Origin of the sequence: Pseudoalteromonas sp. S16_S37 (genome assembly GCF_014694405.1) — a bacterium.
Classification (GTDB): domain Bacteria; phylum Pseudomonadota; class Gammaproteobacteria; order Enterobacterales; family Alteromonadaceae; genus Pseudoalteromonas.
This window is the reverse complement of the sequence record NZ_JAAUWV010000030.1, coordinates 1-52,663: the sequence shown is the minus strand read 5'-3', so window position 1 is coordinate 52,663 and position 52,663 is coordinate 1. Positions and strand designations below refer to the sequence as shown.

General features: G+C 41.4%; 49 protein-coding genes and 1 pseudogene. 33 read left to right on the top strand and 17 right to left on the bottom strand.

The window, feature by feature from the left end:
* A pseudogene (locus tag HC733_RS13660) lies at positions 1–114 on the bottom strand (IS3-like element ISVpa4 family transposase); the annotation flags it as partial.
* Between the two features lie 53 nt (positions 115–167).
* Between HC733_RS13660 and HC733_RS13655 the strand changes: the two are divergent.
* The 3 genes from HC733_RS13655 to HC733_RS13645 all read left to right on the top strand — a co-directional run bounded on the left by HC733_RS13655 (position 168) and on the right by HC733_RS13645 (position 2,109).
* Positions 168–641: a hypothetical protein gene (locus tag HC733_RS13655; protein ID WP_190365602.1), complete on the top strand. Its 474-nt coding sequence runs from the start codon at positions 168–170 to the stop codon at positions 639–641.
* A 221-nt stretch (positions 642–862) separates the two neighbouring features.
* On the top strand, positions 863–1,663 hold the full coding sequence (locus HC733_RS13650) for a hypothetical protein (protein WP_190365601.1): 801 nt from the start codon (positions 863–865) through the stop codon (positions 1,661–1,663).
* Positions 1,664–1,860: 197 nt separating this feature from the next.
* Positions 1,861–2,109, top strand: coding sequence for a hypothetical protein (locus HC733_RS13645; RefSeq protein ID WP_190365600.1), 249 nt, complete (start codon positions 1,861–1,863; stop codon positions 2,107–2,109).
* A 14-nt stretch (positions 2,110–2,123) separates the two neighbouring features.
* Here the strand turns inward: HC733_RS13645 and HC733_RS13640 are convergent, their stop codons facing one another.
* The 3 genes from HC733_RS13640 to truD all read right to left on the bottom strand — a co-directional run bounded on the left by HC733_RS13640 (position 2,124) and on the right by truD (position 4,545).
* Positions 2,124–2,741 (bottom strand): PGAP1-like alpha/beta domain-containing protein, encoded by a 618-nt coding sequence (locus tag HC733_RS13640; RefSeq protein WP_190365599.1) that lies wholly within the window; start codon positions 2,739–2,741, stop codon positions 2,124–2,126.
* An 8-nt stretch (positions 2,742–2,749) separates the two neighbouring features.
* Positions 2,750–3,286: a YaeQ family protein gene (locus HC733_RS13635; RefSeq protein ID WP_190365598.1), complete on the bottom strand. Its 537-nt coding sequence runs from the start codon at positions 3,284–3,286 to the stop codon at positions 2,750–2,752.
* Positions 3,287–3,513: 227 nt separating this feature from the next.
* Positions 3,514–4,545: a tRNA pseudouridine(13) synthase TruD gene (gene truD / locus HC733_RS13630; protein WP_190365597.1), complete on the bottom strand. Its 1,032-nt coding sequence runs from the start codon at positions 4,543–4,545 to the stop codon at positions 3,514–3,516.
* A gap of 349 nt (positions 4,546–4,894) precedes the next feature.
* Here truD and HC733_RS13625 point away from each other — a divergent pair, with 349 nt between their 5' ends.
* The 20 genes from HC733_RS13625 to ylqF all read left to right on the top strand — a co-directional run bounded on the left by HC733_RS13625 (position 4,895) and on the right by ylqF (position 27,539).
* On the top strand, positions 4,895–5,443 hold the full coding sequence (locus HC733_RS13625) for a GrpB family protein (protein WP_190365596.1): 549 nt from the start codon (positions 4,895–4,897) through the stop codon (positions 5,441–5,443).
* 94 nt (positions 5,444–5,537) lie between these two features.
* Complete coding sequence (locus tag HC733_RS13620; RefSeq protein ID WP_190365595.1) at positions 5,538–8,900, top strand: amino acid adenylation domain-containing protein; 3,363 nt, start codon at positions 5,538–5,540, stop codon at positions 8,898–8,900.
* Positions 8,901–9,028: 128 nt separating this feature from the next.
* The gene (locus tag HC733_RS13615) at positions 9,029–9,265 is read left to right on the top strand and encodes a hypothetical protein (RefSeq protein ID WP_190365594.1); all 237 of its coding nucleotides are present in this window, start codon (positions 9,029–9,031) and stop codon (positions 9,263–9,265) included.
* Between the two features lie 81 nt (positions 9,266–9,346).
* Positions 9,347–9,901, top strand: coding sequence for a c-type cytochrome (locus HC733_RS13610; RefSeq protein WP_190365593.1), 555 nt, complete (start codon positions 9,347–9,349; stop codon positions 9,899–9,901).
* The gene (locus tag HC733_RS13605) at positions 9,891–11,183 is read left to right on the top strand and encodes an FCSD flavin-binding domain-containing protein (RefSeq protein WP_190365592.1); all 1,293 of its coding nucleotides are present in this window, start codon (positions 9,891–9,893) and stop codon (positions 11,181–11,183) included. Before HC733_RS13610 ends, HC733_RS13605 begins: the two co-directional genes overlap by 11 nt.
* 29 nt (positions 11,184–11,212) lie before the next feature.
* Entirely contained in the window at positions 11,213–12,631 is a 1,419-nt protein-coding gene (locus tag HC733_RS13600; protein ID WP_190365591.1) for a hypothetical protein, read from the top strand.
* A complete protein-coding gene (locus HC733_RS13595) occupies positions 12,621–13,217 on the top strand; it encodes a 2OG-Fe(II) oxygenase family protein (RefSeq protein ID WP_238937549.1) in 597 nt (198 codons plus the stop codon). The genes HC733_RS13600 and HC733_RS13595 overlap by 11 nt, the downstream gene beginning before the upstream one ends.
* Before the next feature lie 15 nt (positions 13,218–13,232).
* Entirely contained in the window at positions 13,233–13,442 is a 210-nt protein-coding gene (locus HC733_RS13590) for a hypothetical protein (protein ID WP_190365589.1), read from the top strand.
* A gap of 7 nt (positions 13,443–13,449) precedes the next feature.
* On the top strand, positions 13,450–14,370 hold the full coding sequence (locus HC733_RS13585) for an aldo/keto reductase (RefSeq protein ID WP_190365588.1): 921 nt from the start codon (positions 13,450–13,452) through the stop codon (positions 14,368–14,370).
* Positions 14,371–14,406: 36 nt separating this feature from the next.
* A complete protein-coding gene (locus tag HC733_RS13580; RefSeq protein ID WP_190365587.1) occupies positions 14,407–15,063 on the top strand; it encodes a 2OG-Fe(II) oxygenase in 657 nt (218 codons plus the stop codon).
* A gap of 17 nt (positions 15,064–15,080) precedes the next feature.
* Positions 15,081–16,994, top strand: coding sequence for a hypothetical protein (locus HC733_RS13575; RefSeq protein ID WP_190365586.1), 1,914 nt, complete (start codon positions 15,081–15,083; stop codon positions 16,992–16,994).
* Positions 16,991–17,620 (top strand): 2OG-Fe(II) oxygenase, encoded by a 630-nt coding sequence (locus HC733_RS13570; RefSeq protein WP_190365585.1) that lies wholly within the window; start codon positions 16,991–16,993, stop codon positions 17,618–17,620. Before HC733_RS13575 ends, HC733_RS13570 begins: the two co-directional genes overlap by 4 nt.
* A 19-nt stretch (positions 17,621–17,639) precedes the next feature.
* Positions 17,640–18,254 (top strand): hypothetical protein, encoded by a 615-nt coding sequence (locus HC733_RS13565; RefSeq protein ID WP_190365584.1) that lies wholly within the window; start codon positions 17,640–17,642, stop codon positions 18,252–18,254.
* A gap of 6 nt (positions 18,255–18,260) precedes the next feature.
* Entirely contained in the window at positions 18,261–19,589 is a 1,329-nt protein-coding gene (locus tag HC733_RS13560; RefSeq protein WP_190365583.1) for a B12-binding domain-containing radical SAM protein, read from the top strand.
* A complete protein-coding gene (locus tag HC733_RS13555; protein ID WP_190365582.1) occupies positions 19,586–20,242 on the top strand; it encodes a tyrosine-protein phosphatase in 657 nt (218 codons plus the stop codon). Before HC733_RS13560 ends, HC733_RS13555 begins: the two co-directional genes overlap by 4 nt.
* Positions 20,239–21,300: an aminotransferase class I/II-fold pyridoxal phosphate-dependent enzyme gene (locus tag HC733_RS13550; RefSeq protein WP_190365581.1), complete on the top strand. Its 1,062-nt coding sequence runs from the start codon at positions 20,239–20,241 to the stop codon at positions 21,298–21,300. The genes HC733_RS13555 and HC733_RS13550 overlap by 4 nt, the downstream gene beginning before the upstream one ends.
* Positions 21,290–24,607, top strand: a complete 3,318-nt coding sequence (locus HC733_RS13545) for an ATP-grasp domain-containing protein (RefSeq protein ID WP_190365580.1) — start codon at positions 21,290–21,292, stop codon at positions 24,605–24,607. Before HC733_RS13550 ends, HC733_RS13545 begins: the two co-directional genes overlap by 11 nt.
* Positions 24,600–25,829 (top strand): acyl-CoA dehydrogenase family protein, encoded by a 1,230-nt coding sequence (locus HC733_RS13540; RefSeq protein WP_190365579.1) that lies wholly within the window; start codon positions 24,600–24,602, stop codon positions 25,827–25,829. Before HC733_RS13545 ends, HC733_RS13540 begins: the two co-directional genes overlap by 8 nt.
* Positions 25,830–25,866: 37 nt before the next feature.
* A complete protein-coding gene (locus tag HC733_RS13535; protein ID WP_190365578.1) occupies positions 25,867–26,289 on the top strand; it encodes a hypothetical protein in 423 nt (140 codons plus the stop codon).
* Between the two features lie 296 nt (positions 26,290–26,585).
* Entirely contained in the window at positions 26,586–27,539 is a 954-nt protein-coding gene (ylqF, locus tag HC733_RS13530) for a ribosome biogenesis GTPase YlqF (RefSeq protein WP_190365577.1), read from the top strand.
* Positions 27,540–27,558: 19 nt separating this feature from the next.
* Here the strand turns inward: ylqF and HC733_RS13525 are convergent, their stop codons facing one another.
* Positions 27,559–28,974 carry a sensor domain-containing diguanylate cyclase gene (locus HC733_RS13525; protein WP_190365576.1) on the bottom strand — a complete coding sequence of 472 codons (1,416 nt, stop codon included), beginning with the start codon at positions 28,972–28,974 and terminating at the stop codon, positions 27,559–27,561.
* An 806-nt stretch (positions 28,975–29,780) separates the two neighbouring features.
* On the opposite strand from HC733_RS13525, the gene HC733_RS13520 reads away from it, so the two are divergent.
* From HC733_RS13520 to HC733_RS13490, 7 genes are all read left to right on the top strand, one after another.
* Positions 29,781–30,422, top strand: a complete 642-nt coding sequence (locus HC733_RS13520) for a hypothetical protein (RefSeq protein WP_190365575.1) — start codon at positions 29,781–29,783, stop codon at positions 30,420–30,422.
* 17 nt (positions 30,423–30,439) lie between these two features.
* Positions 30,440–31,381: a serine hydrolase gene (locus HC733_RS13515; protein WP_190365574.1), complete on the top strand. Its 942-nt coding sequence runs from the start codon at positions 30,440–30,442 to the stop codon at positions 31,379–31,381.
* Positions 31,378–32,418 carry a sensor histidine kinase gene (locus HC733_RS13510; RefSeq protein ID WP_190365573.1) on the top strand — a complete coding sequence of 347 codons (1,041 nt, stop codon included), beginning with the start codon at positions 31,378–31,380 and terminating at the stop codon, positions 32,416–32,418. The genes HC733_RS13515 and HC733_RS13510 overlap by 4 nt, the downstream gene beginning before the upstream one ends.
* Entirely contained in the window at positions 32,415–33,110 is a 696-nt protein-coding gene (locus HC733_RS13505) for a LytR/AlgR family response regulator transcription factor (RefSeq protein ID WP_190365572.1), read from the top strand. The genes HC733_RS13510 and HC733_RS13505 overlap by 4 nt, the downstream gene beginning before the upstream one ends.
* 97 nt (positions 33,111–33,207) lie before the next feature.
* Positions 33,208–34,509: a GntP family permease gene (locus tag HC733_RS13500; RefSeq protein ID WP_190365571.1), complete on the top strand. Its 1,302-nt coding sequence runs from the start codon at positions 33,208–33,210 to the stop codon at positions 34,507–34,509.
* Positions 34,510–34,744: 235 nt separating this feature from the next.
* Positions 34,745–36,832: an elongation factor G gene (gene fusA, locus HC733_RS13495; protein WP_190365570.1), complete on the top strand. Its 2,088-nt coding sequence runs from the start codon at positions 34,745–34,747 to the stop codon at positions 36,830–36,832.
* Between the two features lie 182 nt (positions 36,833–37,014).
* Positions 37,015–37,410: a hypothetical protein gene (locus HC733_RS13490; protein ID WP_190365569.1), complete on the top strand. Its 396-nt coding sequence runs from the start codon at positions 37,015–37,017 to the stop codon at positions 37,408–37,410.
* A gap of 61 nt (positions 37,411–37,471) precedes the next feature.
* Here HC733_RS13490 and hemB read toward each other — a convergent pair whose 3' ends face one another.
* The 11 genes from hemB to HC733_RS13435 form a co-directional block, all read right to left on the bottom strand.
* The gene (hemB, locus tag HC733_RS13485) at positions 37,472–38,482 is read right to left on the bottom strand and encodes a porphobilinogen synthase (protein WP_190365568.1); all 1,011 of its coding nucleotides are present in this window, start codon (positions 38,480–38,482) and stop codon (positions 37,472–37,474) included.
* 15 nt (positions 38,483–38,497) lie between these two features.
* Positions 38,498–40,333, bottom strand: coding sequence for a diguanylate cyclase (locus tag HC733_RS13480; RefSeq protein ID WP_190365567.1), 1,836 nt, complete (start codon positions 40,331–40,333; stop codon positions 38,498–38,500).
* The gene (locus HC733_RS13475; protein WP_190365566.1) at positions 40,330–41,121 is read right to left on the bottom strand and encodes a TatD family hydrolase; all 792 of its coding nucleotides are present in this window, start codon (positions 41,119–41,121) and stop codon (positions 40,330–40,332) included. The genes HC733_RS13480 and HC733_RS13475 overlap by 4 nt, the downstream gene beginning before the upstream one ends.
* Positions 41,121–41,402, bottom strand: a complete 282-nt coding sequence (locus HC733_RS13470; RefSeq protein WP_190365565.1) for a hypothetical protein — start codon at positions 41,400–41,402, stop codon at positions 41,121–41,123. Before HC733_RS13470 ends, HC733_RS13475 begins: the two co-directional genes overlap by 1 nt.
* A complete protein-coding gene (tatC, locus tag HC733_RS13465; protein WP_190365564.1) occupies positions 41,399–42,142 on the bottom strand; it encodes a twin-arginine translocase subunit TatC in 744 nt (247 codons plus the stop codon). Before tatC ends, HC733_RS13470 begins: the two co-directional genes overlap by 4 nt.
* 33 nt (positions 42,143–42,175) lie before the next feature.
* Positions 42,176–42,484 carry a Sec-independent protein translocase protein TatB gene (gene tatB, locus HC733_RS13460; protein ID WP_190365563.1) on the bottom strand — a complete coding sequence of 103 codons (309 nt, stop codon included), beginning with the start codon at positions 42,482–42,484 and terminating at the stop codon, positions 42,176–42,178.
* 3 nt (positions 42,485–42,487) lie between these two features.
* Entirely contained in the window at positions 42,488–42,721 is a 234-nt protein-coding gene (gene tatA / locus HC733_RS13455) for a Sec-independent protein translocase subunit TatA (RefSeq protein WP_190365562.1), read from the bottom strand.
* 62 nt (positions 42,722–42,783) lie between these two features.
* The gene (gene ubiB, locus HC733_RS13450) at positions 42,784–44,388 is read right to left on the bottom strand and encodes a ubiquinone biosynthesis regulatory protein kinase UbiB (protein ID WP_190365561.1); all 1,605 of its coding nucleotides are present in this window, start codon (positions 44,386–44,388) and stop codon (positions 42,784–42,786) included.
* Positions 44,389–44,398: 10 nt separating this feature from the next.
* Complete coding sequence (locus tag HC733_RS13445) at positions 44,399–45,001, bottom strand: ubiquinone biosynthesis accessory factor UbiJ (RefSeq protein WP_190365560.1); 603 nt, start codon at positions 44,999–45,001, stop codon at positions 44,399–44,401.
* An 8-nt stretch (positions 45,002–45,009) separates the two neighbouring features.
* Positions 45,010–45,765, bottom strand: coding sequence for a bifunctional demethylmenaquinone methyltransferase/2-methoxy-6-polyprenyl-1,4-benzoquinol methylase UbiE (gene ubiE, locus HC733_RS13440; protein WP_190365559.1), 756 nt, complete (start codon positions 45,763–45,765; stop codon positions 45,010–45,012).
* Positions 45,766–45,876: 111 nt separating this feature from the next.
* Positions 45,877–46,878, bottom strand: coding sequence for a GGDEF domain-containing protein (locus HC733_RS13435; protein WP_238937546.1), 1,002 nt, complete (start codon positions 46,876–46,878; stop codon positions 45,877–45,879).
* A gap of 392 nt (positions 46,879–47,270) precedes the next feature.
* On the opposite strand from HC733_RS13435, the gene HC733_RS13430 reads away from it, so the two are divergent.
* Positions 47,271–48,941, top strand: a complete 1,671-nt coding sequence (locus HC733_RS13430) for a DUF885 domain-containing protein (protein ID WP_190365603.1) — start codon at positions 47,271–47,273, stop codon at positions 48,939–48,941.
* 106 nt (positions 48,942–49,047) lie between these two features.
* On the opposite strand, the gene mtnK is transcribed toward HC733_RS13430, so the two are convergent.
* Positions 49,048–50,250 (bottom strand): S-methyl-5-thioribose kinase, encoded by a 1,203-nt coding sequence (mtnK, locus tag HC733_RS13425; protein ID WP_190365558.1) that lies wholly within the window; start codon positions 50,248–50,250, stop codon positions 49,048–49,050.
* 120 nt (positions 50,251–50,370) lie between these two features.
* Between mtnK and mtnA the strand changes: the two genes are divergently transcribed.
* Positions 50,371–51,387: an S-methyl-5-thioribose-1-phosphate isomerase gene (gene mtnA, locus HC733_RS13420; RefSeq protein ID WP_190365557.1), complete on the top strand. Its 1,017-nt coding sequence runs from the start codon at positions 50,371–50,373 to the stop codon at positions 51,385–51,387.
* Between the two features lie 47 nt (positions 51,388–51,434).
* The gene (locus HC733_RS13415) at positions 51,435–52,565 is read left to right on the top strand and encodes a TolB family protein (RefSeq protein WP_190365556.1); all 1,131 of its coding nucleotides are present in this window, start codon (positions 51,435–51,437) and stop codon (positions 52,563–52,565) included.
* Positions 52,566–52,663: the final 98 nt, after the last annotated feature.

Sequence of the window (52,663 nt, the reverse complement as noted above, 5' to 3'; positions counted from 1 at the left end):
TGCGTGAAGATTGTATTTCTGTGCTAATTCAGCAACGGTTTTATCTCCTTTAGCGGCGGCCAAGGCCACTTTAGCTTTAAATTCAGGAGAGTGGTTTCTACGTTTTCTAGTCATCATCTATTCCAATATTTTTGGTTACTATAAAAACAGAACAATCACTTAAAGTCATGTCCGAAAATTGGGGGCCAGTTCTTAGTTTACAACAGCAAGCGATTGACTCTGAGAATTTGCGTCGCAAATTAGCATGGCAACATGCTCCGATAAAAACGACGGAAGCGCTAATTCGCCTTGCTAACAGAAACTCTGTTTTAGACTTACTTTCTCCTACTGGTAAAGAGAAGTTTATTAATAGTGTCACATTTACCAAAGCTGGTTTGGGTGGATTTAATTATGAGCCTTTAGAGTATGAACTTACTCCAACACAAATTTATAAAGTGCTGTCGCTATTTGGGGCTCAGCATGTTGTAGGTCAACTAAATGGAGCGAGAGTGGAAACTAAGGAAGATGCTATGCTGCTAAATGAAGCATCATTCGGGTTTGGCAATACAATAATGACCAATGGTTTTAAGGACTATGAGTGTGTCTCGGGTCATAATTGTTACCAAAGCTATGAATATATTTGTTTGGGTAGTTGCCAATAAATTCTCAGTTGTACCGTATTATTTTTAGGAAGAACAAAGCTCACTTTTAATTAAGTGAGCTTGTACAGAGAGGAGCCATGCGACAGCTAACTATTTTTCTTCTTTTTATACCCAGCATTGCTTTTTCAATTGAGTTTGAAAAGTGTAAAACGCTCACAACTTATGATCATTCCACGATAATGGAATATAGCCATAAGATTGATGAAGAATCTAGGCGGAAGATGCAATCACAGCGAATGTTAGAGCATAACTTGTTTGACCTGCGAGGCAAAAATTATTGGGCGTTGTACGAAAAGTGTTTGCATCATCTGTTAGATGGTCAGAAGCTCGAAGATATGAATGCGAATAAGTTACATGATCTGTATAAGACATTAAAAAAGATATTTTTTTACGCGCCACAAAGAGCACAATTAATCCCTAAGTTGGAAGAGTTAACTTTTAGAGCACTCGCTATACGTAAACTCGATAAAAAACCAATCAGCGATCTCTATAAGAGTTATCTATTTGTTAGAAACTTTGAGGGCGCACGTAAATTACGTTTGGAATATCCTGATCTGTACTTACCACAGGTGCCAAAGGTCAATACAAAGAAGAGACAAAAACGGGACCTGTTAAAGTTGATAGACAAGGGTAGTTTATTAACTCAAAAAAGCTTTAGTTTTAAAGACTCGGGCTTAGTCATTATGATAGGTTCGCCATTTTGCCAACCCTCGAAGAAGTTTGTTACTTGGTTGCTAAAACATGACGAACTTAAATCCGTATTTATAAATAATTCATACTGGCTTATGCCGCAAAACGGCAATCTCTATATCGAAAAAGTTGCTAAGGAAAACCAAGCACTCGACGGTGTGGAGTATTTATATATTTATGATCAAGCCGATTGGCCTGAAATAAAATATTGGGGCACGCCTAGTTTTTATTTTTATACAAAAGGTCAGTTAGTGGGGAGCATACAGGGGTTTGATGAGTTCAATTTTGAAGCTAAATTTAAATCTATGCTATCAAAAATAGACCTTATTTAAACGTTTGAAAGCAAGGGTTATGGAAGATATTAATAACGGAGTTGTACGATAGCTTTGACAGAAAAACGTGGAAATCTCACTTGTGATTAATGATGTTTTAAGGTGCTTAAACTCCGCACAATAGACGAGCAGGTAGGCTACAGTTATATGATTAACTATTTATAACTCATTACTATTTAAAGATAAAAATATTTGTTATGGAACTTGGAACAGAAATTACCCCTTACTATATCGTTGCCAGCGCGTTTATGATGTTTGTGCACTTGGTGTTGGCGTATGGGGTTTATCATGAAGCGGAGCAAGTGAAAAAGCGTAAGCAGAAGTTGTGGTTTCTTGGCTCGTTCTTTTGGTTTTTGTTGACCTTAAGTGTTGGGATTTTTGCAGCAGCAGCGTTTTGGCTAATGCATTGCTCTAACCTTAAAGATACGCCACTTAAATCACGGTGATGTTTTAATACTAATCAGGTTCTATGATCATCGTCTTGATTTAACAACTGCAGGATATACTGCATGACCTGTCGTGAATAAATCATGGTGGTATGGCTTAAATGAAACACCTTATGCTCGGCCATGCCTTTGAGTTTCGTCTCTTCAAGTAACACAGTGCCATCAGAGCGGCTGCCTTTTTTTAACAGTGGCATTAGGCCAAGTGGCAAGTCGCCAGCTATGCTGTAGAGCTTGGCTTTAAATGGCCAATCTTGATTGTCACTGAGTAAAAATTCGATGCTGTCTTTGAGCAGCATATCAAAGCCTTTGTTATGTATGTGTTGGGCAATGGCACTGCCTTTATGTGGCGTGCCTAGGGTGATCACTTTTTTTACCCAATGGCTTTGCTCGGAGTGATGTTCAAGATAGGCTCTGGCGACTAAGCCACCCATTGAGTGACAAACAAGGGCGGTAGGTTGGCGATTGATAAATTTATCAATCGCGGAAAAAATAGCGCGCTTATCTGGCGACAGCGTATTGTAGCTGAGGTTTAATATCTCAAACCCTTCTTTTTCAAGTTTGGTGCAAAGCGGATGCATCACAAACCCAGACATGTACAAACCGTGTAATACCACCACACGCTTTATCGCCATATAAACTCCTATTTTAATAACTCAGGGGTGCAATGTACGCTGTTTTGTTCATCGCTTACCCATATCTCACCATCTTGTACTGTCACAGTTAAAGACAGTGAGCGCGCGGCCATTTTGGCCAATAGCTCGGTGGCTGAATAAGGCAGGCTGACTACAGATAAGTTGTCATAGTTTGCCAACTTAGCCTGATTTTTTTGCCACCAAATAGCTTGGGCGTTTTCACCATAAGTATAGAGCACAACCTGTTTTGCTCGGTTGCAGGCTTTTTTTAGGCGCTTTTCATCAGGTAAACCCAGCTCTACCCATAACTCAATTTCATCGCTGTAGTTTTTTACCCAAATTTCCGGTTCATCGTCGGCGCACAGCCCTTTGGTAAACTCCAATCGCTCTTGATACTGCAACGCGTAAGCGAGCAGTCTGACCATTAAACGTTGTTCGTTTTCTGATGGATGTTGCGCTACCGTCAGCGACAGAGTTTGATAGATATGCCTATCCATATCACTGAGCGACAGCTGTGTTTTTATAATAGTTGACTTTAACGCCATATGAATCTTGCCCATATAAAATGATGCGCGCAGTATACTTGAGTTCAAGGATCTGTTTGTGGAAAAATGACGAAAAGAGATAGTTTTCTCTTCCTGATACCCTCGTTGCGGAAGCAATTAAGAACAAAATGATATGGCTATTCTTTGCGTATCTGTTTCAAATAAGCTTAGCTTCCCACCACCTTGCATGCACGCTATAGCATTGACATTAGTGCTAGACCTGTAATTTATAGAGAATAGAGTAACTGTTTCAGTACCATAGTTGCATAACAACCAGAAGGAAGAAAAAATTGGAAGCGACATTTAAAATGACCGGGATGCAACTCATCTTCTTCGAGGTCATCGCAACGGATAAATACCTGAACTAAAACTGGCCGTTCAACTTCTCTTGCCCTGAACTCATTTTCATGCGCTATATATCGCTTGTACTTATACCCACTGTGGTCAAGCAAGATCGGAAGAACATCTTTGACGTTTTTAGGATACAAAAATGAAATACCGTCAGATTGTTCTGTAATTAGAACGTCTTCTGGCAGAAGAGTTAGTACTTGCTGAACGTCTTTATTCCACAGCCAAGATGAGTAGGCTGAACGATAAAAAGCTAACTTTCGCGGGTCTATTCTGGAAAATAGCTCGTTAGAGCTTTGCAATGGATGCTCGATTAACTCGGGACTATCACCCAGCTGGTTAATAAGTTCAGTAGCGAGTTCATAATCACTTTTTTCGAGTGCATGGCCGATTAAATGAGCTATTTTCTTACCATGCGGTATCCCGAAGCGCTGGGTGTCATAATAGTTAATAAACATAAAGTTAAATGTGCTTTTATTTATTAATTTCTCCTTCAGTTCGGTGTTTATTGCTCGTACCACTATATCAAACGTATTCCCAAACAAATCTGCGATCTCAATTTTTTTGTCAGATCGGCCAATGTGAGATAAATGAATATATTTTTCACTTTTGTCGGTATCATAGTAGGTATAGTTGAAGCTGCTAGGATCTAGGTTGTTTCGACTTGGATTGGCAACCGAAATATACTGAGTCGTTACGCCATCTTTATCCTTCAACCCTGCAAAGTGGATATAACTTTTGCTTAGGCCAAAATGTTGTGAAATTGCATCAATAACGTCAAATGTTTCATAATTTTTTTTAGTAACTCTGAAGCATTGATAATGCCTGTGCTCAAAATCATCAATGCGGTGATGAGACTGAGTTTCTTGAACTCGAAAGTCCTCGGGTATCTTTTTTAGTACAAAATTCATTTAACACCTTGTTAATACTTGTATCATTTCATTGACTTTTAAGTGCTAATAGTCACTGTGCGCATTTTCACCATTGAAGAAAGCGCGCATATCGTCAGCCAACAAAGCTTCGATTTTTAACAACGTCATAACGCTATAAATGACTAAATATATTGGAATTTTTATATATTTTTGTTGTTGGCATCGCATTATAAGAATAAATGGTGTTAATATACAGCAATACGTTATACAAATGAGATTTATTTCTCTTTTGTTTTTCTTCTTTGTTCCTGAATTGTGTTAGATCGTAAGGATAAAGGTATAGTGCAAGACTGCAGAAGAGACTGCTTCTGAATTTGGAGTGAAAAGTATGAAAGACGATGAAGTGTTGATCGGTGGTATTGAGAAAGTTGACATTAAAATAGTTGATTATCAGCCACACTGGTTCGAGATGTTTGAGCAACATAGGCGGAAAATAAAAAATGCGCTTGGTCCAGAGGCATTGCAAATTGAACATATAGGATCGACCTCTGTCCCTGAGCTTGCTGCAAAGCCAATTATTGATATTGTTGTCGTTGTAAATGACTCTGCGGACGAAGGCAGCTACCTGCAGCCATTGCTTGACGCTGGGTATCAATTGAGAGTTAGAGAGCCACTATTCTTTGAGCATAGGATGGTCAGAACACCGGAACGGGATGTACATATCCATATTTTTTCTGCAGGTTGTCAAGAAGTAGAGCGTTACTTATTACTGAGGAATTATCTTCGAGTGAACCCAGAGGCTAGATCGGAATATGAAACAATAAAACGCAAGTTTGCACAACGGTCGTGGGAAGATATGAACGCCTATGCGCAAGCAAAAACAGACTTTATTGAAAATTTGATACGTTTGGCGAGAGAATCCAAAATTCAAATTTAGTAGCCTATGGATCAGAAGATAAGTGACGTTTAACATATGCTCACTTGTTATCGCAAGGATAGTCTTAGCATAGAAAACAAAGGACAGCCGCAGTATGGCTCAGTCAAATATAAAATTGATCGATAAATTGAGTACTTACTCATTAGCCACTCTGATCCAAAAACAGAGTCTCGAATCACCAAACCGAATTGCAATTAACTTAAATAATGATTCGGTAACTTTTGATGAACTTTCTACTCAAATACAAGAAGGCGCACTTTACCTATCGCACCAGGGTATTACGACAGGCTCGGTGGTCGCCTTTTGCGCGAATCGTTCCATAGAAATGATAGTTTTAATGTTATCGTTAAATAAAATTGGTGCGGTTATTATACCGATAGATCCGTTGTACCCGAATGAGCGGATAGAGTATATGATTAATGATGCTGGTGTTAGCCATGTACTGAGTGATTCAAAGTCATTTGAGATGCTGTGTGCAAAGCATATTAAAGTGTTAGATGTTCAAAATGCTTATAGAGCAAGTCAAAAAGAATGGAATAATCAGTCTGCTTCTGGAGTCGCTAATATTTGCTTTAGGCCGTATGTCGATAGTCCTGTCTATATCTTGTATACGTCTGGTTCTTCTGGAAAACCTAAGGGAGTAATCGTAAGACATGGCTCTTTGGAAAATGTCGTGTCTTCTGTTTCTCGCCGTATTGGGTTTACCCAGTCAGATCGATTAGCAGCTATAACTCCAATGAGTTTTGACATTGCTTTTTTAGAAATACTGATGCCTTTGTATAATGGTGCAACATTGTACCTATTTGATGATAAAGCGACACGAGATCTTTCTCGCCTTCAAACACAATTGGTATATTTTCAAATCAATGTGTTGCAAACGACCCCTTCACTATGGCATTTGATACTCCAAACAGGTTGGAAGCCTCCAGCTGGGTTTAAGGCTTTGTGTGGTGGAGAGCCCTTATCTAATAGCCTTGCTCAATCTTTACTAAGACATGGTGCGCAGCTTTACAACTTATATGGACCAACGGAAACGACTATTTGGTCTACGCTTGCGCGCATTTTCGATAAAGTACATATCGGAAAGCCAATTGCAAATACTCAAATTTACATTGTTGATACTAATACCAAACCGTTACCTGTCGGGGAGGTTGGAGAAATATGTATTGCTGGTAGGGGGCTTGCTCTTGGGTATTTGAATCAGCCTCAGTTGACAGCTCAAAAGTTTGTGTACAGTAATATTGTAAAATCCGGACGATTATATAAAACAGGTGATCTCGGTTATAAACTGCCTGATGGTAATTTTTGTATATTGGGCCGATTAGACGAGCAGGTTAAAGTGAACGGGTATCGTGTCGAACTAGATGAAATTGCAACTCTTATAAACGATAGTGGACTCGTCTGGGATAGTGTGGTGATAGGTGCTAAGAGCCAGAATCTACAGACCCAAATAGTAGCTTTTCTAAGGAGCAAAAGCGGGTATGATGAAGAACTTTTAAGGCAGCAATTATTAAAACAGCTACCTGTTTTTATGCTGCCAAGTAGGTTTGTCTTGGTGGATAAATTACCACTCACAACAAATGGGAAAACAGATTTATCAGCATTGCGCGCATTATTATTAACGATGCCACAAAGGTCTAAGAATAAGCAAAATGCAATTGTTGCATGGCTTTTACAGCAGCTTGTGGAACTCGAAGTAAACCCCCAAATTTGTGATGAGACAAATTTTTTTCATCAGGGACTTTCATCATTTAGTGGGCACTTGATTGTACAGCGTATTAAAGTTGGGCTGAATATAGATGTGCCCTTGCTTAGCATCTATAAATATCCCTCCTTAAAAGCATTATCTCGGTATATTGCTCAACAAATTTTTAGCCAGAAAAGCCTTATTGGTGTAGAAGTTATTCTGAGTTTAATTGCAGCACAGGACAATAAAGGGACCAGTAATCGATGGTCCTCAAGTTTACATATTCTAGAATCTCTAAATGCCACGTTCGCACTAGATATTTCTGAGCAAGAAATAGTTCATTTTGAGCACCTTGAAGAAGTTGCTCAGTTTGTTTTGAACACAGGACTGGCGATGTATCGCTTTCTAAATAATTTAAACTATCAAGTATTGCGTTTGAACCAGGAACCTCGAGGTTCAAATGAACCCATGTGTGAAAGTATTTTACGTAGAAAGCTATCTCAGTCGTTGGCAAAACATAATATTCCTGGAGCAGCGATAGCACTTTTTTTACCTGAGCAGACTTTCTTTGCTGTTGCTGGTATGGCGAACTTAGAAACACAGATACCTGTTACATTACAGACTCGTTTTAGAATTGGCTGCATTGCTAAAGTTATTACGGGAGCTGTGGTGATGGATTTCGTTATAAAAGGATTATTACAGCTAGATACCCCTATAAAATACTACGTTCCTGAGTTTAAGATTAAATGTTCCGAATATGCATCACAAATAACTATGAGGCATTTGCTTTCCCACACGTCAGGGATTGATGAAAGTAGTATACGAAAGCGCAGTTTTTCTGGTCTGGATGGTATCCAGAAACATATGCAATTTACGTCTAATTTATCAAGCTATTTTCAACCGGGGAAAGGAGCTTCTTATACAGACGTTGAGTTTATCATTGCTGCGGCAATTATTGAGCAAATATCAGGGAAGTTTTGGCATGAAATTGTTGGGGATTTTATGCAGCGATATGGTCTTGTTGAACATACAGGAAATGATGTTGCTGTGGGTTATCAAACGGATAGCGGCTCAGTATTCAGACGAAGTAGCGCCGCTGATGTTGAACAGCTATCTTCACTAAACCCTTTTGATGGTATTCAGATCCCGATGAATATTCAAAGCTTGGCTAAGTTTGTACAGTTGTTTTTGAATAGCCACAAGGGGAAGCAAGGTGAGTGGTTTGATGTTGAACAGATGTGTACTGTACAAGCCGAGTATCAAGGGCATCTGGATTGGAATAAGCTAGGACTTTCTTTATTTCACTATCGTGATGGTATGTTAGGGCGAGCGGGTTCATCGTTCGGTCATGAAAGCATTATTAAATTTGATCGGAAGCGCAATATTGGAGTCGCATTTTTAGCAAATCAACTGCCCAGTTTAGCTGTTGCTCATGAAATTTTGGCTGATGTTTTCCCAAAATATAATCAACTAAAATATAAAAAAGAGCTAAATGACTTTTCTATTTATGTGGGTGAGTACTTTAATGATGCATCGTCTATAGTTGTTTTTGAAAATGAAAGAAATGAGTTAATGATAAAAAAAAATGAAGGTGGCGAAGTAGTAACCGCAAAGTTGGAGTATTTAGGAAGTGAGCACTTTTATAATGTTCAGTCTAGGTGTAAAAATGTGTCTGGAGTGCTTAGTTTTTTCTTTAAAAACAAAAGTAATATTAATTGTGCGGATTTTTTATCTCATCGAATGGTTACGTTTAAAAGATTATTAAAATAAATATTTAATTATTTTATTGGCTGAATGGCTTTATTTTGTTGACTGGTAATTTGATTTTTTGATATATTTCAATTGCTTACATGTTTAGTAGGCACAATATCATTATCATTAAATAAGGTATTTAATTTATGAAGAAAATGAATGGATTATCTTCTGCAGTACTCATTGCAACAGGGATTTCTGGTGCGATCACACTCGCAGTGCAATCTAATGAAACACAAGCTGCATCTAACACAGCTATCATGAGTGAAGTGATGGATATGGAGGCGTCAATGGCTCAGAGTCGTGACTTAGGTGCATACTCTCGTCAACAGCCGGTTGATAAGGCTTATGATCAAATGATAAAAGCTGCTTGCTGTTGGTAAGTCAGTAATTTTTTAATGCTTCTCAAAATGAGAAGCATTTTTATCAGTAATAGTGTTTCTTTTTTGCTTGGTGTGTGTTCAATGAAGTTTCTTATAAGGTATAGTATTTTATTACTCTTATATATACTGCCTTTTTCTTTGTATAGTAATGAGCAGCTCTCAGCCATATGTATCAGTTGTCATAGCTCTCAACAATCTAGTTATATTCCAAACATTAATGGACAGCCAGAGCAATATCTCAAACGTGCATTGTTAAATTTTAGAGCAAATATAGTGCCCAATACGATGATGACTAGGATTGCCAATCGATTAAGTAATGAAGATATTAGTTGGCTTAGTAAATACTTCTCTAGTAAGTCAATATCTTTTTCTTTTGATAGAGAAATTAACGACCACCCTGGGTTAGATATATATAATCAAAAATGTGCGGCGTGCCACCAACTTTCATCCGCTGGTATTCCTATATTAACAGGGTTGCCAAAAGAATATCTTGGAGATGCTATTGATTTATTTAAACAAGGTCGGAGAATTATGCCGGCTTCAATGGGGTATTACATATCAAATATGTCTGAGCAAGAGACTAAACTAGTTATTGACTATCTTAGTGGTTTTAAGGTTGTGCCTAATGGCAATTAATAATAATAAAAGAACCTTTATAAAAGCATTGCTATCCATGCCATTAATTGGTGGTGGGTTATATTTTGGCCTTAAATTTTCTCGCCCAAAAATTGTTGTTGTTGGCGGTGGCTGTGCAGGGTTGGAATTTATTGAATCTATTATAGATAAAATTGATGTAGATATCACATTAATCGAGGAGAAACCAGCATACCACAGTTGTTTCATGAGTAATGCTGCGCTCGTCGAGATGAAAGAGCATCCCAAAATAAAGTTTGACTATCAAACATTTATAAAAAGAGCGGGTATACGCTTTATACAGGATAAAGCGCTAAGTATAGATTCTAATACAAAGCGTATTATCTGTGCGTCAGGTGAATATGTTGAATATGATTATTTAATCACGGCACCAGGTATTGGCTTTATATATGATAACGTTGAAGGAGTAAGTGAGAATAATACGCTCTCCTATCCCCATGGATGGAAAGGTGAGCAAAGCTTTTTAGCGCTAAAAGATAAGTTACAACAACTTCCTGATGGTCAGCCATTCATTATTATAGCACCAGACAAAATTTACAAATGCCCCCCTGGACCCTATGAGCGAGCAGGATTGGTTGCAGATTATCTTCGCCATCATAAGCCGAATAGCTACGTTCTCATTTTAGACTCAAAGTCGAGCTTTACCAAACAAGATGCATTTGTTGAAGGTTGGAAAAAGCATTATCAATTCGGTACTCAAAACAGCCTTATAAAATATCTTTCTAAGGAAGCTGGAGGTCAGGTCACACGGATCAAAGGGAACAAAGTGTTCGCAAAAGCAGGGACCTTTGAAAGTGAATGTATAAACTTCATTCCTCGTCAACGGGCGGGAGATTTTGCATTGAATAACGGGCTGACAAATGCCTCCGGTTGGTGTCCGATTAACTTTGATACAATGGCTTCAACTTTGTTGCCAAATACGTATGTTTTAGGAGACGCAGCTATAGCCGGGGATATGCCTAAGTCGGCCTTTTCAGCTGCAAACCAAGCGCGTATTTGCGCTAATGCAGTTGTTGCAGAGATCACCAAAACAACGCTCAAACCATCAGTCTATCACAATGTTTGCTACTCATTAATCGCGCCAAACTACGGTATTTCAATAAGTGCAGCATACAAACGAGATTATGATGATCCATGGATACGCTTGATACCTGAACAAACAGGGATAACACCGTTGCAAAGTGAACCTTGGATTTACCGAGCTGAATCTAGACAAGCTCTCGATACTTTTAATCGAATCATTGCCAGTAAATTCAACAAATAAATACTAATTTGGATCATGGACAAGTTACTATGTGGAAAACAGTAAATTTAGTCACAAAAGAGCAAGAGTCCCGTGCGGCAAAATATTTGGCCAGTGATAGTGATATATTGCTGATTCAGGGACCATGTCATCTATCAGGTCAACACCACATTCAAGGTTTCAAGCATTTATTTGTCACTTTGGCATCGCTTGCGTGTACAAGTAACCAGCAGTTTGACCTTCACAATTGTCCGAATATTCAAGAAACGCGATCTTTTGTAAATATTATCCAGAAATTAGGAGGTTATGCCCATTTTAGCGGTGGTAAGTTTACGATTGATGGGTCATCAATTCACAGATGTCTTGAAGCAGGTGAATTAAATGCCGAAATACATGGAGCCGTTTATTTAATTCCCGCTATGTTAAAGCGTACTCAAAGAGCGGTGATGAACCATGGTGGGGGATGTCAAATTGGTGACACCTCAAATGGAGCTCGACCTATTGAGCATTACATTGAAATCTTTGAACGCTTTGGAGCATCAACGCAAGTTATGGAAAGCGGGGAGATCCATATTCAAGCAGAGCGCTTACAGGGGTGTAAGGTTGATCTACTTGAGTACACTCACTGTCGTGAAAATCCAACTGGGCCGAAGTGGTCAGGTGCGAGTAAAATGGCATTATTGATGGCTGTTATTTCTGAAGGGGTAAGTGAAATCTACCATTTATACCCTAAACCTGACGTCATGGAAATGCTTGTTGTAATGGAAAAGATGGGTGTTAAAGTAGAATATCTAGCTCAAGATAGCGTTAGGATTACGCCAAAGCAAGATCTAAATACGAGTATAACTAGAGTCGATCACACTCTAATTCCCGATTTGATTGAAATCGTTACGTGGATATGTGCAGGCGCGCTTTATGCGTCACCATCTATCACTCTCAAAGCTAGACGCCTTTCATGTGCATTGTTAGCGCTTGAACCTGAGTTGCAATTGTTTAAACGCATAGGGGTCAGTGTGATAGTGACTTCGGGTACATTAACAGTTGAAAAAGTCAACAATTTTCAGCCATTCGACACGCATGTTTGTTCCAAAGGTATTTTTAGTGATAGTCAGCCGTTTTTTGCGCTATTGGCCACTTATGCGTCTGGCAACTCTAAGCTAGTTGAAGAAGTTTGGAAAAACCGATTTGATTATGCCAAAGGCTTAGCTTTGCTTGGGTGTGGAGTTGAAGTTTCTGACAATCAGTTGCTTATTTATGGAGAGCAGCCGCCCAAAAACACTGATTGTCTCATCTGGGGAAGTGATTTGCGAGCAGCTGCAGTGCTGTTGATTGCAGCATTGGGAGTTTCTGGTCGCACGGAGTTACGTGGAGCTCACCATCTTGAGCGAGGCTATTCGGCATTACCTAAATCGCTTAATCAATGTGGCGCACACATAACCAGTGGAGACATGGTTTGTGATGAAGTCTAATGTGCTTGAAAAACTCCAAAAGTCAAAAATGACAACTAGCCCATGGAAATATTGCTACATCCCAAATCTTATACCTGAGTATGTGGCTAATGCATTGGCTAAGGATATATCGTTAGCCAATTTGAGCTCATTTGCTAAAAGCGAGGATGATAAGTCATACCAACTGCATACCGACAACGTATTTGATTGCGCGATGTCAGATGTCAGTAAAGATTGGTGTTCATTTCTATCAAGCCATGAGTATCGAGCCGCAGTCTCTGCGCTAACAGGGGTCGATCTGCAACAAAGCTCTGTTTCATTGAATTTTTGGGAATACCATCAGGGAGACTGGTTATCAGTTCATTTAGATAAGCCGGAAAAATTGGTTAACCAAGTCATTTACTTAAATGAACAATGGTTGCAGGACTATGGTGGAGCATTTGAAGTTTATGATGAGACAGGTAAGCAGTTAGTCACCCAAATTATGCCCGAGTTTGCAGCTAGCATGTTGTTAGTCCGTTCATCGAAAAGCTGGCATGCCGTATCGGAAATAAAAAGTAGTGTTGTTCCACGAAGATCGCTATCAGTCACTTTCTGGCGCAAATAATTAAAGGTAAATAATATGAAAAATAATGATATTAATGCATTGCTTGATGCTCTTCTTAACGATCCTGACGTGCAAAAAGAATGGGAACTCAATCCTGAGTTAATTACTCAGAAATATGATTTAACAGATGAGCAACGTCGATGTTTGTTGGATGGAGACGTTGATACGCTGATTGAGCAAGGTTTAGCTCAGCGACACGTACAACAGATGCGTGTCAGTTGGTGATCCACAAATGTTATACACAACGTTGGGTAATACGGGTCTTCGGGTCTCAAAGTTAGGTCTAGGTTGTGGCAGGCTTGGTGAGCTGGATGACGTGCGTTCTAAACAGCTTGTCATTGGTGCGCTTGAGCGAGGTGTGAACTTTTTCGATACAGCAGACTGTTACCAAGCTGGTGAAAGTGAGAGAAAGCTTGGCGCAGCGCTTGCTTTTAATCGCCACCAAGCTGTAATAGCGACCAAGTTTCGTCATGTTAAAGCTTATGCCGGCGCGAGCAGACGCTCAATTCGTATTGCTGTCGAGCAAAGTCTACAGCGTCTGGGAACGGATTATATCGATTTGTATCAATTGCATAGTCCAGACCCAACGACACCATTAGAGGAAACGATCCAAACACTTCAAGAATTGGTGCGTGAAGGCAAGATACTGTATTTCGGATTGTGTAACGTCAAACCTTGGCAGCTCGTTGATGCATATCATCTAGCAAATCAGGGCCTGAGTAACTCTTTGTCTAGTGTACAGTGTCAGGCAAATGTATTTAATCCAACTGCCCTTGATGATATGTCGGATGTATTAAAGAAATTCAAAATTGGCTTTCTAGCCGCTTCAGCACTTGGTCGCGGGTTGCTTGGTGGGCGATATGATAATGCCAATCCACCAAATCAAGGGCATCCGCTATTGACTCATAAGGGGAGTTTTTATTGGCATGAAAAAGGTTGGTCTTTTTCGGAAAAGCTACGGATGATGGCTACGCTGCATAATACTTCGCCCGCAAACCTAGCAGTAGGCTTACTGCTAGCAAATACCTGCGTCAGTAGTGCTTTGGTTGGCGCAGGAGTTGTTGAACAGTTACAAGACACTATTGGTGATGGCTTTTTTAAAGTTGAGAGCGAGGTCGTAAAATGGTATCAGCCTCAAAAGGCTTTATTTTAGTTTTATCAAGGACCTTGCTCTACATAAGGAATTTATATGGCTTCTATTATTAACTATGATGCGCTCTCGCAAGCGAAAGTATCGGCCCCTGAACTGCCTTATAGCACTTATTCGGGTGTGTTTAATAGGGAGATCCCAGCATCAGCTTTTCCATCTGATCACTTTGAATTTCATTCACAAAGGAAATTGTTAGAAGCACTGGGGAAAAAAGGAACGCCAGCTTGGTATCAACATAATGTGAGAACTCGAACGCTGCTGGAGTTAGGGCAATCAGAAGTGTTTTCACCGCAAACGCTAGATTCGATTTGGCTGGACGTAGCACAAGGGCTACTGTCAAAAGAATATCGACAAAGCATAAGTGAAGCGGCACAGTTTGATGTTTCAAAGCTCGAGTTTCAGGCTCATTTTTGGGAGTTTGGACAAGGCTCATATTTTCAACCCCATGTTGATAAACCCCACAAAAAAGTTACGCATTTGATGTATCTGACCGAAAATTGGACCCCCGATGTGGGTGGAGAATTAAACATTCTTCGCTCAAAGTCCAAAGATGACGTTATTAAGCAAATCCCCCCGATTAATAATAATGCGGTGGTACTGCATAGAACAGATAATGCTTGGCACAGTGTAAACTTGATCCCGCATGAGAGTCCGGTCCCTAGGCGTTTGTTACAGGTCTGGTTTTGGAGTAAGTAGATGAAGGAAGTCGTACAGTGACCGTGCAAACGAAAATTGAATGGGTGGGCGAAGATTTTTGCTTTGTGAACAAAAAGTTCTGCTTAGAGTCACTTTTTCTGGTCTCTCCTAAACAACGTAGTACTCAAAGTCGATGGCAATCGGTTATTGAATCGCAATACGCTTTAGATATCGAACCAATCGTAAGTGATCTAGTGGTGATATGTCCTTTAGCACTTGAGCCGCTATGTCGTTATTTTTACGATAGCGCGCAGATCATTACTTATCTAGACTTTACGGATGTCCCAAAGCTCGTAGAACTCGGCGCTGATAGTTGCTTCTTAGTTGTGGGGTTTGCTAATAGCTTTAAGACTTCTGCAATTGCTAATTTAACGCAATTAGCTAGTTTAACTGCGACTGAAATTGGTTTTATATGTGGACGTGACATCGCTCATATAAGCTTTTTATTGTTGAAAAATACATTATCAATTAAAAAAACTGTAGCTGGCACTGCGAAACTCGATGCTCCATTGCATCGTTATCAGCCATCAGAGACTGATATTTTAGAAACAATGCAAAGCCTTATTACAGAGACAAAATTTAAGATTTTACGAAGTCATGGAGAAGGTAGCCATGCAAAGCTTCCAGGGGTTACTGTTTGCGGTCTGCTGGAAGATAATGAATTTGAACAGTCACCAAGAGCTGGTTGCTCTAAGCAACATCATCAATGTAAACGAGCTCAATCCGAGCATATTTCCGTTGTTTTTGCCGATGAGGTTAGGGCCCCCATTATAGTATTTTTTTGCTGCAATGGGTTTAATGTTTCATCTGAATTGTATCCTTCTCCAGTCTCAATGGCATTAGCTCTTAGCGAAGCTTGGTGTGGTGCGTTAATTACATCAGTTCGCCCTGTGGTTGTCACGGACGCTATGGTTACGTTTGTCATGGATAATCTAGACCGCGGAGCATCGCTAGGCTGGATCGTTACGGGGTTAAATAGAATAAGTGCGCAACTAAATCAGCAAAATGCGTTCGTATTAATGGGAAACCCTTCCTATTCATATACAGTAGATGGAGCTTCGCATCACACAAGAATTCGGATTGCTGACACCGGATGTGAGTTTGAGCAATCTAAGAATTGGTTATCACAAGTTGTGAAACGAAGTGAATATGCTAGAAGGCTGTTAAGAACATTTAAGCACTGGCTGGGTGAAGAGTTACCAGAATTTGCAGAGCAGCTAGATGACAAGCTTGCTCGTCTAAGCATGTTGACCAGCTATTTAATTAAACGGGCTGAATTAGGTCCATCAGGAGAAGAGCTTAAGGCTTACTATCGTTCCTTTTTTCCATTGAAATCTTTGATCCGTCAATGGGATCGGTGTTTATCCGAAAACTTATTGAAACTCAGGCAAAACCTTGACCCATATGACGCTTTTCATTATGACCAAATAGTGGAAAAAGTTGTATCAAAACAGAAATGTCCAAGATGTAATTCAACTATGGAGTCGCTCTTTTTCGGGCGCTCTGAGCCTGATGAAAACAAAAGGACAGCACAAATGTGTCTAGTGTGTGGTCCTGTTAGTGAGTATCGAACACATGGGTTGGGTATAGAAATAGTTGAGCAAACTAAGATTGCTTTTCCAGGTGACGTCTTTACTTTAACTCTTAAAATACAGCACCAGCCAAGGACCGAGCAACTAAGTGGTGCTGTGAGCATAAATTTGCGTTTTTTCGATAAAGCAATGGATTTGTGTGTGCAAGACACTGCACAACACGTCACAACAGATTGTGAATATGTCACATTCGAATTCGAACTGCCTCAAACATTGAGCTTTGATTTGCACAGTATTCGAATCTTAGCTGTATCGGGTCTTGATTATGCGTACTGTCGAGCTCGGTTGGTTTGCGTGCCTAGAGAAGTCGAAAAAGAAGTAGTTGAGGAGCAACAGTGAGCTTTTTGAACTATGAATGGTTTGGGCAAACGCCAAGCCATTTCCCATACTGTTGGCATGTCGCTGAGGAGCAAGAACTATTAGGCTTATCAGATGCAATGAACCTAGCAGAGTCATTTCCAAAAGAAGGATTTATTCGATTAGATAGAAGCACTCGTTTGCAAGGTAAATCATATCGTAACTATTCACTGCCAACAGATGAGGGGCATCAGTACCTCCCCACAATTTGGCAACAGTTTATTAATGAAATTCAAAGTGTAGTGTATAGAAGGTCCGTGGCTCAATTATTGAACCAGCCTATTGCGGAGCAATTAGAACTCCGCTTCGTCAAGCACGGACCTGGTGATTGGTTGGGGCCTCATACGGATAGTGAAGATAAACTATTTAGCCACGTTTTTTATTTCAACATAAATTGGCAAGCACACTGGGGAGGAACATTTGATGTGTTAGCTCAGAACGATGCGAGCGACATTGTACGACGTGTCATCCCTGTTTTGGGTTCGTCCGTTATTTTGGGCCGCTCTCATTGTTCTTGGCATCAAGTTGCTCCTGTTATTGAAGGTGTTGATGATGCAAGATGCTCGTTTTTAGTCCACGGACTCATCGGTGGTAGTGATGAGGCTTAGTCATTATAAAAGAATTCTTGTGCTTGGCTCTCCAGGAGCAGGTAAAAGCACTATTGCAAAAGAAATCGCAGAGCTTAGCGCATTGCCACTCATTCATTTAGATGATTTATACTGGGGCGAAAATTGGTGCAGGCCAAGCGAAAGTGTTTGGCATGAGCAGCTATCTAATTTAGTACAACAAGAGCAGTGGTTGATTGATGGTAATCATTTAACTACCTTGAATTTAAGATTGCCGCGAGCGGAGCTTGTGCTCATCGTTGACTCTACGGTGCCTCGTTCTCTTTATCGTGTTTACTTAAGGGCACTCAAGATAAAGCTCGGGTTCCATCAATATCTACCTAAGCGAATTCGTGAGCAAGCCGACAAAGGTGAGAGAACCAAGGCGACGAAAGACTTACTGGGACTGACAAAGAAAATTGTGAAATATCATTACTCTGATCACCAAGTATTGATGGCGCAATTACTTCACTATGATGTGCAGACGGTTATTGTTTCTCGTGACGTAAGTGTTCGAACATCACTATTCCTTCCTTTTCTTGAATCAAAATGCGTGAAAGTTCGAAGCTTGTCGTTACAACAGCTTAAACAGTCTTTTGATTCAGGTCAGATTTATTTCTGTTCTAAACATAAGTAGGTGTTTATGAAAATTTTAATCTGTTGGCCACCTAGTGTGCCAAGCTATTTCAATGCGGGGCACCGGTTGCCCGCTTTTTCTGTTGCGGCATTTTTACGTAAACAGAGATTTAATGTAGATGTAATCGATGCTGGAGCATTGAATTTTACTTGGAAGGAATTTGGCAGCACCTTGTTTCAAGGCAAGTATGATGTTGTGGTGATTTTCAACGACTTTGACATGATTGAAGGTGTCCGCCGAGCGGCTGATTACGCTAAGGCTATTTTACCTAAAAGTCAGACTATAACAGTTGGTCGCTTAAGTAACCAAATCCCAAAGGCATTTATAAACTATCAATTAGATGCAATAGCTAAATCGGGTGACTACGAAAGTAGTGTTTTATCTATAATTAAATGGTTTGACGCTGGCTGTACGTTGGAACAAATTCCAAATGGGCAGCTGGTCAATACTCCTCTTGGTTGGAAGTTGAGTAAAGATCCTGGTACTTATTTGGACCCTCAACTTTGGGAGTTTCCTGATGTGACAGAGATCCCCTACCTTTGTTATGAGAATTTATATAAAGACGATCAAAACAAGTTTTGCGGCATACCTGATAGACGAGAATTGGTTGTACCAGTTGCTCGAGGTTGCCCTATAGGATGTGAATACTGTGATGTACCTTGGATGCAAGGGAGCAAGGAGAGACGTGTAAGCGTAGAAAAGACCCTACAATATATTCAGCAAAGTTTCCAAGAGGAAGCATTCGAGTATGTGTCTTTTTATGCGCCAACCTTTACGCTAAATAAACATTGGGTTCGGGAGCTTTGTAAAGTGCTTATTAAAACTGGTCAGCACTATCCTTGGAAATGTGCAACGACACTTCAGTATCTTGATGAGGAGCTAATAGCGCTGATGGCGGAATCAGGATGTATTCGGATCAGTGTAGGCGTTGAAACGCTAGAACATGATGCTGCAAAATCCTTACCCAGAGCAAAGAACTCTCCTAGCGAACAATTTCAGTCAGTCGCACGATGGTGTCAACAGTATAAGGTAGAACTGAATTGTTTTGTCATTGTGGGTTTACCTGGGACCACTCTGGCAGGAACTCGACAAACAATCACAATGATCCAACAAGCAAATGCTCGAGCTCGACCGACACTTTATACGCCGTATCACCAAATGCATGAACAGATGAGCGAAAGAGAAATTAGTTTCTTTAATCGGCAAATATTTTCTGATGTTACTCACTTAGAAAATACAGATATAAGCCCTGAAGAGTATCTGGAATTTATATTTGCAAAAGATCTATACGAAACAACTGCAACACAAGCGATACCAGAACGATTGGGAAAATGAGAAAAGAGAAACTAACAATGCTGGATGAGCTTATATATCCAGAAATTATTGCTAATTTTAGGTTGGTAAAGAGCATTGATGTGCAAGGGGCGAAGTTGTTTCGTTCATCATCATTTTCATTTTGTCAACCAGCTCAAACTACACAGATCTGCCAACATCTTGGACCCTGTACTTATGTTGACTTGCGCACTCAAAAAGAACTGCAAAGAGATGGCACGCCAAGTACGATTATTAACCTTGGTTGGAAGTACATTAACTTGCCAGTTCATGATCAGGAGTCTCACGAGGAGCCTGATTTAAAGCGTTATGAAGCTGTGATGCCGCAGTATTTAAACGTTGCATCTGAAGTCATTCAACGTCTCAATAATGGTGAGTCATGTGTTATTGCTTGTTCTTTAGGTAAAGATAGAACTGGAATGGTCACGGCATTGATACAGCAATATTTTGGGGAATCAGCAAAGCGCATAAGTAAAAACTTTGAACTAAGTATGACATACCTCATCGCACAGCGGCACTTGCTGCCCTCAAGATGGCAGAGTTTAGAGGCACTAACACCTATTTCAGGTATAGATTGTTTGCAAGCAATAAGAGATATACGGCCGACTCAGTTGTGTGGGAGTGGCTTGCAGGCAAAAGGACTTACCCAGCAATGAGTATCAAGCGTAGATATAGACAAGCAGGGATTATAAATCTCAGCAGTAACGAACTACACCATTATTTACTGCCCTCACTGTTCGAAAAAGCCAAAACGGCAATCGACTTTTCGTGTTTAGGGCGTTATCCCGATTATGGTGATTACGTAAATTTGATGGCGCATAGGATGAATGTAGGCCCTGATAATTTACTTATTACGCCAGGTACTGATAGTGCGATTAGATTAATTTGTGAGACTTATAATCGTCAACAGAAAGGGAAAGGGAAGCTACTGCTTTCATTCCCAAATTACTTCGCTTGGGAACGCGCGTCGCAGTTATATCACCTAAGCTGTGAAAAAATAGAAATATCACCACTGGATAATGACTTTTGTCCACTCATAAACGCCGCAAGGTCAACAACGCAAGCTTTAATTGCTTTAACTTCACCATGCGGACCCATTGGTGGTTGGGTTTGCGATGAGCAGCTGTCAAAGTTGATTGAGGTGGCCGAATTAAATGACCACCTACTTGTGCTTGATAGCTGTTATCAAGCCTTTTTAGGTGATGTTTGGCAGCGGTTTTCATACGCTAAAGGTCGAGTTATAGTTGTGCAGTCCATGTCAAAGTCTCATGGCTTTGCCGGTGAGAGAATCGGTTTTGTTGTAGCAGAGTCACATATCATCCAATCACTATTTGAGAGTAATATTGAACATCATGTCAGTGCTTTATCTCTTGAAATCGCTTGTTATTTTCTACAAAAACAACCCATATTCGAGCAAATTTGGAGGGAGATAAAGGTGCAAAGAGAACAAGCATCGCTTGTTCTATCAAATGCGGGCTTTGATATAATCGAATCAGGAGGAAACTTCCTAACAATAGCTTTACCAAGTGAACACGAAGCAAAGAAATTATCAGAAATGTTGCTGAAAACCGGTTATCGGATAAAGCATCTGACTGATTATAAAAAATTCTCTCATATGATCCGATTTGCAATTGGTGATACCAGCTTTATGCAACCGTTTTTGTCTTGTTTACTAAGAAGCATCAAGGAATTAGAAAGCAATCATGGCAAGTAATCGTAAGACATTTTTAATATTCAACCGTAGACGCATAGTGTCAGAGCTCCCCAGTTGGCTTGACTATAAACACAACGACCTCGTTCTTGTGACAGCAAGTTCTGTTACTAATGAACATGAGCTGGAATCAGTCGCTGGCCAATTTAAGGAGGTTGTGGTCCTTGATAACTATGATTCACCATCTCATGAACAATTTTTATATTTGTTAGCGAAAAAACACCATGTCAATCGGGTACTAGTAAGCGCAGAGGTTGATGTTCTTCGTGCTGCAAAAATTCGTCAAAAACTAGGTATCTTTGGGCAAAGCCTGCAGTCAGCCATTGCTTATCGAGATAAGTGGGAAATGAAGAGCCAACTGAAGCAGGCCGGTGTGATGGTTGCGAGTATGTCCTTAGTCACTAGCAAGCATGTATTGAAGCAATTTATTTTGGAGTATGGCTTTCCCGCGGTAATCAAGCCTCGGTTCGGCGGAGGTTCTGTCGGTGTAAGCATAGTACATGAAGAGTCTGATTTAGAGTGCTTTATTGAACACAATTCGGATACATTAACTGATGGGCAATGGTTAATAGAAGCTTGGATCGAAGGCGAATTCTACACAATAGATGGATTAATGGTAGGTGGAGAAGTCAAGCATATTTGGCCATCACGAACGACGGCAAATCTCAAAGCTGTACATGGGGAATTGCTACAAAGTTGGATGATTGAGCCAACACATAAAGACTTTCAGCCAGTATGTGAGTGTGTCAAGCAAGCTATAAGTGCATTAGCTGTAACAGATACATTGTTTGCTTTCCATGCTGAAGTATTTGTTTGCCCTAATGGTGTTGTTGTCTTTAATGAAATTGCGTGTCGTCCTGGTGGGTGTGGTCATGTACCAGTTTATCAACAGGCTTTCGGTGTTAATTTGTATCAAGTGACACTTCAAGCACAAGCTGGATTGTTGCACGACATTAAAGTATGCTCACCGAGGAAAATGGCGGGCTTTATTTGGTTTCCTCCACAACAGGGCATATTGAATAGTCTCCCGACTCAGTGTGATAAAGATTGTGTTGTAGACTATCAAGCTATAGGAAGTCTAAATACATACTATCATGGCGCAAAATCAGTCTCGGATCATGTTGCCAAAGCTATTTTGCAACAGACACAAGATATTACTATTTATGATGCAGTTAATGAGGTATCAAGGTGGTGGGTGGAGCGGACTCGATGGAGTGAGCATGGCGAAGATGACACAGAATTTAGTGCAGGTGTGTTTAACGCAGATAATGTAGTCTGGTTAACCGAAGAAGCGTTCACATTACATTGGCGTTCATACATTTTTAGTGGGCGTCTTCCACTGATAAAACCAACGACACAGTCACGCTTTGAGCATTGGAAACGAGTATTGAAAAGCTATCACTATCTAGTGAAAAAGGTATGTGATGGTCAAATGCACCCTGTTGTATATATAGATACTTCACATCAAGCTATCGCACAGTATTATGCTGGTTTGGCGGGTCGAGTGGTCAAGAAGTTTGCTAGTATTGACGCGATTATAGCTGCCTCTGATGCATATAAATCAATGTTGATCATTGGCTGTAAAAATGAACTCAAGACTAAGATACTTGTCGAGTTGAGTGCTAAAATGCAATGTCGCTGGGGGGTTTTTACAGGTCATGATCGTGCCGCTATTTGTTTTTTAGCGCTAAAAAACCGCTTGCGGACAGCCTATGTCGATGGGACTGGATTAATAGATGCTATTCATCAAAAGCAAGCTGATTTCTATGAGCCTACTTCTCCAGTTTTACAAAACTATGATCCAGAAAAGTTCCTGAATGAGACTAATTACCGAAAAAGCTTAGTTGTTGTTGCACATGGAGAAGGTGCACATGTGAATTTAAATCAGGCAGTCTTATGTGGTTTGTATGAAGAGTATGAATATGACTTGTCGGAAGCTGTGCTAAATGGCTGTGTTAACAACGGTGAGCAAAAAAGATGTAAACGTGTTCATGACCCTTCAATTACGCTTTCTCACTTTAACTGTTTGAAAACTGAGTCCTTTCTTTTGCTTAGCTGCAATGGAGTCTCTGTGGCAAAGGAAATTTATCCATCTACGGTGAGTTCAGCATTGGCTTGTATCGAAGGATACCCGCGTTTGTTTGTTAGTACGATTTCGCCGATACCTGTTCCTTGGGGGCTTTCATTTGGAAGTGCAAGCCTTCTTCAAAACGGGTACCAACTTCCAGATATGATCTCTGCGCTAGATGATTTTATTGGTAGAAAAGAGTTGATTCTAATTGGCGATCCCTATGTGGACGATCGTGAGAGAACGATACAGGTAAATACTGTTGATTTGTTAAAGATAAAAAAGGATCAGATAGGAGAAGTAATCCAAGTAAATGGTGCTGATACCGTAATTCGAGGGCGTGAGCATTTATTAGTCACTCACAAACCTGATAGGCAATATGAATTTGAGGACAAGTCTGCTTTGAGTCAAGATTTGGCTGTGATTGTTTTTCAATTCCCTGAACGTCTAAGGCGTGCCATCCAGCTTGAAAATACTTTGAAACTTTCTTTCGCGAATATGGACAATCTTTGGCTATTTGGCAACTGTGAAAATATGTTTGCTCAGGCTCGTACAGCGCTAGACCACCTATCAAAAATTCGCAGTAATATTGAAGTTTACTTCCAAGCCTTGAGCCAATTGGTTGGTGAAATGCTACTTGATGGTCTGTGGAATCAAAATACACTGCAGATCTGGATCCGCATAGTACAAGATGTTAAGCAGTGGGATAAGGTGATGTGCAGCATAGTTAATAGCTTAGGCGGCCGCATACCAACTCATTTTCTTGGCGACACTGAGCGTGTTTTTGGTCGAGAGCCTTTGAAAATTATTACTTGCGAACGTTGCCAAAGCCCGGAGTCAGTTACAGAGGTGAATATTCTAGTGTCTCAAAGCGTTGCGGATATTAGGCATGATTGTCCTGTCTGCGGTTTTAAATCTTACATTCTCAATGAGCAGTGCTTAGAAAACCTTTCGGTTCCAAAAGTTGTTCGCGGTGACCAACCTGTCCCTTTAACTTTCCAAGCCCCGATGAGCAGTCTGTTTGGGAATGACAAGCAGCATGTCTTTGCGACATTCATTGATAAGGGACTTGGCAAAACAATTGGGCATCAATATTGGCAAATTGAGCCTGGAATATGTCAGTTATCGCTACCTCTGACACAAGCTATCTCACCAGACCTGCATGTACTGGATATTGTACATATTGGTGGAATGTCAATTACTAAAGTACGAAAAATGGTTGAAGGAGGAAGGGATGTCTGAAGCTTTAACACCATTTCAAGTTAGTCCTTTGGAGCAATTGTACATATCTGATGTGTCAGTTTTAGTGTGTGAAGCCATTCATAAACATGCACAAGAACTTCGAGCTAACGCCGTAAAAAGTGATCAAACGAATACTTTTGCATTTGACAGCCTCACGTTACTTCAGCGTTTGGGTGTAACGGCTGCTTGTGCGCCGAAAGAGCTAGGTGGCAGCGGTGTACATTCTTTGAGTGGTGTATGCAAAATAGTGACAGCTATAGCGCAGTATGATGCATCATTGGGTTTGTCCTTAAGCATGCACTTTGCGTTGACGGTATATTTCTCAAGAGATTATCACTCGACAGTATGTGCCATAAAAAAACAGCGTTTGAAAACATGGCTCAGTGCATTGGTAACTGACAACATGATTGTCAGCTCTGCAGTATCAGAACATGGTATCCAGCCTTGGGAAGTACGAACGCGTGCATTGGCGAATGAACATGGGTTTATCATAAAAGGGCGAAAAGACTTTGTTTCTTTGGCTCCTGTAGCTACCCACTTTTACACGCGAGTGAGAGTAGATACACGAGAAGGGGCTAGACTTGGCACTTTTATGATTCCAAAATCACAGCCTGGCCTTGAAGTGGATACCACGTGGTATGGTATGGGATTAAAGGGCTCAGGCAGTGGAAAGGTATATTTTGATCAGGTGCAGATGGATCATAAGGATTTTATAGACAGAGGTGAATGGGGGATAAAGCCGAAAGACTTCAATGGTAGATCTTTAGGGACAATTCCTATAATTGCAGCGTATCTTGGCATCGCTGAAGAGGCTTATGAGCAAATCGAACTATTTTTAAAACACAGTGACGATAGCAATCCAAGCGCGCGTTTAAAACAATTGGTTGCGGATGCGAGTATTCGACTTTTTTCTGCTCGAAGTGCTTTATCGTATGGGATAGAACAGATCGAGTTGGCTCAAAGAACGCTGGCAGTTGACACCCAGATCCAAAACTCATTTCAAGCTTGTTTACAAGTTGGACAGATAATAGAGAAAAATGCAACCGAGCTCGTTGATATTGCGATGCAGCTTTGTGGGGGAAGAAGCTATCAAGAGGGATCTGTTCTGTCTCGTTTATGTAGAGATGTTCGAGCGTCATTCTTTATGGGGGTCGCTTCCCCTGCAAATAGTTGGGTTGAGTCCTTGTATGACTCAATCATAGCCGAAATAAATTTACCCTAGATAGGGAAGATATGTGTATTCAATAATGGAGAAAATAATGTTAAAAAAAATCTTAATTGTCGTCATCCTTGTACCTATAATGACGGCAGTCATGATGCTTGGGGTGGGTTGGTGGAAAAATGACTCTACTATCGAAGTGCCTGTCGTTTCAATGATTAAGCTTTATCCAAAAAAAGGTAGTGAGCAAGAGCTCGCAGAGTATATGTTAGGATTCTCAAAGGTTAGTGATTATGTTATTTCTGGCAGTTTGTTCCATTTGATGCTTAAGCCTTCAGAGCAAGGTGGGCCTTTCATTCATTTGACAATTTGGCGTTCAAGATCCGATTACCATCAAGCGTTTAAACGTTTTGCTGAAAAGCGTGGAAATGGCGAAGATCATATTAAGAACTTTCCGCATCATGCTCTGGCCAAGCCATTTGAGTATGAGCAGTTCTCAGTTATCGGAAATGTCAAACTGTAATCAAGTCACGTTCAGTGGTCAGCTTTATTGGGCTTATCACTGAACTTCTCAACAGCGCTCCAATACACAACTATCATATGAGACGAGTGTTGTGTATTGGAGCTGTGTAAGTTGGCTCTTTTCTCAAACCAATAAGTGAATAGTAATTTGGTTGATTCATCAATGCTTACTTTTGTAGTAAACTGATACCGCTTACGGCTAAGTCATCATGTATAAGCGTATCAGGAGGGAAAACATTTAATACCCGATTTAGTACCATAAAGATAGCGTTTATTAAACTAAAGGTTTTAAAACAAATGAGTAGAACTGGTATCCAGTGGTTTCCTGGGCATATGAATAAGGCTCGTAATGAGATCAAAGAGATCATGCCGCAGATGGATGTGATCATAGAAGTGCTGGATGCACGTATCCCTTACAGTAGTGAAAATCCCATGGTGTCGGTACTTCGCGCAGATAAACCGGTCATCAAAATACTTAACAAAGCCGATTTAGCGGACCCTGAATTGACTCAGCAGTGGATGACCTACTTTGAGCAAGAAAATGGTGTTAAGGCGCTTGCGTTTGGTCATGATAAAGCGGCAGAAGTTCATAAAATTAATGAGTTATGCAAAAAGTTAGCGCCACAAAAAGTTGGAGCAGACAAACAGCTTAAAGCGATGATCATGGGGATTCCAAATGTGGGTAAATCGACCCTCATTAATATTTTAGCTGGGCGCATCGTTGCCAAGACTGGTAATGAACCCGCCGTCACTAAAGCACAACAGCGGATCAAGCTAGACGACGGCATTATGCTATACGATACACCAGGCATGTTATGGCCTAAAGTGGAAAACGAAAACTCAGGTTATAGACTCGCCGCAACGGGGGCTATTAGAGATACTGCCATTGATTATGAAGAAGTGGCAAGCTATACCGCAGAGTACCTTTTACAGGCTTATCCTCAGTTGCTGAAAGCGCGCTATAAAATTGATGAATTACCAGAACAAGATTGGGAATTTATCGAAATGGCTGGGAAAAAGCGCGGTTGTATCAGAGGCGGCAATCAAATCGATACACACAAAATGTCTGAAATTTTAATCAATGAACTGCGCGATGCTGTGATTGGCCGTATCACTATGGAAACGCCGCAGATGCGTGAAGAAGAAGAAGTGATGGTGGCGCAGTTACGTGCAGAAGCAGAAGCTAAAAAGGCCGCAAAAGAAGAAGAGAAAAAACAACGTCGGGCTCGTGCTCGTAAAAATAGACGCTAACCACACTATGTTGGCTGCATCACGCAGCCAACTCTACTCTGTTTCTGCCTAACCGTTTTGCTCGATACAAAGCGTCATCAGCACGCTTAATAAAGTCATCTTCACTTTCTTGTGGTTGATATTGCGCAACGCCAATACTGATTGTGATAGGTACAATGCAATCACACGCAGCGAGTTTCGCTCTTAAGCGTTCCCCAAATTGTGTGGCATGGTCGATGTACGCATTAGGCATCAAAATCATGAACTCTTCACCACCCCAGCGGCAGATAATATCGCTGCTATCGGCAACGGCCATACATAGCTGGGCAAAGTGTTTTAACACTTGGTCGCCAACTAAGTGGCCATGCTGGTCGTTAACTTGCTTAAAGTGGTCAATATCTAACAGTAGTAAGCTCAACGGCACTCGGCCGGGTTTAGCACGTAAAATATGGCGCTGTAGCAGGGGCTCAAAAGCTTGGCGATTTAATACATTACAGAGTTTGTCTGTTAATGCGATAGCTTCTAGCCGTCTTTGATATTGGTTAAAAGTCAGTTGTGCTATGGCCAAAATACACAAAGTGATCACCACTCCCAACAACAGATTGGCTATCAGTGCATCAGTTAATTTTGTTTCTGGTGTAAAGGTTTGCTCAACCATTAAGTGCCAGCCCAAGTCAGGAATGTAACGTGAGTTGATAAGCCTCAGTATGCCTTGTTGCTTAATCGAGAACTTATAGTTAGGTTGCTTAAGAATTGCATCAAGGTGCTCGGAAAATTCAGATGTCAGTGATTGGCTAGGCATTTTATTTTGATTATAAAAAATCAGCCGTCCTTGATGGTCTGCAAAATAGACCTTACGTTTGTACTGGTTTTGGTAGTAATTGATTAGGTGTTGTAAGTCATCGAGTTGAATACCAACGCCTGTCACGCCGAGCAGCTCATTGTTTGCAATGATTTTATGGTTTACATACACAATGGGGTTAAAGTTGTCCTGTGGAGATACGTCAACATTTAACACGTAATCCAGTTTTGTAAAGTTTAAGACTTCGTTGTACCAAGCCGCTTCTGGGGAGTTTAGGTTGAGCTGGTTGGTGCGGCCATCAAAGTGATAGTACTTTTTTGTTCTATGGTCGACTAAAAAACTGGTTTGGCTTTTAAATAGAGTTTTAGTTTTCTTTAAAAAGGCGAAAAGCTGGTCTGTATCGCTTTGGTTATTTTTGAGCCATAGATGAACAAAGTGGTTTTGTGCCATGCTTTGGGCAACATAAATAGGCCCTTGCAGCTGCTTTTGTAAATCAGTGCTAATTAAGTGGCTTGTAAGAGGAAGTGCATCATCCACAATACCTTCGCTAAGCGAATGGTGAGCCATGTGATAGCTAAACCAGCTAGTAAAAGTAAACCCAGCCAATAACAACAGAGTTAATGTGATATTACAGCGGCGTCGAGCATGGTCCATGAGTATTTTTATTATTCACGCTTGAAGTGAATAGCATCATACACGGTGTTGATTTTATAGTCGATTACAGCTAATTACAGTGTGTAATGAGCGAAGTCTGAACATAAAAAAAGCCCGCAAGGGGCTTTTTAAGTTTCATATCTACCGTCACCGATATGAGCAATGTAGCAAGTAAAATAGTGAGTGGTTACAGTGTAAATAATTACCTGAACCTGGCAGTTAACGTATGCCAAACGTAGAACAAGGTTATCAACAATTAGAGTAACAAAATTCGCGTCAGTGCATTTTGTTGAGATTGATTATCAATTAGATCTTCAAAACTGTCAACACCCAAATGATATTAATTATCATTTAATTTTTAGGGAAGAGTGAGAAAAAGTAAGGGGCATAAAAAAAGCCCACAAGGGGCTTTTTAGTGTCATATCTACCGTCACCGATATGAGCAATGTAGCAAGTAAAATAGTGAGTTGGTTGAAAGCGTTTGTATCAAGGGGCGTTGCTACAAACACGTTCAACCTGTGGCTGTTTGCGTGCGCCACACGTCTGTTTCAGGGTCGAGAAACAATATGAATTATCCAACAAAGTGAGCCGTCAATCTCTCTTTGTTGAGATTGATTATCAATTAGATCTTTTAATGTGTCAACAGTTAAATGAGATTTATTTTCATTTGCATGCATTGCAATAAAGAAATGGTGCTCATCTTATTTTTAGTGCAATTTAAAAAGAAAAAGCACTCACTTGTCATAAATTGAGCAACACACCGATGAGATCTGCTACGGTATTTGTAACTTTTTAGGAGACGGACAATGACGATAAAAATTTTATGTACTTTGATATTCTTATGCGCAATACCAACACAGGCAAAAATTGAGCAATGGCGAGGTAAACTAGAGGTATCAAAGCAGTTATCTTTGGTGGTTGGGATTAACATTGACACGAAAACAAAAAGTCTTACGCTTGATAGCCCTAATCAAAAAATGTTTGAGTATACGCCGAGTGAATTTTTGGTGTCTGATAAAGCGGTGAGTTTTTCTGATACTAAGCTTAATGCCAGCTATGAAGGACAGTTTGTTGATGGCGAGCTGGTTGGCACCTTTATACAAGGAAAGGCGAGACCGTTGACTTTCGCTTTACTTGGGACAGATGCCAAGCCGCGATTACAGCTTGAAGGGACCTATGCAGGCGCGCTGGATATTAATGGTAAAAAACTCCCCTTAGAGTTGCAGGTTGCTGTGCTCCAAGACGGGTTTCATGCAACATTAGATAGCCCAGCACAGCAAAGCTTTGCGATTCCTCTTAGTCAATTTTCGATAAATGCAAACGAGCTAAGTTTTGAGTCGAATATGATCAACGCGCTTTATCAAGGAGTGATTAAAGAAGGGGAATACAGCGGCACTTTCACTCAAGGGTTTGCAATGCCATTATCATTAAAAAAAACACTCAACTAAAGGCGTCTTTTGACGATGTGAATGATAGTGTAGAGCAATTGCTAGGAGAGCATTTTAAGGGGATTAATGCCGCTATTGCGATTATTAACAATGGTCAGTCGAGACATTACTTTTTTGGTGACAAAGTTAACGAGCATGCGCTTTTTGAGGTCGGCTCGTTAACTAAACCTATGGTTGCAAAAGTTGTCAGCGATCTGGTGCGCTCACAGCAGTGGCAATTATCTATGCCAATATCAGTGCTTGCAAAGGATAAAGCGTTTTCTCATCATCAGTACACTTTGCGGCAGTTACTCACCCACACATCTGGGTTACCACGCTTACCTAATAACTTATCGCCAATGGATATAAATAACCCTTATGCTCGATATGATACCCAGCAACTTATCTCTTCACTGAAGAAGCCCGTTAGCGAGACGCAAACGTTTGAATATTCTAACTATGGCTATGGAGTTTTGGGCTATTTATTGACTGAACAAATGGACTCATCTCTTGAGGTAATTTTAAACAAACACTTGTTTAAACCACTAAACATGCCCGATACGGTATTAGCACTTAGTACTAATAAACAGCGTAAAGAGATTAACCTTGTGGGAGCGGTGGATTACTATGGAAAAACGGTTACGCCTTGGCAGTTTGATAGTTTAGCGGGAGCCGGAGCGGTTGTTTCATCTTTACATGATATGCAGCAGTGGGTCATGAGCTATTGGCATTTTGAGCACACGAATCCTCAGCTACACAAGCAAATGATTGCGACGTTGGCTCCCTTAAATGAACAAATGAGTTATGGTTGGATGCGTCAATCTGAACATGTGTATTGGCATAATGGAAAAACAGATGGTTACTGTGCCATGGTGATATTTAGTCCTAATAAAAAACAAGCGGTCATTGTACTCGCTGGTGGCGTAGTTAATGTCACTCAAATTGGGCAGTTACTTTTTAATCAAGTGGACCTGCAATGAACGACAGGCGAAAACAGTATTTACTGTGTCAATTATCAGGATGGATTGGGGCTTATTTAATTTTTAGCTACATGATAGCGCGCAACCCGTTCGCTTCTACGCTCGAGTATGGCTACAGTGCCGTGCTGCTTGCAAGTGCAGCTTTATTAAGTCACTTGATTCGAATAGTTTTTAAAAGTTACTTTGCCTACCGACCAACTTGGCAGCAGATCTGCTATTTTGTTTGCGCAGTGCTGGTAATGACGACGCTCTCCACCGTGCTGCTGATAGTCGCTATATTCTTGTTCGCGCATTTGGGCTGGTCTTACCCTATACCTCGTTCGCAATGGGAATTTGTTATTGAGAAAGTATTTGTCAGTAATGCCTTTAACATGCTCGGGCTGAGTTTATTGTGGACGACGTGTTACCTAACACTTACCAAAGTAAGGCAGCTCCATGAGGCAAGAAGCTTATTGCAAACAAGTCAACTACAGCTATTAAACAATCAGCTTAATCCGCATTTTTTATTCAATGCGATTAATGACTTGAGAGCATTGATCCTAGAGCAGCCGCAACAGGCTAGAAAAGGGTTAGCTCAATTATCAGATATACTTCGCTACAGTTTACAACCACTAGAGGATGACAAAGTGGCACTTGCTAGTGAGCTAGAGTGCGCTCGAAATTACCTTGCGTTGTGTCAGTTCGGTTTAGAGTCCAGGCTGTCCTATAAATTCGAGGTCGATGAGCAATCGTTGGCGTGCTTGGTCCCTAAATTGATGCTACAGATGTGTTTAGAAAATGCGGTGAAACACGGTATAGCGCCGAGTGTAGAGGGGGGAGAGGTTGCTGTTGTCGTGCGCATAAATGGCGAAAATCTCGAAATACAAATTTCTAACCCCTATATAAGTCAGCGCTCTAGGCGGCCTAGTTTAGGGATTGGTACAAAAAATATTCAAAATCGACTCAGGCTGCTTTATCAAGGCAAAGCAAGTATGGTATTGACGCAACAGGGCACAAGCATGTTGGCGAATATATCTTTACCCAAGGAATATGCATGACCAAAATAATGCTCATTGACGATAGCCGTTTAGCTCGTGTTGAGCTAAAAGCGCAACTGGCTGAGCTTGGCGAACAAGACATTGTGGCTGAAGCTGCCGATGTAGCCGACGCACTAGAAAAAATAGAGCGTTTACAGCCTGAACTCATATTTTTAGATATTAACATGCCTGATGGCAGCGGCTTTGACCTACTTGCGCAATTGGATTACGTACCAAGTGTGATATTTGTTACGGCATATGATGAGTTTGCGTTGCAATCATTTGAGGTCAATGCGCTTGATTACCTGTTAAAGCCAGTGACCAACGAGCGCATAAAAGCGGCACTTGAAAAGTATCAGCAAAAAGCGGCAAAACCTCTGTCATTGTGTAGCAAGTTCTTTATTAAAGATGCCAATAAGTGCTTTTTTATTGCTTTGGATGAAGTGTTTGCTTTTGAAGCGATGGGTAATTACACACAAATACATTTATCTAGCAACAAAGTGAGTGTTTACCGAACTATGTCACATATTGAAAGCCGACTACCCAGTGATGATTTTTTTAGAGCTGGGCGAAGCTGGATCATCAATGTTAATCAAATAAAAACGGTTGAATTGGAAGTAGGTGGTTCTTTAGAAGTCACCTTAAATAATCAGATTAAAGTGCTGCTGTCACGCAAGCAAACAGCCCTGTTCAAACAAAAGTGGCGTTTATAAGTGAGATAAATCAGAGTTTTCCCTCTTGAACCCGATGCGTTTTTGTTCAATGCTAAAGTCATGTTGTTCTGAAAAATAATAAAAACAAGGGACTTTAATGCTTAGTATGTTTGGACTTGTCGGTGCGTTAGCGCTGCTAATTTTCTTGACGCTGCGTGGAATGAACCTGTTTCTTTGCGCACCATTGTGTGCATTGCTGGTGGCAATGAGTAGTAATATCAGGCTGTTTCCTGCAGGGTCTGAAGTGGACTTTATTAGTAGTTATATGAGTGGCTTCAGTGGCTTTATTCAAGCTTGGTTTTTTATGTTTTTGCTTGGCTCTCTGTTTGGCAAATTTATGGAAGATACTGGGGCGGCAGATGCGGTGGCGCACTACATTGTAGGAAAGTTGGGTATGAAATACGCAGTATTGGCGGTGGTGCTTGCCTGTGCGCTGCTGACCTATGGTGGGGTGAGTGTATTTATAGTGGCTTTCTCGGTCTTTCCGATGGCATTGAGTTTATTCAAAGATGCTAACCTACCAAGACGCTTTATTCCTGCAACACTGGCGTTTGGTTCCGTGACCTTTACGATGACCTCTGCGGGTTCACCTGAAATTCAAAATTGGATACCCATTAAATATTTAGGTACTTCGCCTTATGCTGCATGGCAGGAAAGTCTTATAGTCGCTGTGTTTATGGCGACTTTGGGTTATTTCTTGTTGATTCGTATGATTAAAAAAGCACAGCAAAATGGTGAAGTGTTTGCTGCACGCGATGACGACCCCGTACAATCAGCTAGGCGTTTACCACACCCTATCACCGGTCTTATCCCTTTAATTGTGGTGCTCGCTTTGTCATTTACGTTACATGAAGCGCTTCAACAAAGCGCACTAATAGTGGCTTTACTCGGTGGTGTTTTGAGTATTTTATTGCTCAACTTCAAGTATTTTGTGAATGTGCAGCAAGCCATTAACTTAGGTACAACAGGGGCTCTAGTCGCTATTGGTAATACGGCTGCTGTAGTTGGGTTTGGCGCGGTTGCTAAAGTCACTCCCGCTTTTCAAGAAGCGGTAGCGTTAATGACGCAAATACCTGGCAACGAACTATTAGGTGCGGCGATAGCGGTGAGTGTGATTGCGGGCTTAACTGGTTCTGCATCGGGCGGACAAGCCATTGCTTTGCCATTAGTTGCACCACATTACCTCGACCTTGGCGTCAACAACTCAGAGCTTCATCGTGTTGTTGCCATTAGTTCTGGGGCGATAGATACATTGCCACATAACGGCTATGTGGTAACAACCGTCAGAGCAATCTGTAAAGAAACACACCAAGCCGCTTATTGGCCACTGGCAATGCTGACTGTGGTTGTGCCTTTATTAGGATTAGCGCTTATTTTGGGGCTATTTATACTCTTTTAAGTAATTTGTGCATTAAATAGGCTATGATCATGCAAATTCAATAAAGTTCTAGCCATGTCAGAGACATTTAGCTAAATGACAAGCAGATTGTAGCCCTGTTGATGATTACTTATCGCCACGAATAAAAACTTTTTCGCAAATTGTGCGCATTTTAAGCGATATCAAGGATGATGTTCGTAATAAGAGGTGATATACTCCCGCCGAATAATTTTTCTACTTTAAATAGAGCAAAACAATGGCAGATTTATCGAAGTACAGAAACATTGGTATTTTCGCGCACGTTGATGCGGGTAAAACTACCACCACTGAGCGTATCCTAAAGCTTACAGGTAAGATTCACAAAACCGGTGAGGTACACGACGGTGAGTCTACTACTGACTTCATGGAACAAGAAGCTGAGCGTGGTATCACAATCCAGTCAGCTGCTGTAACGTGTGAGTGGAAAGGTCACCGCTTAAACGTGATCGACACCCCAGGACACGTTGACTTCACAGTTGAAGTATACCGTTCATTAAAAGTTCTTGACGGTGGTATCGGTGTATTCTGTGGTTCAGGTGGTGTAGAGCCACAATCAGAAACTAACTGGCGTTATGCGAACGAATCAGAAGTTGCACGTGTTATCTTCGTAAACAAATTAGACCGTATGGGTGCTGATTTCTTCCGCGTAGTAGGACAAGTTAAAAAAGTACTTGCTGCTAACCCACTTGTTATGACGTTACCAATTGGTATCGAAGACGAGTTCTGTGGTGTTGTAGACGTACTAACTAAGAAAGCATACGTATGGGATGACTCAGGTCTTCCTGAAAACTACGAAATCAAAGATGTTCCAGCTGACATGGTAGACCAAGTTGAAGAATACCATGAAATGCTTATCGAAAGTGCAGTAGAGCAAGACGACGAGCTAATGGAAGCGTACATGGAAGGTGAAATCCCTTCTATTGAAGATATCAAGCGTTGTATCCGTAAAGGTACTCGCACAATGGCGTTCTTCCCAACTTTCTGTGGTTCAGCGTTCAAAAACAAAGGTGTTCAACTAGTACTTGACGCAGTTGTAGATTATCTACCTGCTCCAACTGAAGTTGACCCTCAACCGCTAACAGATCCTGAAACAGGTGAACCTACTGGCGAAGTAGCAACTGTTGATGCTGATCAGCCGCTAAAAGCACTTGCGTTCAAGATCATGGATGACCGTTTCGGTGCTCTTACTTTCATCCGTATTTACTCTGGCCGCATGAAAAAAGGTGACACAATCCTTAACTCTGCAACAGGTAAAACTGAGCGTATCGGCCGTATGGTTGAGATGCAAGCGAACGATCGTAACGAGATTTCTGAAGCGCAAGCGGGTGACATCATCGCGGTTGTTGGTATGAAGAACGTACAAACAGGTCACACACTTTGTGATCCTAAGCACGAATGTACACTTGAAGCGATGATCTTCCCTGAGCCGGTAATCTCAATCGCGGTACAGCCTAAAGATAAAGGCGGTAACGAGAAGATGGGTATCGCTATCGGTAAGATGGTTGCAGAAGATCCGTCATTCCAAGTTGAAACTGACGAAGACTCAGGTGAAACTATCCTTAAAGGTATGGGTGAATTACACCTAGACATTAAGGTAGACATCCTTAAGCGTACTTACGGTGTAGACCTAATTGTTGGTCAACCTCAGGTTGCTTACCGTGAAACTATTACGCAATTGGTTGAAGATAGCTACACGCACAAGAAGCAATCAGGTGGTTCTGGTCAGTTCGGTAAGATCGATTACCGCATCAAGCCCGGCGAAGTTGGTTCAGGCTTCACGTTCAAGTCTACAGTTGTTGGCGGTAACGTTCCTAAGGAATTCTGGCCTGCAGTTGAGAAAGGCTTCAAGTCAATGATGGAAACTGGTGTACTTGCTGGCTTCCCTGTATTAGACGTAGAAGTTGAGCTATTCGACGGTGGTTTCCACGCAGTTGACTCATCAGCAATCGCGTTTGAAATCGCAGCGAAAGGTGCATTCCGTCAGTCGATTCCTAAAGCAGCACCACAACTGCTTGAGCCAATCATGAAAGTTGACGTGTTCACTCCTGAAGACCACGTGGGTGACGTAATTGGTGACCTTAACCGTCGTCGTGGTATGATCAAAGACCAAGAAGCTGGCCTAACTGGCGTTCGCATCAAGGGTGACGTACCTCTTTCTGAAATGTTTGGTTACATCGGTCAATTACGTACAATGACTTCTGGTCGTGGTCAGTTCTCTATGGAGTTCTCGCACTACTCACCATGTCCGCAAAACGTTGCTGAGACAGTCATTGCTGCAGAAAAAGAGAAAAAAGCGGCTAAATAATTTTTAGTTAGCTTCCAAATCTTTAAAAACCGCTTGGCAATCAAGCGGTTTTTTTATGTCTAATAAAAAAGTACTTAATTTTGATTTATTAGGACTTGATTTGGGTACTTCGACTGTTTATTATTGCATCTCAAGAAATAAAATTAAATGCGCTGGGCATATTGAACTTTTGGAGACTCGCAGTGAGAACCGTTGATTTATCAGTAAATTGGCTACTATATGGGTTATTCTTATTGCTGTGTGTGAGCTTATTTAGTTTAAAGCCAATGTTCGAGTCCGCAGCTATGGCTCTATCTGTGTTATGTTATGTATTGCTAGCCGCGAGTATTATACCAATAATGTTAGCGATACTTGATAAGCGCTTTGTGCACATTGATAGAGCGGGTATTAGCTACTCTTTAGGGTTTGGCACGCATTATATTCTATCCGAAGATATTAAACATATGCAGCGTAAGCGATTTTTTCTGCTCACTGTGTTGCAGATAGAGTTACACAGTGGTGGCGTGAAGTCTTTTTACAGCTGGACACTCAGCGATGCGGGTTTTGTCAGAGCTGAACAGCTTTTAGCAAGCAAATAACAAATGCGCCAAGTGGCGCATTTTTTGTGGATTAGCTAAGCCCAGCAGACTCTAAAGCTATTTATTTTTCGTTTAGCCAGATTGCAGCTTGTTTGGCAAAGTAGGTCAAAATACCATCCGCGCCGGCACGCTTAAACGCTAATAACGACTCCATGATGCACGGCTTTTCTGCCAGCCAGCCATTGTCGATTGCTGCGCGATGCATGGCATACTCCCCACTGACTTGATACGCAAAAGTGGGTACACCAAACTCATCTTTTACGCGACGCACGATGTCTAAATAAGGCATACCAGGTTTAACCATCACCATATCTGCACCTTCTTGTAAATCCAGTGCGACCTCTCGCAACGCTTCGTCAGAGTTTGCAGGGTCCATTTGATAGGTTTTCTTATCTGCACCCTTTAGGTTTCCAGCTGAGCCGACCGCATCACGAAATGGTCCATAATAGCTTGATGCATACTTAGCCGAATAGGCCATGATACGAGTGTGAATATGACCTTCTGCTTCCAATGCCTCGCGAATGGCTCCAATGCGACCATCCATCATATCAGAAGGCGCAACAATGTCAGCGCCCGCTTGTGCGTGTGACAATGCTTGTTTGATTAATACTTCGGTAGTGACATCGTTGATCACATAGCCATTGTCATCAATGATGCCATCTTGACCATGTACCGTAAATGGATCCAATGCGACATCTGTGATAACGCCGAGTTGCGGAAATGCAGCTTTTAATGCTTGTACGGTGCGCTGAGCAAGGCCTTCTGGATTATAAGCTTCCTCTGCATGGAGCGATTTTTTATCTGCAGGCGTTACCGGAAATATAGCAACAGCAGGTATACCCAAAGCGACAAGCTCGCCAGCTTCTTCAACTAATAAATCAATCGATAAACGCTCGATACCCGGCATTGACTCAATCGCTTCACGGCGATTTTTACCCTCTAAGACAAATACTGGGAAAATCAAATCGTTAACCGATAATTGATGTTCACTCATTAAGCGTCTTGAAAAGTCATCTCTGCGCATGCGACGCATACGTGTATAAGGAAATAAATCTAATCCTGATTGAGCCACTATAGTCTCCTAAAATTATAATTCGTACGCTAATACTCGATTTCTACCCTGCTGTTTTGCTTGATACAGGGCTTTGTCGGCTAAGTTTGTAAATAGGGTAGGGTTTTTACTGTCACTAGCAATAGCACTGTATACCCCGGCACTGAGCGTCACTTTTAGGTGTGTCACACCAAAGTCAAAATTTGTTGCAGATATACTTTGTCGTATTTGTTCGGCAAGTTCCAGAGCACCGTGTTGTTGTGTATTTGGTAGTAATAGTACAAATTCTTCACCACCATATCTAAATACTTCATCCAAAGGCCGTTTAAGGTGCTGCTCTACTATTTTTGCAACGGCGCAAATAGCCTGATCGCCAACTACATGACCATAGGTATCATTAATTTTTTTGAAGTGATCGATGTCTAACATGACCACGCTGAGCGTTGTTTGTTCTCGGCGAGAGCGCCGCACTTCCATCATAATGCGTTTATCAAAATAGCGGCGGTTTTTTACTTTGGTAAGTGCATCTTCCATGTTAAGCTTTTCTAATTCACGATTCTTTTCTTGTAGCTCTCTGAGCGTCACTTCAAGCTCAAAGGTACGTTCATCAATACTTGATTCCAACTTTTCCTGCGCTTGTTCTTGGATATGCAACCGCTCTTTTAATAGCGCATCTTCGGCTCTTGTTTGTGCTAGTCGCGCTTGCTGGTGCTTTATTTTGTTATCGCGGTCTTTAATATATTGGCGCGCTAAGGCGTAACTTAAGGTCATACTAATTAATAAGTAACACAGATAGGTTAGAGGTCTATCCAAAACTGGGCTTGAAAGCAGCCCCAACTCGAAAGCACTTTGATAGCCCAATACGAGTAACAGCGTGCTAAACATAAGCAAATACGCTTTATTAAATGGCGCAGAGCGCCTGTAAGCTATCGCAGCAAAAATTAAATATGTGAGGGTGGCTAAAAAGCTTAAGAAAAACGCGACTAACAAGGCAGTGCGATATGGCGCTAAAGGGAGTAAAACGGTAAACACCAAGCCCACTTTTAACATCGTGCTGAGTATGCGTTGTGTGCGTAGCGCACTTGTGGGGACCAATGTCGCTTTTAAGATAGGTATAAATAGCCAAGTCGAAATAAACATGAACAGTGCTTGCCCATATTGCTGAAGCCACAGCCAGTTACTATAGAGGTAGCGATGACTAAAGCCATATAAATGTACATTGAGCAGCCAAATAATTGCGATGGCTAAACCGCCAAATAAAAAATATTGCTTATGGGTAAAGGAATACAGTGAAAAATTGGTCAAAACCATAGCAACAATGAAGCCCGCCAACATCCCGTAGAGTAAGTTGAATTTGCTGGTATATTTTAGATATTCAATGGGGTGCCATAAGCTCAGCGGTAAGTAGGTTTGACCGCTATTTTCAACTTTAATGTAGATTGTGGAGCTTTCATGGGCTGGTAATTTAATTGGCACCAATTGAACTTGATGAGAAATTGGCAGCTGCGCATTTTTTTGGTACTCACTAGCAAGCGCAACCAAAATAGAGCGATTTTGCTTGGGAATAAACGCTGTGATTTTATCTAGTTGATTATTGTTCACACTCAGCAGTAATGGCAGGTCTTGTCTGGCTTGATTATTTAAAACAACTTTTAGCCAAATTATTTTCAAGTCTTGCTTGAGGTGCAAAAAACCATTATCAACGTGTTGCCAATCAAGTTCGCTACTTTTGAGCTGTTCAAGGGTTTCACTATTATTTTGCACATAAGAAAACGGCAACGCTGAGCGTTTGCTAAAGCCTTGCTCAATCTCAAATGCATCAGTTGCAAATGTGACCAGTATGCATAATAAAACAGCGAGTAGGCGAATCACGGCAACTCACCCTCAGCCATGAATAGGCGATTAAAGTTGTCATGGCTAATTTGCGCGACATGCTCAATACTTTGCCCTCTTAATTGGGCTATTTGGCGCACCACTTCGATAACAAATGCAGGCTCATTACGGCGTGATTTAGGTTTCGGTTTTAAGGTGCGAGGTAATAGATAGGGGGCATCTGTTTCGATAAGCAATTTGTCATCTGGTATTAGAGGAACAAGTTGCTGAAGCTGCGCACCTCGGCGCTCATCGCATACCCAGCCCGTGATACCAATCATCAAACCGTAGTTTAAATAGAACTCTAGGGCGGTTTTGTCGCCAGTAAAACAGTGTAGTACGCCATGAACGTTCATCTGTTCGAGTACCGTACTCATGCTTTCGAAGGCATCTCGCTCATGTAAATAAACGGGCATCCCCAATTGTTGTGCAAGACTCAGTTGCTCAGATAAAACGTTTATTTGCTGAGATCTTGGCGAAAAATCGCGATTAAAATCCAGACCACATTCACCTACAGCAACGACTTCAGGCTGGCTAAGTAACTGACATAGGTGTGTCAAATAATCACTTGATGCGTCTTTGGCATTATGAGGGTGAATGCCAGCTGTGCATACAAAGCCATAATGGCAGGCAAGCTGCAGGCTGTGGGTTGAATCTTCTACATCGCTACCAATCAGTAGCATGTTATCGACACCGACTTGTTGAGCGCGCAAAACCACTTCGTCACGAATCTCATCGAATTGTGAACTTGTGAGGTTTACTCCAGCATCGATATAACGTGTGGTCATTAGTCCACTCGCTTGACTCTGATGCTACGGTTTGAACCATATTTAGTCATAAAAAATGAATCTAAAGCACCGCGTTTGATCTCTATTCTATCGCCTTTTTTAGCGTAAAAAGCGCCGTTGCCTAGCTGTTTCCATGACTGGCCATTATCAATCTTAAATAACCGAGTACCCAAGGGGGATTTCTTTACTTCGATAACAAAGGCGTTGAATTGTGAGTCTACAGGTTGCGCAAACACCGTTGCACTGGCAAAAAGTGCACTTAAAAGCGCTATGATTTTCATTGTTCGGACTCCCTTTGTGCAGAGCCTTTGGCGTAAAACTTCGCAAGTAATAAACCCAGTTCAAAGAGCAATAGCATAGGTATCGCTAGCAGGGTCTGAGAGAGCACATCGGGTGGTGTTAAAAACATGGCAACCACGAATGCACCCACTACCATATAAGGGCGCTTTTCTTTGAGGCTTGTAACCGATGTCGCACCGCTCCAGCACAACAACATAATAGCGACAGGGATTTCAAATGCGACTCCAAATGCAAAAAACAGCTTTAAGGCAAAACTCAAATAACTGCTAATATCAGGAGAAATGGTCATCATTTGTGGCCCAACACTGGTAAAAAAGCCCAGCACGATGGGCAGTACAACAAAATAACAAAAAGCAATACCGGAATAAAAAAGCACCACGCTTGAAAGTAACACTGGGATAAGCATACGCTTTTCATGTTGATACAGGCCGGGGGCGATAAAGCTCCAAATTTGATGCAGTATTATTGGAATGGCAGCAAACAGTGCAACAAACAATGTGAGCTTAAAAGGAGCAAAAAAGGGTGCAGTCACATCGGTGGCTATCATAGTGCTATGCTCAGGCAGAGTTGCAATTAGAGGTGCTGCAACATAGCCGTATATGTCGTTGGCAAAATATACCAGCGCAATAAAAATCAACAACACACTCAATAGCGCTTTCATAACCCGATTTCGAAGCTCAATTAAATGGCCGATAAAACCGCTGTGTTGGGTTTGTGACATAAGTTGCTCTTTACTTCTTTATTACTTGGTTATTTAGTCTTTTTTGACGTCTGACGTGTTCTTATAACTATGCTTTACTGACTCAGCGGCTTTTTGCAGCTCATTTACCGATTGTTTAATATCATCAGGTAAATCTTGCATGTTTTGCTGTTCAGCCTTTTTTAAATTGGTATGTAGCTCGTGAACTCGTAACTCTTCACTGACTTCTGCTTTGACCGAGTTTGCAACAGACTTGATGGTACTTATCCAGCGACTGACGGTACGGATTGCAACCGGTAAACGCTCTGGACCTAAGACTATTAAGCCTACGATGAGGACTACCACCAGTTCCCACATGCCCATGAGTTATACCTTATCTTTGTCTTTTTTCTCTTGTTCGGCAGTGTTTTCTTTTTCTTGTTGCTTTTGCTCCATTAGCTGAGCAGATGCCTTATCTTCATCAGACATCGCTTTTTTAAATCCTTTAACAGCACCACCTAAGTCACTACCAATGCCACGCAGTTTTTTTGTTCCAAACAACAAAACAATGATGGCGAGGATGATTAATAACTGCCAAATACTGATCCCACCTAAACCCATGATGACTCCGTTTGTGATAAAAAACTTAACTTGTCGTGATTATACGCCCAGTGCGCAAAATATCACCCTATTTTGCGCCACGCACTTATAAATAAGACGGCACTTGCAGATAATGTCAAGCCGCTTACTAGCCACTCATGTGCCAAATAACTCAAGCTGGCACAAATAAGTGAAGTACAGGCTAGCATACCTAATAGTATGGGTTTGGCATCACTCTTTTCTTTGACATTGGTCAACTGCCGATTACTTCGCTTGAGATTTTGATAAATAAGGTCGGGCATTTCTGGCATTTTTTCGGCCCAAAACGGCAGATTAGCATACAGTTGCTTCAGTACAGACCAAGGGCCTACTTGCTCTTTTACCCATTTTTCTAGAAATGGTTTAGCGGTTTGCCATAAGTCTAGCTGAGGGTAAAGTTGACGACCGAGACCCTCAACATAGAGCAGCGTTTTTTGCAGTAATACCAGCTGAGGCTGTACTTCCATATTGAAGCGTCTAGCGGTATTGAATAGATTGACCAAAACATGACCAAACGATATTTCAGCGAGCGGCTTATTAAAAATAGGTTCACACACAGTACGTATTGCGAACTCAAACTCTTCAACACATGTATCGGCCGGCACCCAGCCAGAGTCGACATGTAACTGAGCAACTTGGCGATAATCACGATTGAAAAAGGCGATGAAGTTTTCTGCTAGATAACGCTTATCTTCTTTATTTAATGTGCCAACAATACCGCAGTCTATGCCTATGTATTGCGGGTTGTGCGGTGTATTACGTGATACAAAAATATTCCCTGGATGCATATCAGCATGGAAAAAGCTGTCTCTGAACACTTGAGTGAAAAATACTTCCACGCCTCTTTCTGCAAGGAGTTTCATGTTGGTCCCTTGCTCAAGTAGTGCATCGGTATCTGAAACGGGGATCCCATAAATGCGTTCCATTACAAGCACATTGGTGCGCGAATAGTCACTAAACACTTCGGGGATATATAAAGATTCTGAGTCTGTGAAATTACGCTTTAGCTGAATGGCATTGGCAGCTTCTCGCATTAGGTCGAGCTCATCCAGCAAAGTCTTTTTGTACTCTTTAACTACTTCAACAGGGCGCAAACGACGACTTGACTTAAATAATCGAACGATTAATCGAGCAAATTGCGCCATTAAGGCTAAATCTGCACTGATCTGTTGCTCAATGTCAGGGCGGATCACCTTAATGACCACTTCTTTTTCTTGCCCTTTGTCCACTAACGTCGCTGTATGGACCTGAGCAATTGATGCAGACGCAAGTGGCGTTTGTTCAAACTCACTAAACAGCTCATTTATATCTTTAATCTGTAACGCATTTTCTATTAGCTTTTGAGCTTGAGCGCCATCAAAAGGCGCTACCTTGTCTTGTAATAATGCTAGCTCCTCAGCGACTTCTAGTGGCAATAGATCTCTGCGTGTAGAGAGCATTTGTCCAAACTTAACCCATACTGGCCCTAACGTTTGTAGCGCTAAACGCAGCCTAACACCAATCGGTTTATCTGCATGTTTATTGCTCATCCAAAACAGACTGCTTCTGGCCACGCGAGCAAACCAAGGTCGCTTTTTTGCAGGAATAAACTCATCAAGCCCAAAACTGAGTAAGGTGTTTGTTATCTGATATAAGCGAGCAATTGCCAAACTGGTTTCCTTAACGAGTGAGTAGTTGATTAATGCGTTGTTCTAATTGCGCTGTGCGTTGTTTAAGCTCACGTGTATGCGCTTTAAATTGTGTCATTTCAAGTGGATGAATGGCGACTTTTAGTTCATCTTGCAGTAGCTCGGTGGTGGTACTTTTAAGTATTTTGCTTAGTTGTTGTGAGCGTGAACGAACAGATTTGACATGTTGCGCAAGTTGTTGAGCGCCGGCATCACCCAAATATCGAGATAATTGCTCAGGCCAATCAATATCCAAGTTAGAAAAGCTTTGGCTATATGCCTGTGCCACATTTAGATTGCCCTGCAAGTCTAATTCTTCTTGACGAATTAAGCGTGTTAGCACACTTGGGTCTTTAAGTTGTGACAAGGTCGCAATGCTGGCACTGATGTGACAGTCTGCCAGCTCTTGATAGTTGTTGAACAGCATAAAACTTTTGCCAGTATAGGTGAGCGCAAAAGTGTGTTGCCAGTCGCGTATTTCAATCGCTAAAACCTGATGTTGTACTTTCTCAAGTGATGTCGCAAAACTTGGGTCTAACTCAAGGGTTGTGTTGAGTACACGCTCAGCTGCAGCGACTAGCAAAGTTTTTAACATGCTATCCTCTAATATTTAAAACCGCGATGCAGCGCAACAATACCACCGGTCATGTTTTGGTAGCTGGCTTGCTCAAAGCCGGCGTCTTCCATCATACTTTTTAACGTTTCTTGGTCTGGATGCATTCGGATAGACTCAGCCAAATAGCGATATGACTCGCTATCATTCGCGACGAGCTTGCCCATGGTCGGCAGCAGGTTAAACGAATAAAAGTCATAAATTTTAGATAACGCTTCGCTGTCGGTTTTTGAAAATTCTAAGATCAACAAACGACCACCGGGTTTAAGAATACGATACATTGAGCGCAGTGCAGCATCTTTGTCTGTGACATTACGTAAACCGAATGCAATGGTGATCACATCAATGCTGTTATCTGGAAATGGTAGTGCTTCGGCATTCATTTGCACGTACTCAATATTGCTTACCAATCCTAAGTCACGCAATTTATCACGGCCTACTTTGAGCATTGAGTCGTTGATATCACCTAGGATCACCTGACCAGTATCGCCAACCAGTTGACTAAATTTGGCGGTTAAGTCACCTGTTCCACCAGCTAAATCAAGTACACGATGACCTTTGCGTACCCCTGAGCAAGCGATAGCTTGGCGCTTCCATAAACGATGAATACCAAATGACATTAAGTCATTCATGATGTCGTATTTGGCAGCGACGGAATGAAATACATCGGCAACCATTGATGCTTTTTCTTCGCGGGCGACTGTTTTATAACCAAAATCTGTTGTTTGTTGTTGCGACTCTTTCATGGTGCTTCTCTGCTCTGGCCGTTACGCTAAGTTGTTCATAGTGTACTTGATTGCGTGACTGAGGTGCAATTTATCGCAGCAGAATTTGTTAAATTTGGCGCCGTTTTAGCGTTAAGCGCAAGTAAAACAACTTTGCCCTGACAAATATGCTTTGTGGGCGGCGAGATGAGCTTTATGTGCTAATTCGTCAAAGCTTTGTTCTTGGTGCCTTTTCGTTATGCCTAAAGAGAGTTGTATGCGGGGTAACTCAACATGGCTTTTGGAACTCACGAATTTTAGTTTTTCAACGCCGTTTCTGATCTTTTCCGCAATAACGTTTGCGGTGCTTGGCTCAATGTCGGCGAGTAAAACGGTAAACTCTTGCTCTCGTGTGCGTCCAGGCAAGCCACTTTCAAAAACATATTTTTGTACTTTTTTGGCCACTCTATTAACGATAACTTCCCCAACAACATCACCATATTCTTGGGTAAAGTCTTGTAGATTCGTTATTTGGATGGCTATTGCGCAAATAGACTTATCTTTGGCTAACCAAGCTTGTGTTTGTTGGTTTAAAAAGTGACGTTTATACAGACCTGTTTGTGGGTCAATAATGTGTTGCTTACGTAGATGTTGCAGCTGTTTCTGTGACTTCATGTGCATCAGACGCATTTTTTTGATTTGCGCTTTGAACATTTGGTGCTGATTCAGTAATGCATCGGCTGATTGGCCAAGCTGCTGCATTGCTCTTTTGCTTTTCGCGATGTTATTTTCATCTAGGTCTTGCACACAAGAGGTGACTTTTTGTGCAAAGCTTGCCAGTTGTTTTTGTGATTCGTTGGTTGTTTTTGATAAGTTTGCTAATACACCATCTACATTATTCAGTAGTTCAGTCTCTGTTTTGTGGCCTTTATTAAGGTGTTCAAAGTACAGGTGTTCCACAAACATGCTATCTATTTTTCGCTTGTCGTTAATAGCATCGTTTATCGCTTTATTGAGTGCGGCTTCACATTTACTTATATAAGTATATGCCACGTGATAGTTCATCGGCGTTGGCGGCAAATGGTACTGCTCTAAAAACAGGCAAACCTGTGTCATTTTTTCTTGTGCATTAGCCATGGAGTCATGGAATATCATTTTGTTTACCGCAATAATAAAACGCTACTTCGAGTCAGTGACTTCCCCTTTAGTTATGGGTTGGGTCTCACTACTATCATATTTATTCAAGCACCTAGTGCAATCTGTATTTAAAATCAAAACGGCCGCATTTGAAATAGAAAAGTTAAATTTATGCGACTGTTCGCTTTTTTTATCATCAATTTTTCGTAGTTTGCCTGCAAATTAAACGTATTGCAATTTCTGGGATTGAACTCTTTTAGTTGCAGTGTCTGTATTTACTCAGCTACAGTCGAAAAAAATCCAAAATCTAGGATATAAAAGTGATTAAAATTTTTGCGTTATCGGCAGGCGTTGTCATTTGTAGTCTGTCCTTGTTGGGCTGTCAGACAACACCCAAATCTAGTAACGATATGTTTACTCAAGTTGAACAGCAAGTTCAGCAATTCCTAAAAAAAGCGGATCCATCTAAAGTTAATACATTAGATGCGACCTATTACCTGCCCAATTTAAGTGCTGAATATTTAGAAGAGCAATATCAAGCACGCTTAAATTTGCTCAAGCGTTTGGACGAGGTGGAGTTTCCAAAGCTCAGCAGAGACAACCAAATTAACCACACGATACTACGCTCACAGATCCAAAATAAAGTGGATGAATATCGCTTTAAAAAGCACTATATACCGTTGACTTCGGAGGGTGGGTTTCACTCAGAACTCACTTATATTGTTGGTTATAGTGACTTTACAAAAGCCAGTGGCTTTGAAGTTTATTTAAAGCGCTTGGAGCAAGTGCCTCGCTTCTTTGAGCAGAATATGCACTGGATGCGTGTGGGTATTGAAACTGGCCACACACAGCCACAGGTTGTGCTCAAAGGCTATGAAAAGTCCATAGCTGGCTTTATTCATGAAGATGTGACTCAATCAGTGTTTTATGCGCCATTTAAAAGCAACACCGCAAAGTTGTCTGATACTGAATTTGCCGCATTGCAGGCGCGCGCAAAATCAGTGTTAAGCAACAAGGTGATGCCTGCTTATAGTGCCTACTTAGAATTTTTTACTGAGCAATATCAGCCAAATGCTCGTCAAAGCATTGCGCTGCGTGATACCCCAAATGGCCAGGCTTACTATGCAAATAGGGCGCAGCATTATACAACGACAGACATGTCACCTAAACAAATCCACGAGTTGGGTTTAAAAGAAGTTGCGCGCATTCGCAAAGAAATGGAAGCCGTTATTGAGCAAGTTGGCTTTAAAGGTTCTTTTGCCGAATTTGTGAATTTTTTAAGAACTGATCCACAATTTTACGCTAAAACACCAGAACAATTACTCAAAGAAGCCGCTTACATTGCCAAGCGTATAGACGCGAAGTTACCACAGTTATTTCATACCTTACCAAGACGCCCCTATGGTGTTGCACCTGTGCCACAAAGCATCGCGCCAAAATACACAACCGGGCGTTACTTAGGAGCAAGCAATGACTTAGAAGCTGGGTATTACTGGGTAAATACCTACGCGTTAGACAAACGTCCGCTCTATGTTTTAGAAGCGCTGACTTTGCACGAAGCTGTTCCTGGACACCACTTGCAGATTGCGCTAAATGAAGAAATGGATCACTTACCCGATTATCGACGTAACAGTTATATCTCTGCATTCGGTGAAGGATGGGGGCTTTATTCTGAATATTTAGGGCTGGAAGTTGGCTTTTATCAAGACCCTTATAGTAACTTTGGCCGTTTAACTTATGAAATGTGGCGTGCTGTTCGCTTGGTGGTAGATACAGGCATGCATATGTTTGGTTGGACCCGAGAGCAGGCTATGGACTTTATGAAAAACAACACAGCTTTATCGTTACACAATGTTAGAACAGAAACCGACCGTTATATTTCTTGGCCTGCACAGGCGCTGTCATACAAAATAGGTGAGCTTACGATTAAACGTTTACGTGCCAAAGCAGAGCAGCAGTTAGGCGACAAGTTTGATTTAAGAGAGTTTCACCACCAGGTGCTACGTCATGGCTCTGTGCCGCTGTTTTTACTCGAAGCGCAGATAGAGCAATACATCCAACAAACTCTAGCGAGTAACTAATCGTGGATGGCTTAGTTCAAGCCTGTTATTTACTGCAGGCATGAACGTGTGGCAGGTAAAATAATTTGAAAAGCACAAAAAGCAGCATCGGCTGCTTTTTGTTTTTTTACAGTAGGAGGCTTATCAATAATTGCGACAAGTCTTCTTTTGATTTGCAATGTGGCGCTTGTAATATAAGTTGTTCGCCAAGCTGCAATGCTTGAGACTGTGCATTGAGTCTTGCCTGCTCATCTTCGATGCCATCAATATCAGCAACATGGGCAAGCCCTATGGTGCGGCGTATTAACTCAGTACCGCAAAAGCCAAATGCGTCTCGCAGCACTTGTTCCACAAAAAAATCAGCATAACCCGTTGTTTTGAAAGATAAGTCTTTAGTGTGTGTTTGGGCCAAAGCCAGCCATGCTCGCTCAAATTCACTCGCGCATGTTTGTATGCACGTAAGTAGGTAGGTATGTATATCTCTGCGCTGTGGCAACGTTTTCGCGCGAGCGTTTTGTGCGCAATAGTTAAGCAGTAAATTGCCAATAAAAGAGCCTAAATCAAAGCCAATTGGTCCGAAAAAGCCAAACTCTGGATCGATGACTTTGGCATCGTTTTCATCTACAAAAATACTACCCGTATGAATATCGCCGTGCAGCAATGCCTGCGGAGCGCTTAAAAATTTACTTTTCAACTGTGCGACAGCCAGCTTTAGAGCATTATTTTGCTGCAGTTTAGTGACTTGCGCATTTAAAGCGTGTGGAAAGTTATTTCTTTCGCAGACTCGATATGGGTCATCGAAGAATAAATCCTCAGTGATGGCGCATAGTTCAGGATTTGTAAACTCTTGCACAAGTGCTTTTTTTTGTTGTGCGTCTAAATAGAAATCACTGGTAAAAAAGCTGGTATGAGCAAGGTAATGGGCAATATTTGATGCGAGATGATCAAACGTTTTGCCTTCGCAAAGTTGGCTTCTAAGGATCTGCATATGACCCAAATCTTCCAAAATTGTCACGGCTAACTCGTTATTTTGGTGCAACACCTTAACGGTTGTGTCTGGGTATATCGCGCCATGTTTTGTGAGTACACTTGCTTCGATTCTTGCTCTGTCTAATGTTAATGGCCACGACTCTCCAACACATCGCGCGTAGGGCAGTGCTTGTTTCAAAATCACGCTGTTGTGGTGTTGATCAGCTACACGAAAAACCAAATTTAGATTGCCATCGCCAAACTCGTAGCAAGTCAGGTTTGCATCATCGCTAAAAAGCTGTGTTTGAGTTTTTACATACTCAAGTGCTTGAGCATTGTCCAAAGTGGTGTAGTTAGTCATAAGAAGCCATAGATTAACGAAACTAATTGCAGCATTCTAAGCTTTTAAATGTTTAGATGTCTATACTTCTTTTTCTGCTGCTGTAAAATAGCACCGTTGAATTTAGAGTAGAGAATCATTATGCAGACCTTAATTGCACGTAGTTTGAAATATACAGACAACCAGTTGTGGGTGTTAGATCAGTATTTACTGCCCCATGAGCAGCATTGGCTTTTATGCGAAAGCGTAGAACAAATGCAGTCATATATCGTGTCTTTAAGAGTGCGTGGAGCGCCTTTGATTGGTCTTGCGGCAACGCTATTGGTGGCTCATTTGGCATTACAAGCGCAGAGCAAAGCGCAATTAGCGCAAGCCATTGATGACTTAGAAGCAACACGTCCCACAGCGGTTAATTTAATGCATTGTATGGCCAAAATGCGCGAAGCATTGGCACATGATGACCACGTTAATCAGTTGGTTCAAACCGCGGAGCAGCTATTTTTTGAAGACGTAGCCTTGTGTGAGCAAATGGCCACGTTGGGCGCACAATTAGTGAATGCAGGAGATAATATACTTACGCATTGTAATACTGGCGCGCTTGCGACAGCGGGTATTGGTACTGCACTGGGGGTTATTTACAAAGCGCATCAAACATTGGCCGATATACATGTTTGGGTGGATGAAACCAGACCTTTGCTGCAAGGCGGCAGGCTCACTGCGTTCGAGTTGTCACAATGGCAAGTGCCCTATACGTTGATATGCGACAATATGGCAGCAAGCCTGATGTCCGCAAAGCAAGTGGATAAAATTTTTGTGGGCGCAGATAGGATTGCTGCCAATGGTGATTTTGCCAACAAAGTGGGCACTTACAATCTAGCCGTGTTAGCCAAACATCATGGCATTCCTTTTTATGTAGTAGCGCCAGAGACCACCCTTGATAGTGCTTGCCCAAATGGCGATGCAATTCCGATTGAACAGCGCAATCCGCTAGAGGTGACAGGTGTCAGTGGTAGTTTTGGTCAGTGCCAATGGGCGCCAGATAATGCCAAGGTATACAACCCCGCATTTGATGTTACACCTGCGATGCTTGTCACAGGTTGGGTGTTAAATAGTGGAGTTTATTCACAACAAGATGTATTAGGTGGTGTGTTTAAATAAAGGTACAATATCACGGACAAATCACTCTGCATTTTGAAAGGGAAGACATGAATCAACTAATAAAAATATGTTTTGCTATAGCGCTATGGAGCGGGCTAAATGTGGCGCAAGCGTCATCGCTTATTCCTGTTGAACATTTCAGTAAAGACTTTGCGTATCGCAATGTAACAATATCGCCAAATGGAAAATATCTGGCTTTTATATCGAAAGTAGATGGGAAAAATAACCTCTATGTATTTGATATTAAAAAGAACAAAATTATCAGTGGTGTAAACTTTAGTGACAACGCTCAAGTCGGTCGCTATGAATGGTCAGGCGATGACCGTTTGGTGATGGAAAAACAGTATATAAGAGGCTGGAAGTCTCACCCTAAATATTACGGTGAACTATTCGCTATGGATGCTGATGGGAGCAAAAAACGCTATGTTGTTGGCTATCAAGGAGAGATGCAAACAGGTTCGGCGGTGCGTAAAGCGACGCCTTTGTATGGCACCTCATTCATATTGGACCCATTAGAGCACGATGAAGATCACATTCTTATCGTTACCTATCCATGGAGTAATGTCAGAGAGCCAAAAACGGTTGTTTATGAGGTGAATGTTAATACTGGATATCGTAAACATGTTGCGGGTTCACCGCATAAAAATGGTCGTTTTTTGACTGATCGTCAAGGCAATGTGCGTGTTGTATCATCCACCGAAAATGGCCTTGATTATGAATTCTATGCTCGCTCACCTGAGGGAGGGCCATGGCAACCACTCAAGCTTGAAAATGGTGCCTTGCGCAACATTGTGCCAATTAGTTTTAGCGCTTCTGGCAAAGAAGTAATCATCAGCGCTAGCGAAAACAGCAAGCCGAAAGGGATTTATAAGCTTGATTTAAAAACTGGTAAAACCACAAAGATATTTCAAGATGATGTGGTATCACCAAGCAATGTCTGGGTTGATATTCATAGTAAGGAAATCTATGCCGTCGAGTTAGAGCCTGGATTTCCTAGCTATGCGTTTATCGACTCTGATGCAAAAAATAGCGTTAAGCTCAAATCTCTACTGGCTTCGTTACCTAACTCGCAGGTCCACCTTGTTAGCTCCAGCATTGATGGCAAGAAGAGTGTCGTGTATGCATGGAGTGATACCAATCCGGGGCAATACTATCTATGTGACCTTACGGCAAGATAGCGCAAATAAGTAAAAACCATCCGGCATACTTGATTGCAACCTAAACAACTAAGGTGTGATCAATGAATACCACAACATCATTAGAGCAAATTAAAGCA

Bases quoted from the DNA above. Each gene is read 5' to 3' on its own strand.
- HC733_RS13655 (WP_190365602.1), top strand. From the start codon at position 168: ATGTCCGAAAATTGGGGGCCAGTTCTTAGTTTACAACAGCAAGCGATT.
- HC733_RS13650 (WP_190365601.1), top strand. From the start codon at position 863: ATGCAATCACAGCGAATGTTAGAGCATAACTTGTTTGACCTGCGAGGC.
- HC733_RS13645 (WP_190365600.1), top strand. From the start codon at position 1,861: ATGGAACTTGGAACAGAAATTACCCCTTACTATATCGTTGCCAGCGCG.
- HC733_RS13640 (WP_190365599.1), bottom strand. From the start codon at position 2,741: ATGGCGATAAAGCGTGTGGTGGTATTACACGGTTTGTACATGTCTGGG.
- HC733_RS13635 (WP_190365598.1), bottom strand. From the start codon at position 3,286: ATGGCGTTAAAGTCAACTATTATAAAAACACAGCTGTCGCTCAGTGAT.
- truD (WP_190365597.1), bottom strand. From the start codon at position 4,545: ATGAATTTTGTACTAAAAAAGATACCCGAGGACTTTCGAGTTCAAGAA.
- HC733_RS13625 (WP_190365596.1), top strand. From the start codon at position 4,895: ATGAAAGACGATGAAGTGTTGATCGGTGGTATTGAGAAAGTTGACATT.
- HC733_RS13620 (WP_190365595.1), top strand. From the start codon at position 5,538: ATGGCTCAGTCAAATATAAAATTGATCGATAAATTGAGTACTTACTCA.
- HC733_RS13615 (WP_190365594.1), top strand. From the start codon at position 9,029: ATGAAGAAAATGAATGGATTATCTTCTGCAGTACTCATTGCAACAGGG.
- HC733_RS13610 (WP_190365593.1), top strand. From the start codon at position 9,347: ATGAAGTTTCTTATAAGGTATAGTATTTTATTACTCTTATATATACTG.
- HC733_RS13605 (WP_190365592.1), top strand. From the start codon at position 9,891: ATGGCAATTAATAATAATAAAAGAACCTTTATAAAAGCATTGCTATCC.
- HC733_RS13600 (WP_190365591.1), top strand. From the start codon at position 11,213: ATGTGGAAAACAGTAAATTTAGTCACAAAAGAGCAAGAGTCCCGTGCG.
- HC733_RS13595 (WP_238937549.1), top strand. From the start codon at position 12,621: ATGAAGTCTAATGTGCTTGAAAAACTCCAAAAGTCAAAAATGACAACT.
- HC733_RS13590 (WP_190365589.1), top strand. From the start codon at position 13,233: ATGAAAAATAATGATATTAATGCATTGCTTGATGCTCTTCTTAACGAT.
- HC733_RS13585 (WP_190365588.1), top strand. From the start codon at position 13,450: ATGTTATACACAACGTTGGGTAATACGGGTCTTCGGGTCTCAAAGTTA.
- HC733_RS13580 (WP_190365587.1), top strand. From the start codon at position 14,407: ATGGCTTCTATTATTAACTATGATGCGCTCTCGCAAGCGAAAGTATCG.
- HC733_RS13560 (WP_190365583.1), top strand. From the start codon at position 18,261: ATGAAAATTTTAATCTGTTGGCCACCTAGTGTGCCAAGCTATTTCAAT.
- HC733_RS13555 (WP_190365582.1), top strand. From the start codon at position 19,586: ATGAGAAAAGAGAAACTAACAATGCTGGATGAGCTTATATATCCAGAA.
- HC733_RS13550 (WP_190365581.1), top strand. From the start codon at position 20,239: ATGAGTATCAAGCGTAGATATAGACAAGCAGGGATTATAAATCTCAGC.
- HC733_RS13545 (WP_190365580.1), top strand. From the start codon at position 21,290: ATGGCAAGTAATCGTAAGACATTTTTAATATTCAACCGTAGACGCATA.
- HC733_RS13540 (WP_190365579.1), top strand. From the start codon at position 24,600: ATGTCTGAAGCTTTAACACCATTTCAAGTTAGTCCTTTGGAGCAATTG.
- HC733_RS13535 (WP_190365578.1), top strand. From the start codon at position 25,867: ATGTTAAAAAAAATCTTAATTGTCGTCATCCTTGTACCTATAATGACG.
- ylqF (WP_190365577.1), top strand. From the start codon at position 26,586: ATGAGTAGAACTGGTATCCAGTGGTTTCCTGGGCATATGAATAAGGCT.
- HC733_RS13525 (WP_190365576.1), bottom strand. From the start codon at position 28,974: ATGGACCATGCTCGACGCCGCTGTAATATCACATTAACTCTGTTGTTA.
- HC733_RS13520 (WP_190365575.1), top strand. From the start codon at position 29,781: ATGACGATAAAAATTTTATGTACTTTGATATTCTTATGCGCAATACCA.
- HC733_RS13510 (WP_190365573.1), top strand. From the start codon at position 31,378: ATGAACGACAGGCGAAAACAGTATTTACTGTGTCAATTATCAGGATGG.
- HC733_RS13505 (WP_190365572.1), top strand. From the start codon at position 32,415: ATGACCAAAATAATGCTCATTGACGATAGCCGTTTAGCTCGTGTTGAG.
- HC733_RS13500 (WP_190365571.1), top strand. From the start codon at position 33,208: ATGCTTAGTATGTTTGGACTTGTCGGTGCGTTAGCGCTGCTAATTTTC.
- fusA (WP_190365570.1), top strand. From the start codon at position 34,745: ATGGCAGATTTATCGAAGTACAGAAACATTGGTATTTTCGCGCACGTT.
- HC733_RS13475 (WP_190365566.1), bottom strand. From the start codon at position 41,121: ATGACCACACGTTATATCGATGCTGGAGTAAACCTCACAAGTTCACAA.
- HC733_RS13470 (WP_190365565.1), bottom strand. From the start codon at position 41,402: ATGAAAATCATAGCGCTTTTAAGTGCACTTTTTGCCAGTGCAACGGTG.
- tatC (WP_190365564.1), bottom strand. From the start codon at position 42,142: ATGTCACAAACCCAACACAGCGGTTTTATCGGCCATTTAATTGAGCTT.
- tatB (WP_190365563.1), bottom strand. From the start codon at position 42,484: ATGGGCATGTGGGAACTGGTGGTAGTCCTCATCGTAGGCTTAATAGTC.
- tatA (WP_190365562.1), bottom strand. From the start codon at position 42,721: ATGGGTTTAGGTGGGATCAGTATTTGGCAGTTATTAATCATCCTCGCC.
- HC733_RS13445 (WP_190365560.1), bottom strand. From the start codon at position 45,001: ATGTTAAAAACTTTGCTAGTCGCTGCAGCTGAGCGTGTACTCAACACA.
- ubiE (WP_190365559.1), bottom strand. From the start codon at position 45,765: ATGAAAGAGTCGCAACAACAAACAACAGATTTTGGTTATAAAACAGTC.
- HC733_RS13435 (WP_238937546.1), bottom strand. From the start codon at position 46,878: ATGATATTCCATGACTCCATGGCTAATGCACAAGAAAAAATGACACAG.
- HC733_RS13430 (WP_190365603.1), top strand. From the start codon at position 47,271: ATGTTTACTCAAGTTGAACAGCAAGTTCAGCAATTCCTAAAAAAAGCG.
- mtnK (WP_190365558.1), bottom strand. From the start codon at position 50,250: ATGACTAACTACACCACTTTGGACAATGCTCAAGCACTTGAGTATGTA.
- mtnA (WP_190365557.1), top strand. From the start codon at position 50,371: ATGCAGACCTTAATTGCACGTAGTTTGAAATATACAGACAACCAGTTG.
- HC733_RS13415 (WP_190365556.1), top strand. From the start codon at position 51,435: ATGAATCAACTAATAAAAATATGTTTTGCTATAGCGCTATGGAGCGGG.